Source organism: Bradyrhizobium sp. WU425, from assembly GCF_021052305.1.
In the GTDB taxonomy this organism is placed as follows: Bacteria; Pseudomonadota; Alphaproteobacteria; order Rhizobiales; family Xanthobacteraceae; genus Bradyrhizobium; species Bradyrhizobium canariense_D.
Genome location: NZ_CP088089.1, coordinates 4,486,553 through 4,539,841, shown reverse-complemented (window position 1 = coordinate 4,539,841; position 53,289 = coordinate 4,486,553). Strand labels below are relative to the sequence as shown.

Sequence of the window (53,289 nt, the reverse complement as noted above, 5' to 3'; positions counted from 1 at the left end):
TGACCTTGGAGAGATCGAGCAAGGTGTTGTCCAGCACCAACGTGCCGGTCGAGAGCCGGTTCTCAAGGTAGCAATTGCGCAGGTAGTACGAATGGTTCGACGCGGTCATGCGGGTCGCGTCCGAATTCCAGTGCAGCAGGTCGAACGCGCTCGGCTGCTGGCCTTTGAGGTAATTGCTGACGACATAGGACCAGATCAAATCGTTGGAGCGCAGCATGTTGAAGGCCATCGCCATCTTCGAGCCTTCGAGCACGCCCGCCGCCTTCATGTCCTGCTCGAGGGATGCGATCTGCTCCTCGTCGACGAACACGAGCAAATCACCGGCATGGGTGAAGTCGACCTGTGCCGCGAAGAACGTCGCGGACGCCACGCGCTGGCGGCGCTTCTCGGCGAGCCAGGCCAGCGTGGTCGCGAGCATGGTGCCGCCGACGCAATAGCCGGCGGTGTGCACCTTCATCTCGCCGGTGACCTTCTCGATCACGTCCATCGCCGTGAGCGGGCCTTCCTTCATGTAGTCTTCCCAGCTCTTGGCGCCGAGGCGTTTGTCGGGATTGACCCATGAGATCACGAACACGGTGATGCCCTGATCGACGCACCATTTGATGTAGGATTTCTCCGGCTTGAGATCGAGGATGTAGAATTTGTTGATCCAGGGCGGGATGATCAGGAGCGGCGTGCGCAGCACCTTCTCCGTCGCCGGCGCATACTGGATCAGCTGCATCATCTCGTTCTGGTAGATCACCTTGCCGGGCGTCGTCGCCATGTTCACGCCGACGACGAGATTGTCCGGATCGGACTGACGGATCTTCAGCGTGCCCTTGCCGGCGGCGATGTCCTCGGCCAGCATCTTCAGGCCGCGCGCGAGATTTTCGCCGCTGCTGGCCACCGTCGCGCGCAGCACTTCCGGATTGGTCAGCACGAAGTTGGAGGGCGATATCGCGTTGGTGACCTGCTGGACGTAGAACTCGGCCTTGCGGCGGGTCTGCGGATCGAGGCCATCGGCTTCGCGCACAAGCTCCTGCGCAAATTTGGTCGTGAGCAGATAGAGCTGCATCATGAAATCGAAGAACTGGTTCGACTTCCATTCCGGATCGGCAAAGCGCTTGTCGCGCGGCGAGGGTGCGATCGCGGGCGGTGCGTCCTGACCGGCCATGCGGCGCGCCGCCGAGCCCCAGAGGTCAAGATAGTCCTTGGCGAGCTTGGTCTGGAGTGCGGAGGCCCGCGACGTATCCGACAGCCAGTATTCGGCGACGGCGGTAAAGGTCTTGATGACCTCGGTAAGCTCCGCCGGCGGACGATCCTGCACCTCGCCGCTCTCGCGCGGCTTCAGGTACGCGGCAAGCGCCTTGCCGCCGCTTTCCATCGCCCGCGCGACATTCATCGCGAAGGCTTCCGCATCGAACTTCGTCTCGGGTTTGGGCGTATCGGTGGTGGCCATACTCATGAGGAGAACAGTAACGATTCATTCCGTATTCGTCACCGCGAAGCTCGCATGTTTGGCGTTAAACACTCTCGAAGATGTGTTGCAGTGCGACAAATTTTCTTGGTTCCGTCACAATCGAGCCGCACCGCTCGGCTTGATGGACTGGGGCTATTTTCTCGCTCGCACCATTTGGGCAGCAATGGTTTGAGCTTGGGCGCGGACTTGGGTAAGGTTGCCCGGGGCCGTGCTTTGGGACGAAGTGGGGATTTCCCTAGTGTTGGCGTTGAGGGACCTGCAAAAGTCGCGGCGGATCTGTGGCGCGCTGCTGATGGCGACGCTCGCCCTGGGCGGCTGCTCGAGCCAGCTCGCGGATATGACGCCTTCCGATGCTCAAGCGCATCCCAGAGAGGCCGGTAGCTATCTGCCGGTGCACGATCTGCCGCCGGATCGCGATCAGGCCGTCATGCCGCCGGACCAACGCGCCAAGATCGAGGCCGAACTTGCTGCCGCGCGCGACCGTCAGGCGGTTGCCACCAAGGACGCGAAATAGGGCGCCGCAAGGTAATCGCTGGCGCCTCCGCCTCGCCGTGCTAAAAGACCTTAGTTCAGCCGAGAGTCAGGGCGAACGACTTCAGTCAACATCGTCGATGATTGCTCTAAGTATTTGATCTTGAGTAATTTTCGCGAGAGATGCGGACGCCTTCCGCCTGGTCTTTATGGCCTGTCGATTCTGTCCTGACCGGTTGCCCGGAGCTGAGAGAGCCATGGAAGAATTTTACCGCATCCGCCGCCTTCCGCCTTACGTGTTCGAACAGGTCAACCGGGCCAAGGCAGCTGCGCGGAACGCCGGCGCCGACATCATCGACCTCGGCATGGGCAATCCGGACCTGCCGGCGCCAGCGCACGTGCTGGAGAAGCTGAAGGAGACGCTGGGCAAGCCGCGCACCGACCGCTACTCGGCCTCCCGCGGCATCCCCGGGCTGCGCCGGGCCCAGGCCGGCTACTACGCCCGCCGCTTCGGCGTGAAGCTCAACCCCGACACCCAGGTGGTGGCGACGCTCGGCTCCAAGGAGGGCTTTGCCAACGTGGCGCAGGCGATCACCGCGCCCGGCGACGTCATCCTTTGTCCCAATCCGAGCTACCCGATTCACGCCTTCGGCTTCTTGATGGCGGGCGGCGTGATCCGTTCGGTGCCCTCGGAGCCGACGCCGCAATTCTTCGAGGCTGTCGAGCGGGCGATCGTGCATTCGATCCCGAAGCCGCTGGCGCTCGTGGTCTGCTATCCTTCGAACCCGACCGCCTATGTCGCGAGCCTCGACTTCTACAAGGACCTGGTCGCGTTCGCGAAGAAGCACGAGATCCTGATCCTGTCGGATCTCGCTTATGCCGAGGTTTATTTCGACGAAAGCAACCCGCCGCCTTCGGTGCTCCAGGTGCCGGGCGCGATGGACGTTGCCGTCGAGTTCACCTCGATGTCGAAGACCTATTCGATGGCTGGCTGGCGCATGGGCTTCGCGGTCGGCAACGAGCGCGTGATTGCGGCACTCGGCCGCGTCAAATCCTATCTCGACTACGGTGCGTTCACGCCGATCCAGGTCGCAGCGACCGCCGCGCTGAACGGACCGGACGATTGCATCAAGGAGATGCGCGACACCTACCGCAAGCGGCGCGACGCGCTGGTGGAATCGTTCGGCCGTGCCGGCTGGGAGATCCCGCCGCCGGAAGCATCGATGTTCGCCTGGGTGCCGCTGCCGGAAGCCTTCCGCAGCGTCGGCAGCATGCAGTTCGCGACCCTGATGGTGGAGAAATCCGGTGTCGCGGTCTCGCCCGGCGTCGGCTTCGGCGAGCATGGCGAAGGATATGTCCGCATCGCCATGGTGGAAAACGAGCAACGGATCAGGCAGGCCGCGCGTGGCGTGCGCCGCTTCCTTGAAAGCGGCATCGAAACGTTGCACAACGTCGTTCCGCTCGCCACTCGGCGTTAAGTTCTCTTCCGCAGGTTTTCCAAGCCATCATGGTTGCACCCCTGAAAGTGGGCATAGCGGGGCTCGGCACCGTGGGCGCCGAAGTTGTCCGTCTGATCGAAACGCAGGCGCGGGTGCTTGCCGGCCGCAGCGGCCGTGGCATCCGTGTCGTCGCCGTCACCGCACGCTCGAAGGCGAAGAAGCGCGGCGTCGATCTGCGCGGCATCGAATGGGTCAAGGATCCGCTTGCCCTCGCCACGCATCCGGGCATCGACTGCTTCGTCGAACTGATGGGCGGCGCGGGCGATCCCGCGCTGGCGGCGGTCGAGGCCGCGCTCGCCGCCGGCAAGTCCGTCGTCACCGCCAACAAGGCGTTGCTGGCAAAGCACGGCCTCAAGCTGGCAAAGGCCGCCGAAAAGCACGGCGGCGCGCTGAATTTCGAGGCAGCCGTCGGCGCTGCGATCCCTGTCATCAAGACGTTACGCGAAGGTCTTGCCGGAACCGGCATCAACCGGGTCTACGGCATCCTCAACGGCACCTGCAATTACATCCTGACCCGGATGGAGCAGGAGGGCCTGTCCTTCGCCGAATGCCTGAAGGACGCGCAACGGCTCGGCTATGCCGAGGCCGATCCGTCATTCGACGTCGACGGCCACGATACCGCGCAAAAGCTCGCCATTCTCGCCAGCCTCGCTTTCGGCACGAAAGTTGCTCAAAGCGCGGTGTATGTCGAAGGTATCTCCTCCATCGCGCCGGAAGATCTCCGTGCCGCTGACGATCTCGGTTACCGGCTCAAGCTGCTCGGCGTCGCGGTTCGCACCGCCACGGGCATCGAGCAGCGCGTGCATCCGACCATGGTTCCGAAATCCTCCTCGATAGCGCAGGTGATGGGTGTCACCAACGCGGTCACGATCGATGGCGAGGGCATCCCGCCGATCACGCTGGTCGGCCCCGGTGCCGGTGGCGCCGCGACCGCATCCGCCGTCGTCGCCGACATCGCCGACGTTGCGCGCGGCATTCGCGCCAATCCGTTCGGCCGGCCGATTTCGCAGCTGCGCGACACCAAGAAGGCGCCGATGGAGCGCCACGAGGGCGGCTACTACATCCGCCTTCTGGCACGCGATTTCCCGGGCACCGCGGCTGCGATCGCGACCCGGCTCGCGGAGCAGAAGATTTCAATCGAGTCGATCGTGCAGCGCCATCCCAATGGCGGCGCTGCGCTGGCAGACGGCAAGGCGGTCCCGGTGCCTGTCATTCTCATCACCTATGCCACGCATGAGGACGCCGTGCGCCGTGCGCTCGCGGCCGTGCAGAAGGACAAGGTGATCAGCGGACGGCCGCAGGTCATCAGGATCGAGAAGAACTGACACGGTTCGAACGAACTGTGGGTGTTACGAGTTGATGCGGCGGAGATGTCCGTCCAAAACTGTTTCGAAGGAGTGAGCCGATGTCGACCCATATTTCAGTCCCGCCGCAAGCATTGCTCGAGCGCATTCTCACGCTGGAGATTGTGCGTGTGACGGAGCGGGCGGCGGTGTCTTCGGCGCGTCTGCGCGGGCACGGCAACGAGAAGGCGGCCGACCAGGCCGCGGTGGACGCGATGCGGCGCGAGCTCAACAAGCTGCCGATCGAGGGCACCATCGTCATCGGCGAGGGCGAGCGCGACGAGGCGCCGATGCTCTTCATCGGCGAGAAGGTCGGCATGAACGCCGGCCCGCAGGTCGACATCGCCGTCGATCCGCTTGAAGGCACCACGCTGTGCGCCAAGAACATGCCGGGCTCGATTGCCACCATGGCGATGGCCGACGGCGGCACGCTGCTGCACGCCCCCGACGTCTATATGCAGAAGCTCGCGATCGGTCCCGGTTACGACAAGGGCGTCGTCGAGCTCGATGCGACACCGGCCGAAAACGTCCGCCGGCTCGCCAAGGCCAAGGGCGTCAAGCCCGACGGCATCACCGTTCTCGTGCTCGACCGGCCACGCCATGCCAGCATCATCGAGAGCGTGCGATCGACTGGCGCCGCCGTGCGCCTGATCACTGACGGCGACGTCGCCGGCGTGATCCACTGCGCCGACCCCGACAATACCGGCGTCGACATGTATCTCGGCACCGGCGGCGCGCCGGAAGGCGTGCTCGCGGCCGTGGCGCTGCGCTGCATTGGCGGCCAGATGCAGTGCCGTCTCATCCTCGACTCCGACGAGAAGCGCGAGCGCGCCGCCAAGATGGGCGTCAGCGATCCCAAGATGATCTACGGCATCGAGGACATGGCGCGCGGCGACTGCCTGTTCGCAGCCACCGGCGTCACCACGGGCTCGCTGCTGTCGGGCGTCAAATTCCGCAAGGACGGCGTGATCGAGACCGAGACGGTGGTGATGCGCTCCGTCACCGGCACCGTGCGCTACATCAAGGCCGAGCACCGCGAGCTGGCGAAATTCCACCTCGACTGACGACTGCCGTCATTCAGGACGGCGCGACAGCGTCGAGGCCGGAATCTCGTGCCAATAACCTCTGGATTCTGGGGCCGCTCTGACGAGAGTCCCCGAATGACGAACAACAAAAAGAGGAAGCGCACATGTCCGACCTCTCCGCCGTCAAAGCCCTGGTCTTCGACGTGTTCGGCACCGTCGTCGACTGGCGCACCAGCCTGATCACCGACTTCATCTGGTGGGCGAAGGGCCGCGGCATCAGCGCCGACTGGACCGCCTTGGTCGACGGCTGGCGCGGCATGTACATGGCTTCGATGGATGACGTGCGCAAACATCCCGAGCGCGGCTACGTCATGCTCGATGATCTGCATCGCCGCTCGCTCGAAAAACTGGTCGCGCAATTTTCGATTCCAAGCCTGACCGAGGCCGATCTCGATCACCTCACCAAGGGGTGGCACCGCTTGCACCCGTGGCCCGACAGCGTCGCCGGCCTGACCCGACTGAAGACGAAATTCGTGATCTCGCCGCTGTCGAACGGCAATGTCGCGCTGCTCACCAACATGGCGAAGTTCGCAGGGCTTCCCTGGGACCTCATCATGTCGGCCGAGCTGTTCGAGCACTACAAGCCCGATCCCGAAACCTATCTCGGCGCCGCGCGCCTGCTCGGCCTCAAGCCGGAGCAGGTGATGATGGTCGCGGCCCACAACGGCGATCTCGCCGCCGCGCAGAAGAACGGGCTGAAGACGGCCTTCGTGGCGCGGCCGACCGAATACGGTCCGCTTCAGAAGGTCGATTTCCAGGCCACCGGCAATTGGGACATCGTCGCCAAGGATTTTGGTGGGATCGCCGACAAGCTCGGGTGCTAGGGCGGCTGACGCTCATCCGAGGCGGACGAGGCCCGGAATGCTGAACATATGGGCCAAGGCTCAGCCTCGCAGGACGTTCCACGGGGCGAAGGCGTTGTTGACGCCCTCGAGCGCCGGTCCGAGTTGCGGCATATGCCGCAGCAGCACCGATTTCATTCCGTTGTTGTGGATCCAGTCCAGACCGAAATTGGTGTAGACTTCCGCCCGGTAGTCATCGGTGAAGAACCGGTCGCTCTTGAGGCGCCGCGATGCCATCAGGATGAAAATGCGGAAGGCGGTATCGCTGAAGCCAAAACCGTCCGGCAGGTCTTCGGCCAATAGTCCGACCATCAGATCAACGCGATCGACGTCGCCCTTGTAGATCGCGCGCATCTTCCTGGCCGCGCCGGGGATGCTGGTGATTTCCTCGAATGTGTTGACCCGCTTCTTGCCGACCAGTTCGCGGAACCGGTTGTAGCGCGGCACGCCGCGCTCGCGATCACGCATGATATCGATCGCGGCCACGTCCAGCAGCGGCTGGCCGTCTTTCGTGAACTGGCGCAGGAAGTTGGGAAAATTGTGGAGGCGAATGGCGCCGGGATGAGCGGTGCCGAACGAGTACAGCAGGTTGGCGAAGCCGTGAGTCTGCATGAACTTGCGGGAGGCGGGGCCCTGCATATGGACGAGATTGCTAGGGGTAACCTCAGTGGTATCGAGCCGCCGTACATCAAGGTTTTCCGGGATCAACGGGTGCAGGCGGTACACGGCGGTGAATTCCTCCGTCATCGCGTAAGGCGCGCTGTGCTGATCCGTCGGAGAGCCGACGATACCAAAGGCGGCTTCGCTGTTCTTGCCGAGCACCGCGCGCAGCACCTGGCACGGGATCCCCGACCAGTTGGCGTGCATACTGAAGTCCAGTGCGGGATGGCCGAGGATGCCTGGCGTCCATTCGACGGTGTGGATCTTGGCGATCAGGGCCGCGTTGATCAGGCGCGCATGCTGGAATAGCTCCTCGTCCTTCCAGGTCGGATACCGCGCCTTCAAGCCGTCGCAGATGACATTGTGCTCGCGTGCGAAGAGGTTGTGCAGCAGGCTGAGCCCCACCCACCAATTGTCGTTGAAGCCGGTGAGATCGGCGCCGGGATGCACCGGATCGGCTGGAAGCATCCCATCATCGCCGACCGCGATCTTCCCATCTGCCCCGGAACGGATCTGCATCTGCCTTGCGCGGTCGCTGCCGTAGATTTGTCCGGCGTCCCACCAGTGCGAGTTGAGGTTGCGGAACGTGGGGGTCGCGCCGAGCCATGGTTCACGTGGCGTCCCGTCGCAAACGGTCCGACGGATCTTCATGCAGCCGTCGATCCGCTCATGGGCCGGCCATTCGTCGTTTGGCGTCAGCGGAATTTTGAACTCGTTTCCCGACTTAGGGGCCCCATGGCTGAACCAATTATGCGTTTCGAACTGGATCCAGGCGGCGGCCAGCAGATTGAGGCTGGTCGCCGGAATAAATTCGTGGCGCGCCAGCAATTCCTCCGAGATCACGCGCGGACTGGGTTCGAGCAAATCGTCCAGGCTGTCCGGTACGCATTCGGACAGCGCGAAGTTACGTCCGAACCGGGCGCCAGCCATCCCCATGCGCGGATGGTCGAGGCTGTTGAACGAGCCGTCGGCGGAACGCCACCGGTCATTGCCCGTGTTCCAGCGAGGCGATGACGTGCCGTAGCCGGTATGGTGCAGATTGCGCTCCCGCAGCCGGTCGCGGAACGCCGAGAGATTGGCGGCTCCGAGCAGGGTCGGCAGTTTGTCCCATGTGACAAAGAAGTTGACGGCCCGATAGATAACATCCGGGACCCATTGGAGCAGGTCGCGATGGAAGACAAAACCATCGTTCTCGCGGGACATTGACGCTCCCAAACGCAATTGAGCGAAATGAACTTAACTTGCAACTAGGAAGTAATGTTCGCCAACGCCGCCGGAGGCATCACGCAATTTGAAGTTCTTTACCGGCCAGTCGGACGGCGGTGATCGTTCGGATGGTCCGGGCGGCGCGTGCGTCGCCCGGACCAGATCCGGCGATTACAAAGTCATCTGCATCGGTTCGGGATAATAGTGGAATCCTTCACCCGCCTTGGCGACATGGCCATAGCCCGGCCAGGCGAAGTGATAGGACATCACGGGCGTCTTGTTCGCAGCAAGCATGGTCAGCAGTTTTACGCGTGACTCGGCCGCCTGCTTCGGGTCCGTGTCGTAGGAGAATTCCATCCGCGGCCGCTCGAGCAGCAGGACGGGATGATGCGACAGGTCACCAAGGAAGGCGAAGGACTTGCCGGCCGACGAGACCATGAAGATGGTGTGGCCGACGGTATGACCGGGCGCTGCGATTGCCTGCACGCCAGGCAGAAATTCCTGGCCGTCCTTGAAGAACACGATGCGGTCGCGGACCGGCAGCAGGTTCTTGCGGGCGTGAACGACGAAATCCTTGGCCGCGCTACCGAGCTTGCCTTCGTCGGTCCAGAAGTCGAAATCGGTCTGCGAGATGTAGATCTGCGCGTTGGGAAACAGCGGCTTGCCGCCGTCGTCCACGATGCCGCCGATGTGGTCGATATGGGCATGCGAGCAAACCACGGCGTCGATGTCGCCGGGCTTGATGCCGGCCTCGGTCATGCTCTTCTGCTGCCGACCGGTGGTGGCGCCGAACATCTTGGATGAGCCCATGCCGGTATCGAACAGGATGAGCTTGTCGCCGGTGTTGACGATCGGCGAGTTCTGCTCGAGCACGACATTGTCCGGCGACAGGAAATTCTCGACGAGCATCTTCTTCACCTCTTCCTTGGAAACACCGGTGAAGGTGCCCGAGGGATCGCCCAGGGGAAGCGGTCCGTCGGACACGACGGTGACTTCGGCGTCGCCGAGAACGAAGCGGTGCCAGTAGGGCGTCTGGGTGCCGAGCTTGGGAGCGCGCGCCAAGGCGCTGCCGCCGAGCATTGCGCTGGCACCAAGGCCAGCCCCGAGGGTCAACAAGGACCGACGTGAGACATCGATTGTCATGCGTTTCCTCCGCTTTTGTCTTTTGTTTTGCGCAATTGCTTGCGCGTTACATTCGGCCCGCGCCGATGGTCGAATGCTGCGCCGGTTCAGGCAGGCGAGCAAGTGGAATTGATTTGGCGATGATCTCGGTTTGTCGAAGTTGGATGCGCAATTCCGGCGCGCGACAAAAGACGTCCGTTGCCGACGAGCCTCGTCAGCACGATCCGTGCCAGTACGGCCAAAAGCAATCAATGATTGTGTCGTGATTGTGTCTGCTGGCCGCCCGATCTGGCGTGACCGCAAGATTCTTTGTACGTCGCGAACCTATGGCTCACGCAATTCTCGGCGTGGGCTCGCTCCCTTCCGTTTCGGCAAAGCCCGCCTGCAAAACCTCTTCGCGCTTGTGGCGCAGATGCGCGCGCAGGATATGGGCGAGGCCGACGCCGTCGCGCCTCTGCAGGGCATTCAGGATGGCGTCATGCTCCTGCAAGGCGACCGCCCAGCGCTCGGCCGTCATCGGCGTGACATAACGCGCGCGCCGGATGCGCGCGGTCACGGACGCATACAACCCCGCGAGCACCGGGTTTCCGGCCGCAGCGACGATGGCTTCGTGAATGGCGCGGTTGCCGCGATAGTACTGGATCAGATCGCGTTCGCGATAATGTCGCACCATGTCAGCGTGCGCGGCGGCGATCGCGGCGATCTCGGCATCGGTGATGCGTTCGCAGGCGAGTTCGCCGGCGAGCGCTTCGAGGCCTTGGCAAACCTCGAACAGGTCGCGCATGTCCTTGTCGGTCAGTTTTGCCGCACGCGAGCCGCGGTGGGGCAGGAGCTGCACGAGACCTTCGGCGGCGAGCACCTTGAGCGCCTCGCGTAGCGGGGTGCGCGATATCTGGAGCCGCTCGCACAGCTCACGCTCGGGAATCCGCGCGCCCGGCGGGATTTCGCCGTCGAGCAGGATGGCCCGGATGCGGCCGACGACTTCCTCATGAAGCATGGGTCTGAAGTCCATTTGAATGCAAAAATGAAGCTACATTCCGATTAAGGCAAGTTCCAGCTTGTAAATCGACAATTTTGCATTCAAAAATGGAGAAAAGTAGAAGGACAATGAGGAAATGGACCAGCAGGTGAAGGCGGAAGACCTCGTTTTCGAGCGCCAGGACGGGATCGGGCGGATCACCTTCAACCGCCCGCAGGCGCGCAACGCCTTCACTTTCGCGATGTATGAGCGGCTCGCCGCGATCTGCGAGGAGATCAACGACGATCACGCGATCAAGGTACTGGTGCTGCGCGGGGCCGGCGACAAGGCGTTTGCCGCGGGCACCGACATCAATCAGTTCCGCGATTTCAAGTCGCCGCAGGACGCGATCGACTACGAGAACCGCATCGATCGGGTGCTGACCACGCTCGAGCAGTGCCGCGTGCCGACCATCGCAGCGATCAACGGGTTCTGCACCGGCGGCGGCGCGGGCATTGCCGCGGCATGTGACCTCCGCATCGGCACCCAAAGCGCGAAAATCGGCTTTCCCATTGCCCGCACGCTCGGCAACTGCCTGTCGATGTCCAATGTCAGTCGTCTCACCGCGCTGATCGGCGCCGCCCGCGTCAAGGATCTGATCTTCACGGCGCGGCTCGTCGACGCGACCGAGGCTGCCAGTGTCGGGCTGCTCGGCGAGGTCGTCGAGGATATCGCCGCGCTCGAAAGGCGCGCGGACGAGGTTGCCAAATTGCTCGCCAGCCACGCGCCGCTGACGCTGAATGCGACCAAGCAGGCCGTGGCGCGCCTGCAAAGGCGCCTGACGCCCGACGAGGGCGAAGACCTCATCCTGATGTGCTACACGAGCCAGGATTTTCGCGAAGGGCTCGATGCTTTCCTCACCAAGCGCGCGCCGCAATGGCGCGGCCAATAGGACGCCCCGATGCAAAGCGATCGCTCGCAATCAACCTCCGGCCGTTCGGGGCCGCTTGCCGGCCTCAAGGTCATCGATCTCACCCATGTCATGGCAGGGCCGACCTGCACCTTGATGCTGGCCGATATGGGCGCCGACGTCATCAAGATCGAGAAATCGCCGAACGGTGACGACACCCGCCATTCGGTGCCGCCGAAGATCGGCGACGAGGCGGCCTCCTTCCTGATGATGAACCGCAACAAGCGCGGCATCGTGCTGGATCTGAAGACCGATGGCGGCAAGCAGGTGTTGCGGCGGCTGATCGCGGGCGCCGACGTGCTGGTCGAGAATTTTGCGCCGGGCGCCATGGAGCGCCTCGGCTTCGGCTATGACGACCTGCACAAGCAGCATCCAACGCTGATCTATTGCTCGCTGTCTGGCTTCGGCCGCACCGGACCCTACAAGCATCGCCGCGGCTTCGATCTGGTCGCCCAGGCCATGAGCGGAATCATGAGCTTTACCGGCGAACGTCCCGATGGTCCGCCCGTGAAATGCGGCCCGCCGCTGTCCGACATCACCGCCGGCCTGCTGGCGAGCATGGGCATCCTCGCGGCCTACACGCACCGTCTCAAGACCGGCGAAGGGCAGTGGGTCGAGACCTCGCTCTATGAGGCCGCGCTGGTGCAGACCTACTGGCAGTCGACCATCGCGCTGGCCGCGGGCACCGCGCCGCGGGCCATGGGTTCGGCGCATCCGCTCAACGCGCCATATCAGGCGTTCGAGGCCTCGGACGGCTGGTTGGTGGTCGGCGGCGCCAACAAGAAGCATTGGCTGTTGATGCTGGAGGCGCTCGGCGCAAGCGAGCTCGCAGCCGATCCACGCTTCGTCACCGGCGCCGACCGCATGGCCAATTTGAAGGAGCTCGAAGCTGTTCTGAGCGAGCGCTTCCGCACCCGCACGCGCGCGCACTGGCTGGCGGCACTGGACGAGAAGGGCGTGCCGTGCGGCCCCGTGCACGACATGCTGGAGGCGCTCAGCGATCCGCAGACGCTGGCGCGCGAGATGGTTGTCGAGGTCGAGCATTCCACGCTCGGGCCCGTGAAGACGATCGGCTTGCCGGTCAAGTTTTCGGAGACCCCAGGCAAAGTGCGCACGGGCGCGCCGGTCTACGGTGAGCATACAAGCGAGGTGCTGGCCGAGCATGGGTTCGACCGGAAGCAGATCGACGCGCTCGAACAAGAAGGCGCAATCGTGTTGGCATCGGGAAGAGGCGAGGAACGGGTCGCCTGACCGGACGTCGAAAACAACAAGAACAAGAGACAAAAATAAGCTGGAGGACATCATGGGTCAGACATCAAAACTTCTGCTCTCCGCAGCCGCAATTGTGCTCGCCGGCACGACGCCGGCGCTCCCGGCCTGGCAGCCGCAAAAGCCGATCGAGTTCGTGGCGACCGCCGGGCCCGGCGGCGGCACGGACAATCTCGCGCGCGCCGTGCAGAACATCATCACCAAGCACAAGCTGGTGGAGCAGCCGATCGTCGTCGTCAACAAGGGCGGCGGCAGCGGCGCGGAAGGCTATGTCTACGGCAAGGCGTCCGCCGGCGATCCCTACAAGGTGATCTTCGGCACGTCGAATGCCTGGCAGCAGCCGCTCGTCTCCAAGGTCGCTTTCAACTACACCGATCTCACCCCGATCGCGGCGATGGCGCAGGACGAGTTCCTGCTCTGGGTCAAGCAGGACGCGCCCTACAAGACGGCGGGCGATTATCTGAAGGCGGCCGCATCAGGCGAGTTCAAGATGGGCGGCGCGCAGTCAAAGGATACCGACGAGGTGCTGACCCGCATGATCGAGAAGGCCGGCCACATCAAGCTGACCTATATTCCCTTCAAGAGCGGCGCCGAGACCGCCGTGCAGCTCGCCGGCGGACACCTCGACTCTCACGTCAACAATCCCAGCGAGAGTCTCGGGCAATGGCGTGGCGCCACCCAGCGCCCGCTTTGCGTCTTCAGCCCGAAGCGGCTGCCGCAGGGCGCCAAGGTCACCGCGACCGAAGGCTGGGGTGATGTTCCGACCTGCGTCGAGCAGGGCCTCGACATCAAGCAGTATGAGCAGCCGCGCACAGTGTGGCTCCCCGGCAAGGTCACGCCGGACCAGGCCGCGTTCTATGTTGACCTGATGAAGAAGGTGCAGGCGACGCCGGACTGGAAGGACTACATCGAGAAAACCTCCCAGGTCGACACGTTCCTGACCGGTGCCGAGTTCGACAAGTTCATCAAGGAGGATCTCGAGCGCGTCAGGCTGGTTGCGAGCGAGCAGGGTTGGTTGGTCAAGTGAGGCGGCGCACGCCTCAAACCCCTCCGCCGGAACGACAGCGAACGCTGGGAAAACACGTGCGCCATAATCGGACACTGTACGTGGCCTGACCGGAGCCCTCGATGATATCGCGCCGCGCTCTCGAACTTGCGACAGCCGTTCTCACCGGAAGCTTCGGTGTGGCGGTCGTCATTTCCAGCCTCGATAACGGCATCGGCTGGTCGAGCGCGGGCGTGGACGCCGGGACGTTTCCGTTCCTGACCGGGATCATCATCGTGCTCGGGAGCCTCTACAACCTGTTTCGAGGTGTCATGCCGGCCGCGACGCTCGCCAGCGTCCCAATTGCCATCACATCGATCGAGCTGCGCCGGCTTGCCGGCCTGTTCGTGCCGGCCGCGATTTTCGTGGCTGCGATCCCGTTGGCCGGGATGTACGTCGCCTCGGCCCTGTACATCTTCGCGGTGCTGGCGATCCCCCGACAACAATCCGTGCCGCGCGCGCTTGGCATGGCGGCGGCGACAGCGCTTGCGCTCTACGTCGTGTTCGAGCGCATGTTCCAGGTGAGCTTGCCGCACGGCGCGCTCGCCGCGGCGTTCGGCTTCTGAGGGAGAGGCCGATGGACAATCTCGGAGAACTCCTTCACGGCTTCAGCATCGCGATCACGCTGCCGCATCTGGCGCTGATGGTGATCGGCGTGCTGCTCGGCATTCTCGTCGGCGTGCTGCCTGGGCTGGGTGCTCCGAACGGGGTGTCGCTGCTGCTGCCGCTGACCTTCGGCATGCAGCCGGTCTCTGCCATCATCCTGCTCTCCAGCATGTATTGGGGCGCGTTGTTCGGGGGATCCGTGACCTCGATCCTGTTCAACATCCCGGGCGAGCCGTCGTCTGTCGCCACCACCTTCGACGGCTACCCGATGGCGCGCGATGGACGGCCGACGACGGCGCTCGCCACCGCCTTCGGCTCGGCGGCATTCGGCGCGCTGATCGGCGTCATCCTGATCACCTTCCTCGCATCATGGGTGGCGCAAGTCGCACTCGCCTTCGGGCCGGCGGAATATTTTGCGGTCTATTTTCTTGCCTTCGCCAGCTTCGTCGGCATGGGCGGGGCTGCTCCGATCAAGACTGTCGTCGCGCTGGCGATCGGCTTTGCCATCGCCGCCATCGGCATCGACACCGTCTCCGGCAGCGTGCGCCTCACCATGGGCGTCGACGAGCTGGTCAAGGGCGTCAACTTCGTCGTCGCGGTGATGGGCCTGTTCGGCATAGGCGAGCTGCTCGTGGCCGTCGAAGAGGAGTTTCATGCCCGCGCGGTCTCGTCGAAGATAGAGTGGCGCGAGGTGTTTCGCGCGATCGGTCGCCTGCCGCGGCATAGCGTTGCGCTGTTGCGCAGCGCGGCGATCGGATGCTGGATGGGGATCACGCCCGGTGGCCCGACTGCGGCGTCGTTCATGAGCTACGGCATCGCCCGGCGCTTCTCGCGCCGTGGCCGATATTTCGGCACCGGGGAGCTTGAAGGCATCATCTCGCCGGAGACGGCCGATCATGCGGCTGGCACTAGCGCGCTTCTGCCCATGCTCTCGCTCGGCATTCCCGGCTCGGCCACTGCGGCCGTCATGATGGGCGGGCTGATGATCTGGGGCCTCAATCCCGGGCCGATGCTGTTCGTCGACCAGAAGGACTTTGTCTGGGGCCTGATTGCCTCGATGTATGTCGGCAACATCGTCGCCGTCGCACTCGTGCTGCTGACCGTTCCGGTCTTCGCGGCCCTGATGCGGATTCCCTTCGTGATCATCGCGCCGCTGATCGTGATCATCTGCGTCGTCGGCGCCTATTCGGTATCGAACTCCTATCTGGATGTCGTCATGATGCTCGGCTTCGGCATCGTCGGCTATCTCTTCAAGAAGCTGTTCTATCCGCTGGCGCCGCTCGTGCTCGCGATCGTCATCGGGGATAAGGCCGAGGACGCGTTCCGGCAGTCGATGCTGATGTCCAAGGGATCGCTCGGGATCTTCTTCGCCAACAAGCTGGTGACATGCCTGATCGTGGCCGGCATCGCACTTTTGCTGCTTCCGCTCGTGCTGCAGCTTGCGCGCCTGCTGCGCAAGCCTGCGCCGTCCACCGACGAGACGACAGCCCAAGAGAGAACGCAAGAGAGAGCTCAAGAGACCGCTCGGGAGAAAGTGATCATATGACCGCAAAGCCGCTCATTGCATTGGCAATGGGAGATCCCGCCGGCATCAGCCCGGAATTGACCGCAAAGCTCGTGGTGCAGGACGATATCCGCGCCAGCAGCCAGATTGTCGTGATCGGCGACCGCCGCATCTTCGACGCGGGCGCGCGCGTTGCCGGCGTCGAGCCGGAGCTGACAACAGTGGAGCAGGGAGCCGATCTGCGCGCGGCGGAGGGCGAGACTCTGTTCGTCGATCTCGGCCATCCCGATCCCGGCGACATCCAGCAGGGGATCGCGAGCCTTGCCGGCGGCAGGTTCGCGCTTGCCAACTACAAGCATGCGCTCGAGCTCGGCCGCGACGGCCGGGTCGATGCCGTCTGCTTTACGCCGTTCAACAAGCAGGCGATGCGGCTGGCCCGCGCAGAGTATGACGACGAGATCGCATTCTCCGCCGAAGTGGTCGGACTCAAAACCCCCGCAAGCGAGTTCAATGTGCTGGACCGGCTGTGGAACGCCCGCGTGACGTCCCACATCCCGCTCAAGGACGTCGCCGCGCGACTGTCCGGCGAACGCATCCATCGCGCGCTGAAGCTGACCGATGCCTGCATGCGCAACGCCGGCTTTGCGCGGCCGCGCATCGCGGTGGCCGGGCTCAATCCGCACGCCGGTGACGGCGGCAATTTCGGCCGCGAGGAGATCGACATCATTGCGCCCGTGGTCGCCGCCGGCCGGCGCGATGGTATTGCCGCGGAAGGGCCGTTTCCCGCTGACACCGTATTCCTGCGCGCCAAGGGCGGCGCCTTCGATGCGGTGCTGACGATGTATCACGACCAGGGCCAGATCGCGATGAAGCTGATGGGTTTTGATCGTGGCGTGACTTTGCTTGGCGGCTTCCCGTTCCCGATCTGCACGCCCGCGCACGGCACCGCGTACGACATTGCCGGGCAGGGCATTGCATCAATCGGGGCCAGCCGCGCCGCGCTGCTGCTAGCCGGAGAGATGGCGGCTCGTCGCGTCGCCTGATTTCTCCGAGGGCGCCTGCTTGTGCCCGCGGTGGCCGTGCGCAGCTTCGGGCCTCCGGGAAAAAGTGGAAACTTCCGCCGTCGTAACGAGTTGCTGTCCCATGAACGTCTCCATCTCGGAGTTGGAACATGGTAGACGACGACCCGCTGCGAACGGCGGTGGATATTGCTTGGTCCGTTTACCGCGCCCGGCATCGCCACGTCGATGCCGCAGATTGCCGTCGCTGCCTGCTCGAGCGTCATCTGCAAGGGAGATGGGAAGCGCGCGGGAGCGATGCCGAAGAACTCACGGGATTCGGGATTGCCTACCTCGATCGGCTTCCCGAGGACGAATGTTAAGGCTCGTGGAAGGGCTCGTCTGCCGGGTCGCGGCCGCAAGTGCCAGGCCGAATTGGACGCTGCTCGCGATTTCGAACCTTCTGTCCGCCGCGATCGTGCTGATCGTGCGTGCGGCGGCTTGACGGGTAGCCTGCCATGCGCATCGCCCAGCTTGCTCCCCTGGCCGAAAGCGTCCCTCCGAAGCTCTACGGGGGCACCGAGCGGGTGGTGGCCTGGCTGGTGGATGGGCTGGTCGAGCTCGGCCACGAAGTCACGCTGTTTGCGAGCGGCGATTCCAGGACGAATGGTGCGCTTCATCCTGTCTGGCCCCGCGCGCTGCGGCTCGGACAAAAGGGGGCGGACCCGACCGCCGCAAGCGCGATGCTGATGGAGGCAATCGCAAGGCGTGCGAAAGAATTCGACGTAATCCACGCGCATGTCGACTGGCTGTCCCTGCCGTTGCTCAGTCGTCTCGGCGTGCCGTTCCTCACGACCATGCACGGCCGCCTCGACTTGCCCGGACTACCCGACGTCGTCAGGCACTTCCCTGAAGCATGTTTCGTGTCGATTTCCGATCATCAGCGGCTGCCGCTTCCGGATGCGAAATGGATCGGAACCATCCAGCACGGGCTGCCGCCCGATCTGTTTCGGCCGTCCTACGAACAGGGGTCCTATTTGGCGTTTCTCGGGCGGCTCACCGCAGACAAGGGTCCGCAGGACGCGATCCGTATCGCGCGCGCAGTCCAGATGCCCCTCCATATCGCCGCGAAGGTCCCGCGCGCCGAGACGGCCTACTTCAGGAACCACATCGAGCCGAACGTCGACGGCAAGGATATCCGGCTTGTTGGTGAAGTCGATGACGCAAAGAAACAGCCCTTCCTTGCCGAAGCCGCTGCTCTGCTGTTTCCGATCGATTGGCCGGAGCCGTTTGGGCTGGTCATGATCGAAGCGATGGCATGCGGAACGCCCGTGATCGCCTATCGCTCCGGCTCCGTCCCCGAAGTCGTCGAGCATGGATTGACCGGCTTCATCGTCGAGAACGAGGAGCAGGCCGTCAAGGCGATCGGCGAACTGGGAAAACTGGATCGAAGGAAGGTGCGCGCCCGCTTCGAGGAGCGCTTCTCTGCGAGCCGAATGGCGAGGCAGTACGAACACCAATACCGCAAGCTCGCTAGCGCCGCGGCTCGGGAGTTGATCACTGAACCGTCGGAAACGTGAAAGGACCCGGCGATGTCGCTCGGAAAAGCGGGGCAGATTTGCATCTTTCTGGTCTTCGCTCTGGCTGCGCCGCCGGCGTTCGCCGCGGAGATCGACGCCGCTGCCATCAACGTCGCCGAGCCGTCGAAGAAAACCCTGTCGAACGATAAGCCGACCGCGGCGGGGGTCCGGTTGCAGGTCCTGCTGGACCGCGCGCACTTCTCGCCCGGCGCGATCGACGGCAGATTCGGCGAGAACGCCAAAAAGGCGTTGCGGGCCTATGCCGAAGCACGGCAGCTGCCGGTTTCGGACGCCGTGACGGACGATGTCTGGACCGCGTTACGGGCGGACGACCGGCCGGTGACGATGACCTATGCCATCACCGAGCAGGACGTGGCGGGTCCTTTCCTGAAAAAGCTGCCGTCGAAGATGGAGGACATGAAGGAGCTTACAAAGCTCGGCTTCACCAGTGCGCGCGAGGCCCTGGCCGAGAAATTTCACATGAGCGAGCAGCTCCTGGCCGCGCTCAACTCCGGGCGCCATTTCGATCGCGCCGGCGACACCATCGTCGTGGTGGACACATCAGGCGCAGGCGAGGGCATCCCCACCAAGGCCGAGAGGATCGAGGTCGACAAGGTCAGGCAGACCGTAAAACTGTTCGACAAAACGAATGCGCTGATCGGATTTTATCCCGCGACGGTCGGCAGCGAGGAGAAGCCGTCGCCCTCAGGCACGCTCAAGGTCACGGAAGTCAGCCGAAATCCGTACTATCGCTACAATCCCGCTTATCGCTTCAAGGGCGTCCATTCCCGCAAGCCCTTCACCATCAAGCCCGGCCCGAACAATCCGGTCGGCACGGTCTGGATCAACCTGTCTGCCGAGGGCTACGGCATTCACGGCACGCCCTCGCCGGAGAAGATTTCCAAGGCGGAATCTCACGGCTGCGTGCGTCTGACCAATTGGGATGCCGAGCGCGTCGCCGGGCGTGTCTCGAAAGGCACGCCGGTGGCATTCGTAGGCAGCCCCGGATGAAATCAACGCCTCGAGGTGGCAATGCCGCTCGCCGATTGTGCGCTATTTCGGGATCGGCATAGTCAGCTCCTTGTCGGCCGTATCCACCACGAAGACGGCCAGCAATTTTGCGGGTTCGGTCTCGCTGGCATTGGCGCTGACGGCATGGCGGTCGCCGGGCTTTTCGGAGAAGTTCTCGCCCTTGTGAAAGACCTTGACCGGGCCGTCATTGACCTGACTGCGGATCGCTCCTTCCAGGACGGTGGCGTAGATGAAAGCCGAGGGCGCGTGGATGTGGGCCGGCGAGGAGCCTCCGGGACCATACTCGACCAGCACGCCCTTCATGCTCTTGCCCGGGACATTGGGCAGCGCCTGGTCGAACACGACCGTCACCTTGGCCGTGGGCGTCGCCGTCTCGGCGGCATGGGCTGTCAGGAATGATGCGGCATAAACAGCGGTTGCGATCAGCAATCTGCGCATGGGGGTCTCCTCAAAGTCTCGCGAGCCATGTTGCGAGCGGCGTCGTGCCAAGCCGCGCCTCGCCAAGAGGGTTCAGCGATGTGTCGTCGATGGGAGCGCCGTAGTACGGCGCCTTTGGGTCTCCCACCACCGGTCGGGGGTCGCCGGACGCCTTCAGGCGGCGTGCGATGAATTCATTAAAGGGCGCCTTCTCAGGTCCTGCGATATCGATCGTGCCGTTAAGCGGCGGGCTAATCGCGACTTCTGCGAGGCGATCGGCCACGTCCTCGGCCGCGATGGGCTGAAACAATGCCGAGGGAACAACGATCCCACCCTCGGCCGCACCCATCTCGGCAATGGCGCTGAGGAATTCGAAGAACTGGGTGGCGCGGACGATCGAGTAGGGGACCGGCGAAGACTTGATGATAGTCTCCTGCGCCAGCTTGGCGCGAAAATAGGAGTTATCGGGCGAGCGCTCGGTTCCGACGATCGAGAGCGCCACATGATGCTTCACCGCCGCTGCGGCCTCGGCCGCGACGAGATTCTTGCTCGAACGGTGGAAGAATTCGAGCACGGCGGCAGGCTCCCAGGACGGCGCGTTGGCAACGTCGACGACGACATCGGTCCCCGCCAGCACTGCTGCGAGACCTTCCCCGGTCACCGCGTTCACGCCCGACTTCGGCGAAGCCGCGACCGCGTCGTGGCCTTGCTGCTTGAGCTTCGCCACCAGCTTGGATCCAATCAATCCGGTCCCGCCGATCACGACGATCTTCATGGCCTATCTCCTCGGCACGTTGCGGGCGCGAGCGTTTCAGGGTCGACGGAGCGCGCGTCGCGATGCGATGAGGACTCTTACCGGGGAAATGGGGCAGGCTCTTGCCTGTAACCGGCCTGCCTTGTCCAAAAATGCTGAAGATGTTTATCGATCGCCGAAAGTTGCATATCGAAACAGTCCGACGCGCGGAGCGCACCGCTGGCGCCAGCCTCTCACCAGCGGCGCTCGCTAGATTGCAGCACGTCCTTCGTTTCGGCGTTCGGTTATAGACGGCATTCGCACCACGCAGCGGAACCCGACATGGCTGGCGATCGGCTCGGCGTGCCGCGCGGCCGGACGATATCGGCGGCAATAGTTTGGCGCGCAGAGGTGCGAGCCGCCCTTGAGGACCTTGCGCGGAATCTGGATGTCGGGGAGGCGAGGGTCGTAGCTTGTGTGCTCACCGCCGCCGCGGGGATTTTTGGGGATGCAGCAAGGTTTGGCAGCGTCGGCGACGTGTTTTGAGCGCCCACCAGTCGGAGGTCCACTCCCAGACATTGCCGATCATGTCGTAGAGACCGTAACCGTTCCGCGGGAAGGCCATGACCGGCGAGGTACGCTCGTACCCATCCTCGCCGAGATTCTGGACGGGGAAGTTGCCCTGCCAGATATTGGCCATGTGCTTGCCGCCTGGCATCAGCGCATCGCCCCAGGCGTATTCCTCCGCCTCGAAGCCGCCGTGCGCCGCAAATTCCCATTCCGCCTCCGTCGGCAAGTCCTTGCCGGCCCAGTGGGCATAGGCTGCCGCATCGCTAAAGGAGACGTGAACGACAGGATGGTCGTCGAGGTCCTTGATGTTGCTGCCGGGACCATGCGGATGGCGCCAGTTGGCGCCGCGCAGGAAAGTCCACCACTGGCTCCAGTCGGTGAGATCGGTGATGCGCGGCAGCGGTGAGAACACCCGCGATCCCGCGTAGAGCATCTCTGCCAGCGCGCCCGGATAGTCCTTCGGATCGGGAACGATCTGCGCCTCGGTGACATGGCCGGTTGCGGTGACGAACTGCTTGAACTGCCGGTTGGTCACGGGCGTGCGGTCAATGCAGAAGCCGTCGACAGCGACGCGATGGCTCGGCGCTTCCTCGGGATAATGATGGTCGGATCCCATGCGAAAGGTTCCGCCGGGAATGAAGACCATCTCGCCGGTCTTCAAATCATCCGGCACCCACTCGCAGTGATCCAGATCCGCTCGCAACATGGTGGAAGCTCCGATACGCGCATTCCACCTGATGCTACTGCGCCAACTCTGGCAGACTTCGACGATAGCTCTCTGCCCGGCCCATTAGACGCATTGTCTAGCCCCATTTTTCTGGCACTCGGGGAGAGGAGGACGCTGCGTCAACATCTCTTTCTTTTGCACGCACGTTTTCGACCACGCGGCAAATCCATGCCGCGTGCGCTCTGCCATCCCCAAAGCGCGTCCGCTCAATATCGCTAAGGTTGCGAACGGTACCCGAAGACTGGACGGCTGGGATGTGCAGTTTGTGCCAGTCTGCGGGGGAGTTGGTGAGGCCTCGCCTGCCGCAGAATTGTCGCGCTTCAGTAACAGGGTACAGCCATGGGGCAAGTCCTCCTGGTTGATTCGCGCAAGCTGGACGGTTTCGAAGGACTTCAGCAGGCCGTCCATGGCTCGCATGTCGATGTGATGCAACTCGGCCGCGGTCGGTTGCGCGGAACGTTGTCCCATGTCGGCATCGGCGACTTCTCGCTCAGCATCGGTGCATTCAACGTCGGCATGCGCACGCAGCGGGTTTCCAGCGACGACAGACTGATCATCGGCATGCTGCTCGCAGCTGAAGAGCGCGTCGCCCACTGGTCGTTCGACATGCAGCTCAACGATGTGCTCGTCATTCCGCCGCTGCTCGAACATGACGGGGTTTTTCACGGCGGCTCCGCTTACGCCGCCATGCGGTTCGACCTCAACGAGGTCGCGACGCTGTTCGCCGGAAAAGCACGGCTGAGTGATCCTGACACCTGGCGCAGCCGCGGTCATTTCCGCGCGGACATCGAGAGCGGCGCAATCGCCTCGCGCCGCCTGGTCCGGATCATGTCGCACCTGCGCGACAACAAATACGGACTGACGCCATCAACAGCCGATTTCTGGAAACGATCGATCGCCGAATGCATGGCTACCAACGTCGCGTCGTCGCTGCCACCCGACGGCAATGGCTGGCTCCCTTCCGCGCGACGGCTGATCCGCAAGGTCGAGGAGTTTCTCGACGACGCCGGCACCCGTCCGGTGCACGTGTCGGAAATCTGCGCGGCGCTCGGCGTATCGCGGCGCACCCTCCACCGCGCGTTTCAGGAGGTATTCGGTCTCGGCCCGGTCAGCTTCCTCAGGCACAAGCGTCTTTGCGCTGTTCATTCGATCCTGCACCAGAGCGCACCCGGCTCGACCACCGTGACAGCGGTCGCCATGCAGCAGGGCTTTTACGAACTCGGCCGGTTCTCGCAATACTACCTGGCAATGTTCGGAGAGCGTCCGTCGCAAACGCTCGGAATTACGTCGCTGCGGGCCGTCGAAGACGATATCACCAGAGCCTAGCGCTCTGAGGCTGGACCGCGAACGACGCCATGATCGCATGCATGCCAGTGTTTTGCCCGCGTCAAACGGCGAAAAAACCGTCATCAAAACAACGAGATGGCTACTGTGCATGGGGTTGTTTTCACGGTTTTGAGTTGGATAGGCGAGCCGCCTGCAGCTTCAGGCCCCGCAGACGATCACGCCGTACCAGCCCAGGCCGCGATAGGTCTCGTAGCCGGGCGTCGCATGGAACGCGACCAGCGTGCCCGAGCCGTCCTGGTAGAAGCCGGAACGCTGGCCGTTGAGCGACAGCGAGATGCGTTCGCTGAGAATGCCTTGTCCGTCGGAAGCGGCGATCACGCGAAGATTGGAGTCGACCAGCAGCACGCGCGCCTTGTCGCTGTCGCCAACGCGCACGCCTTGCACGATGGCGCGGGCCTGCGCCTCCCAGTCGAAATGGATGGCGAGCACCCCGATCGGCGCGCCGTTGGCCTGGCCGCCGGCGCGGACGCTGGCGCAATAGGTCGCGACCTGGGCATTGCCGAGCAGCGGCTGGTTCTCGACGTCGCCGGCGACATAGTCGTCGCCGGAGCGCAGGGTCTTGGCCTCGCGAAACCATTTGGTGTGGGCGACGTTCTGGCCGACAGCGCGAAAGCGGTCGGCGCGGCCGTTGGCGATGACGTTGCCGTCGAGATCGCAGAGCCAGAGGTCGAGATAGACGGTGTAGGCTCCTAGGATCACACCGAGACGCTGCGAGGCATGGGACACGGCCGCGGCGTCGGGCGAGGCCGCGCAACCGACCAGCGCGGAATCGGTCGCCCACCAGCGCACGTCGCAGGTCCGTTCATAGAGGTTGCGGTCGATCAGCTCGATGGCGTTGAGCGAGAGGTCGACCATGCGCTCGCCGCGCGAGCGCTGGCTCATGCGGTCGATCGAGGCGACGAGGTCGCCGGTGCGCTTGGTCAGCTGGCTTTCGAGTTCGCGGGCGATAGTCTCGACCTGCTGGCCGACGCCGCGGACCTCCTGCGCCACCACGGCGAAGCCCGCGCCCTGCGCGCCGGCGCGCGAGCTTTCGATCAACGCGTTCAGCGCCAGCATCTTCATCTGGTTGGTGATCTGCTGGATCGCCTTGGTCTTGTCGACCGCGATCTGGTTGACCTCCGCCGTGAGGCGGTTGATCAGCGCGGAGATATCGGAATCATCATGAGCGGGTTCATTTGCGATCGGCTTGGCTTTGAGACCCAGCGCAGCAGACATCGGGGGCTTCCCTTGGCAATGAGGTCTGATCTGCAACGAACCCGGAACAATCACTGACAGATCGAATACGATTCTTTTTCGAAGATTCCGCCTAACGCCTGCTTAATTTGCTGTTTTGCGGAATGCTCAAATGATAGTCAGTCCGGGTAGCAAAGCGGCAATCCACCGCTTTGTGCCGCGCAGACGTTGCAAATCCCGAGGGATTGCGGGCCAATCGTCCGTCGGCCGGACGATGCAATCCCTCCGGCTCCCAGGTTCCTCAAACCGACAGCTGTTCATGACGCCGCCCGCTACCGCCTTGCCCGTCGAAGCGCCCCAGGCGTTCCTGGGAGTGGCGCGCTCGCTCACCGACAAGCTTTGGCGCGACCGGCTGGATGCCCGCGGGGCGGCGAAAGCGCTTGCCATCGTGCAGCGCCACCAACTGCCCGAGCTCCTGGCGCGGGTGCTGGCAGGCCGCGGCGTCGACAGCGACGCCGTCGCAGATTTCCTCGATCCCACCATCCGCAAGCTTCTGCCGGACCCGTTCACGGTGACGGAGATGGAGGCCGCCGCGAAGCGGATCGCGGATGCCGCAGCGAACGGCGAGAAGGTCGCGATCTTCGGCGACTACGATGTCGACGGCGCGACCTCGGCGGCGCTGCTGACCTGGCATCTGCGGCATTGCGGGCTCGATCCGCTGATCCACATTCCCGACCGCATCTTCGAGGGCTACGGGCCCAACACGGAAGCCGTGCGCGCGCTGGCCGAAAAGGGCGCCACGCTGCTCGTCACCGTCGATTGCGGCACCACCAGCATCGAGCCGCTCGCCGAAGCAAAACGTATCGGCATGTCCGTCGTCGTGATCGACCATCATCAGGCCGGCACGGAGCTGCCGGAGGTCGACGCGCTGGTCAATCCGAACCGGCTCGACGATCTCTCCGGCCTCGGCCATCTCGCCGCCGTCGGCCTCGTGCTGGTGACGCTGGTCGCGGTCAATCGTGAATTACGCCAGCGCGGCTTCTGGAATGCGGAGATGCCCGAGCCGGATCTGCTCGGCATGCTGCATCACGTCGCGCTCGGCACGGTTGCTGATGTCGCGCCGCTGATCGGTCTCAACCGCGCGTTCGTCGCCAAGGGCCTGATCGCGATGCGGCGGCGCGACCATGTCGGCCACACAGCGCTGATGGACGTGGCGCGGCTCAACGGCCCGCCGGAGGCCTGGCATCTCGGCTTCATGCTGGGGCCGCGCATCAATGCCGGCGGTCGCATCGGCCGCGCCGATCTCGGCGTGCGCCTGCTTTTGGAGGGTGACAGCGTCGAGGCCGCGCGGATCGCCGCCGAACTCGACCGCCTCAACAGCGAGCGCCGGGTCATCGAGCAGGCGGCCGAAGCGCAGGCCGAAGCCGAGGCGCTCGCCTCGATCGGGCTCGAGGACAAGATCGGCGTGATCGTCACGGCCTCCGAAGGCTGGCATCCCGGCGTGGTCGGTCTCGTTGCGTCCCGGTTGAAGGAGAAGTTCTCGCGGCCCGCCTTTGCGATCGCGCTGGAGCCCGGCGGCATCGGCACCGGCTCCGGCCGTTCGATTGCCGGCGTCGATATCGGCAAGGCCGTGCGGCAGGCGGTCGCCGATGGCATTCTGCTGAAGGGGGGCGGCCACGCGATGGCTGCGGGGGTCACGCTACGGAAGGAAAAACTCGCCGAGTTTCGCGCCTACCTCGAGAATGCGTTGGGGCGCGACGTTGCCAAGGCGCGCCACGTCAACGAGCTCTACATCGACGGCGCGGTCTCCGCGCGCGCGGTGACGACCGAGCTTGCAGCGACGCTCAACCGCGCGGGTCCCTTCGGCAGCGGCAATCCGGAAGCCGTGTTGGCGCTGCCGGCGCACCAGCTCGTCTATGCCGACGAGGTGGGACAGGCACATTTGAGGCTACGCTTCAAGTCGGGCGACGGCGCCATCGTCAACGGCATCGCGTTCCGTTCGATCGGACAGAAGCTCGGCAACGCGCTCGTCGCCAATCGCGGCCAGCAATTGCATGTCGCGGGATCATTGTCGGTCGATCGCTATCAGGGCGCCGAGCGTGTGCAATTCCGCGTCATCGACGTCGCGCTACCCGATCAGGGACCATCCATGATTAGATAGGCCCGGCAAACAACAAAAAAGCTAACAGCAAAACTGGGAGTGAACATGGCAGGGCAGGTTGAGGGTAAAGTGGCGCTGGTGACGGGCGGCGCCTCCGGCATCGGCGAAGCCGTCGTCGAGCTATTCGCGCGCGAGGGCGCCACCGTCATTGCCACCGACATCGACGAGCTGCGCGGCCCCGAGCTCGCCAATCGCATCACCAAGGCCGACGGCAAGGCGATTTTCCTGGAGCAGGACGTCACCAGTGAAGAGCGCTGGATCGAGATCACAGCCGAGATCGCGAAGCGCTTTGGCCGGCTTGATATTCTCGTCTCCAACGCCGGCATCGGCATCGCCGTGCCCTCGATCGTCGACATGACGCTTAGCGACTGGCGCAAGCAGAACGCGATCAACCTCGACGGCGTCTTCCTCTCGGTCAAGCATTGCCTGCCCTTGATGCGCAAGACCGGCGGCGGCTCGATCGTCATGATGTCCTCGCTCGCGGGCCTGCGCGGCGCGCCTGGGCTGTCGGCCTATTCGGCGACCAAGGGCGGCGTGCGGCTGTTCGCGAAGTCGATCGCGATGGAGTGCGCGGCCGCCGGCGACGGCATCCGCGTCAACTCCGTCCATCCCGGCATCATCGACACCCCGATCTGGGGCAAGATCCCGACCGGCGCGACCGGCAACCAGGGCAATGCACCGATCGATCCCGAGGAGCGTGCGCGCCTCGTCACGCCGCTCGGCCGCGCCGGCCATGCTTCTGAGATTGCCTCCGGCGTGCTGTATCTGGCCTCCGATGCCTCGTGCTACGTCACCGGCAGCGAGCTCGTCATCGACGGCGGCATGAATGCCGGCGGCGTGCCGCGGCGGCAATAGGCCGTCGCGCGGGCTGCGAAGGGCAGGGTGGCGCCCGCGGGGGCTGACGCGCAGGCGTCGGACCTGTACAACGCGGGCGTCTTCCGAACGACAGAGGTGTCCTTCCGCCATGGCGCACAGCCTTCACTCTTCGTCCTCCACGCCAGCAACGTTCCGCTCGAACCGTCCGGACCTCGTCACCGACGCGATCCGCAGCGCGCGCGAGGATCTTGCCGCCTGCTTTCGGATGGCTGCGCGCAACGGCTTTGAGGAGGGCATCTGCAACCACTTCTCGGCCGTGGTGCCGGGCCATGACGATCTCTTCCTGGTCAACCCTTACGGCTACGCCTTCCGCGAGCTGACCGCGTCAAAGCTGCTGATCTGCGATTTCCACGGCAGCGTGCTCGACGGCGAGGGCGTACCCGAGGCGACCGCGTTCTACATCCATGCCGAGATGCACAAGCGCCTGCCGCGCGCCAAGGTCGCCTTCCACACCCACATGCCCTACGCCACGGCGCTGTCGATGACCGAAGGCGATCCGCTGATCTGGGCCGGCCAGACCGCGCTGAAGTTCTATGGTCGCACGGCCGTGGACCGCGACTACAATGGCCTTGCGCTCGACAACCGCGAAGGTGCGCGCATCGCATCCGCCGTTGGGGATGCCGATATCATCTTCATGAAGCATCACGGCGTGATGGTGCTGGCACCGACCATCGCGGAGGCCTGGGACGATCTCTACTATCTCGAACGCGCCGCCGAGGTGCAGGTGCTGGCGATGTCGACCGGGCGACAGGTGCTGCCGGTCGATCCCGCGATTGCAGCCGAGACCTACAGGCAGATGCGCGAGGGCGATTCCGAATCTGCACGGCTGCATCTTGCGGCGATCCGGCGGCAGCTCGATGCGGAGGAGCCGCAATACCGGCATTGAGCCGGCCTAAGACCCCTGGCGTAGCTTCGCCAGCACCTTCAGCCCGCCATAGCCGTCCGCAGGCACGATACCGGCCCTCTGCTGAAAATCCTTGATTGCCTTCATCGTGTCGTTGCCGACGCGGCCGTCGGTGCCGCCGGTGTCGAAGCCCGCCTTGGTCAGGCGCGTCTGCATCTCCTGCACCTCGGCGAGTGTCAGCGCGCGCTCGGAGCCGGGGAACGGCTGGATGAAAGGCGGGGCGCCGAGGCAGCGGTCGCCGAGATGGCAGATCGCCAGGGCATAGTTCATCGAGGGATTGTAGCTCTTCACCGCGTTGAAATTCGGTCCCAGCAGAAACGTCGGCCCGCCCGCAACCGGCGTCCACATCTGCGCGGATGCGGAGGCTTGCGGAAACGGCTGGCCGTCGGCGCGGGTGACGCCGGCCGCCTGCCAAGCCGCATAGGTCCGGCTGCCGCTCATCTCACCGGGCGTGCGCACCTCGTAGCCCCAATGCTCGCCGCGGTGCCACTTGCCGCGATTGACGAGATATTTTGCCGTCGAGCCCAGCGCGTCGTCGGGCTTGCCGAACGGCGACACCTTGCCGTCGCCATCATAGTCGATGCCGACATTGAGCCAGACTTCCGGCATCCATTGCGAATGCCCCATCGCGCCGGCCCAGGATCCCTGCATCTGCTCCGGCGTGCTCCAGCCCTTGTCGACGATGCGTAGCGCGTTGATCAGCTCGGTTTCCCAATAGGCCTTGCGTCGCGGTTCGTTCCAGGCGAGGGCGGCGAGCGAGGGAAACACCGGCGTCATGTGGTTCTGCTGCACCAGCGGATCGCCATAGGCGGACTCGACGCCCCACAGCGCCAGCAGCGTGCCGCGCTCGACGCCGAAATCGCGCTCGATGCGCGCGAGCAGCGCCTCGTTGTTCTTCAGCGCGATCTTGCCGTTGATGATGCGCCAGTCGGAGACGCGACGGTTGATGTATTGCCAGACCTGCTCATGAAATTCGGGCTGGTTCCGCATCTGCTTGAACACGCTCATGTCGGGCTCGACCCGCGCCATCGCACGCTGCCATGTCGCAGCCGAGATGCCCTTGGCCATGGCACGAGCGCGAAAACCCTCACGCCATTCGTCGAAGCCTGGAGGTGCGGCGAAGACATGCGTCGGGAAAGCGAGCAGGGTGGCGGCGCCGATCGTGAAGGCGCGGCGGGTATGATGGATCGAGGAATCAGCGTGTTTCATCGACTTATTGTAGCGGGAAATGCGGCTCCTGTGAGTCGGTTCCTGGAGGGTCGGGAACGGGACGTCCGTCCTGTTCCTTCCGGAACAAATTGTCGCACTCACGCATTCCCTCCGCATGCAATCGAGGAGGACGAGATGAGGAAATATCTGTTTGCGGCCGCCATGGTCACCGCTATCGCAGCCCCCGCATTCGCCGACGAAGTCGGTGTTCATGTTGGTCCGGTCGGCGCCGGCGTGACCGTCGGACAGTCCCCGGAATATCGAGAGCGTGACCGCGATCGTGATCGCACCACCGTGATCAAGGAGCGCGAGCCTGCCGACCGCACCACCGTCATCAAGAAGGAAGATGAATTCGGTAACCGCGAAAAGACCGTGATTCATCACGACAACGACTAACGGAGCGGGGCCCCGGCCGATGGTCGGGGCCCGCCTTCCGTCGAGAATTCGGGGTCGAATGAAGATACGCGCGCATGCAGAGAGCCACGTCGTCGAGCTCGACGACGGATCACAATGGCAGATTTTCCCTGGCGATCTCGCCACCACACTGAGCTGGAAGCCCGAAACCGATCTGCACCTGGAGCGAAGCGGCGAGCGGGTGAGTTCGCATGAGCTGGTGAACGACGCCGATCAAAGCCGCGTGCGGGTGATCGCAGCGGGCGAGACCTGGCCCGATGGCGAGGTTAAGAAAGTGTTGAAGGGCGGGTAGGGCGCGCCTGCAACGGGTCGGATATCCCCAATTTTGAGCCTGTCACTTTACGGTCGATTCGCTTCCGTCTGCGCACAATGCGTGAATGCAGGAGCTGTTCGACATCATCCGCGCCAATCCCTGGCCGTTCGGCGCCGGGTTGTTCGTCGTCGTCCTGATGATCCTCGCGGAGAACTTTGGGCGCGGTATTCAAGGCCACGGCGCCGTCAGTGACTTCCCGGATTCGGACGGTGGCGACGGCGGAGGCGGCGACTAGGTCCCGCCAGCGGCAAGCGCGCTTCGCCTAGTCCTCCTGCAAATCGGCCGCGATGCCTGCGAGCCAGCGGCGAATGCTTGCCTCGGCCTTGACATCGAGCCCGGCGGCCAGCCGCTTCTCCAACGCAATCACCCTTTCCCGGCACGCTTTCAAAAGCGCCGTGCCGCGCGGCGTCAGCGTCCATTGCTGGATGCGGCCGTGGACGGGATGCGGCGTCATCACAATCGCGCCGTCACGCTCGAGATTGCGGATGATGACGCCGACGGTCTGGGGCGTCAGAAAGGTGAGGCGGGCAACGTCGGCGCCCGAGAGGCCCGGATAGGCGTTGAGCATGGTCAGCACCGCGAATTGCGGTGAGGTGACACCGAGATCGGCGAGCGACCGCTCCATCGTCAGACGGACTGCGGCGTGGGCCTGGCGCAAGAGATAGCCGAGATAGCCTTGCTCGCCGCGCTTGCCTTCCCCTGGGGCTGGCACGCGCACGGCGTCAGGCTTGGCAGTCTTGCGCCGGGATTTCGATCTCGTGATACTGGGCGACTTGCGCAACATGTAAGTGCTCTTATAAGATGTAAGCGGTCTTACAATACCACGAGGTGAACGGCAATGTCACACGCCCGCAGCGAATACGAGGATTTCAAGAAGATCGCGCCGGATGCGTATGAGCTGGTGCTGGCGCTCGGCCAGGTGGCGGCCAAGGCCGGTCTCGACAAGCAGCTTCTCGAACTGGTCAAGCTCCGGGCATCGCAGATCAACGGCTGCGCCTTCTGCGTGCAGCATCACATCCTGCTTTCGGAGCGGATCGGCGTGCCCGTCGACAAGCTCAATTTGGTCGTGGTCTGGCGCGAGGCGCCGATCTTTTCCGCGCGCGAACGTGCCGCGCTGGCCTGGACCGAGGCGCTGACCTGCCTGCCCGACGGAGTCGGCGAGGGCGTGTATGCCGAGGCGAGCCGTGAATTCTCCGAGACCGAACTGACGTACCTGACCTCTGCGGTTGCCTCGATCAACGTCTGGAATCGTTTCGGTGCGGCGTTTCGCTGGACACCGGCGAAGCGACCGGTCGCAGCGAATGCGGCGGCATCCTGATTGCAACGAAGGGAGATCGTGATGACGGTAGTAAGTTTGCCCACCACATTGGCGCCATCGCGTTCGATGGCGATCGCCGTCGTCGGCGGGCTTGCGTGCGCGCTTGCGATCGGCAAGGCGTTGCCGGTGACGATGGACACCATTTCCGGCGCACTCGCGCCGCTCTGCGCCACCGCCGCCGAAAGCTCGCCGCTGGACAAGGTCGAGCCGATCGACTCCTACGCGCTGCCGAACGTGCCGGGCAAGCGCGTCACCATCGTGCGCGTGTTCTACGGCCCTGGCGGGTTCTCGCGGCCGCATCGTCACGCAGGATCCGTCACCGCCTACATAACCAAGGGCAAGATCCGCTCCCAGCTCGGCGGCGGCCCGGTCGAGACGTTCGGCGTCGGCCAGTCCTTCTTCGAGCCGCCCGGCTCGACGCATCTGGTCTCGGCCAATGCCAGCACCACGGAGCCGGCGGAATTGATTGCCGTGTTCGTGGCGGACGAGGGCGCGCAACTCACGACGTTGCTGGAGTAGCCGGCACCCGCAATCTGCAGCCGCTTTTGTTCAGGTCGGCTGCGATCGCTTCAGACGTTTCCATAGCGGTGAAAGACCGTATGTGACGGCCGGTATCGCAACTGCGCCGACAAGGAGCCCAATAACGCCTGAAATGGCTGCCTCGACCGCCCATCCGACGGTGCCGGCAATGGAGGGAAGGCGGTGCGCGGCAGCCTCGGTCGCGGCATGAACCGTATGGCCGACTACCGGTGGGCCGTATTGTTCGATGCCGTGCAGGATGATGCCGCCACCGACCCAGATCATCGCGGCGGTGCCGATGGTGCTCAGCACCGCCAGGAAGACAGGCATGCCGCGGACCAGCGCACGTCCAAGCAATCGGATTGCGCCGCCAACAAGCGAGGCGCCGTCATACCGCGCAAGGGCCAGGCCGACATCGTCCGCCTTCACGATCAAGGCGACCACGCCGTAGACTCCAACAGTGATGAAAATGGCGACGAGTGCGAGCACGAGCGCCTGGGTCCAGATGCTGCCCGCCGGGACGGCCGCCAGCGTGATCGCCATGATCTCCGCCGACAGGATGAAATCCGTTTTGATGGCGCTTGCGACTTTCTTGTCCTCGACCGACCGCGCGTTCAATGCAATTGGCTGGGGCTGGGCTTCGTGGTGGCGCGCATCATGCGGCATCGCGGCTTCGAGCACCTTCTCGGTGCCCTCATAGCACAGAAAGGCGCCGCCCAGCATGAGCAGCGGCGTGACCGCGGCGGGAAGGAAATAACCAAGCAACAGGGCAATGGGCAGCAGGATCAGCAATTTATTGCGCAGCGACCCAACCGCAATCTTGCCTACGATCGGCAGTTCGCGTTTCGAGGCAAAGCCGATCACGTAGTTCGGCGTGACGGCTGCGTCATCGATGACCACGCCAGCCGCCTTTGCTCCCGCCTTGGCCGTTTGGCCCGCGACATCGTCGAGCGAGGCTGCCGCCACCTTTGCGATCGCTGCGATATCGTCGAGAAGACCAATCAGTCCGACACTCATCAACCCAGTTCCTTCGGCCTTCCATCGGGCGGTGTGTGCGACAACACGCTTTTGCACTGCCTGGCAATGGAAGGAGCAAGCCGTTAGTTCTCGTCGCCGCCCGATCCCTCGCGCAGGTCCGGCTTGAGCACGTCCTCCGGCAGCGCATGCGCCACAGGCTGTGGCGTGCCGGCGATCTCCGGGCCGACCTCGCGGCCGCGGGCGTGGATCAGGCGCTCATAGGCGGAGACCAGCGTGACGTAAGGACTGACCCAGATCCAGCCGTCGCGGGTGAACACTTGCACGTCGAAATGCAGGTGCATCGAGGTGCCGGCGGGATGGTCGAGATAGTTCGAGACCACGCCGATCTTCTCGCCCTCCGATACGATGCGGCCATTGAGCAGGCCATCGGCGTTCAGCGCCTGCGGGTTCATATGCATGTAGCGGAAGCGAATGTGCTCGCTCCGGCTGTTGATTTGCAGCGTCACAGCCTGGTCCTTGGAAGCGCGTATAACCCTCGCATCCCGCACGGCGACGACGGCGCGCTGCTTGGGATCACAGGCTTGGCGGCCTTCACCAGGCGGTGGGCACTCGGCCGCGCGGATGTCCTCGCCCTGATGGCCATAGCCGCCGCCGCATTGCCAGACCTCGAAACTCCGGGATTCGCAGAAATTGTCGCGCCAGGGATAGGCGGTCGTGCTCTCGATCTTGTCGCGCTTGGCATAGGATTGCGAGTGCACGAACGCGGGCGCCTTCTCGAGAGGAAACCGGATCTGTGCGTAGGCCATCACGTCGGGATGGCCGCCCTGCTTGCGATAGCCGGTGTTCGGGATGATGTCGCCGCTCGGCCTGTAGGTGAAGTCCGGGGAGCGTACCGTGGGACGATCGAGAATGTTGGAAGCGATGTCCGTGAGCGGCCGCATGCGCTGGCCGCCCGCCACGCGCAGCGCCTTCAGGAAGCGCTCGGCGATCGGATAGGCCTCCTTGCAGGCAAGCCGCCGCGGCTTGGCAACGCTGTCGAGGCATTGGATCGACACCACATAGGCGACGCCGAAACGGGTGAAAGCGTAGCGCATATAGCCTTCCCGGATGAACTTGCGCAGGTCCGGGTAGAGCGCCGCGAGCGGTTTGACCGGCTCGCCCTTGCCGCCCGAGGGATCGGCAATGTCATAGACCAGCGCCGAGCCCGTGATCTGCACCTCGACCGGCCTTGCGAAGACCCGGCTCGGCATGCCGTCTCCGGTACCAGGCTCGAACGAAAAGGTCGCGCTGTAGCCGGCGGGACCTGCATCGAACAGGTCGACGGAATTGAAGTCAGCCTGGTAGCGCGACAGCGCGACGGTCGCCGGCGCGCCATTGCGCCGAGCTTCGAGATACGCGGCAGCGTCGAACGGCAGCAGCACGGGCACGGAGCTGCGGGCGATGCCGGTGAAGAATTGCGAGGAGATCGCGTTGAGCTGCACCAGCGCCGGCATCGCGCGCGGATCGTAGCGCGGCACCGAACGACGGGGTGCGAAGATGAAGTCTTCCGCGGCCCGGGGATGGACGTTGATTTCGGTGCGGAGCTGGTCGAGCGCCGCGCGCCAATCGACGCGCAGCGCCGTGAGTGAGGGGCTGCGGAACTCATCCGCAGCAAGTGGAGAGGCAATGAGGAGCGAAAGCGACGCCAGAAGTTGCGAGACGAAGCGGAAACTTTTCCCAACCACTGTCTCGCCCCCGGCGGCACCTGTTGCGCTCGCTTTGGTCCCGTCAGTCCTTGGCACGCTCGGAGTAGGAGCCGTCTTCGGTCATCACGACGATTCGGGTGCCGACGGCGATGTGCGGCGGCACCGTGGTGCGAACGCCATTCGAGAGCACGGCGGGCTTGTAGGACGAGGAGGCGGTCTGCCCCTTGGTCACGGGCTCGGTCTCGATCACTTCCAGCGTCACGCGCTGCGGCAGGGCGATCGATACCGGGTTGGAACCGTGCAGCGATAGCTTGACCGTCATGCTCTCCTGAAGATAGGCCGCCGCATCGCCGATCACATCCTTGGACACCTGGACCTGGTCATAGGTCTCCGGGTTCATGAAGTGATAGCCGTCACCATCTTCATACAGGAAGGTGTAGTTGCGCTCTTCGATTGTGGCCTTCTCGACCTGATCGGTGGTCTTGTAGCGCTCGGAGATCTTTACCCCGTCCGAGATTCGGCGCATTTCGATCTGGCTGACCGGGGTGCCCTTGCCGGGATGGATGTTCTCGGCGGTCACGACGACATATAGCTTGCCGTCTTGCTCGATCACGTTGCCCTTGCGAATAGAACTGGCGATGACTCTCAAAGCTGTATTTCCTGCTTGCTTGGCCCGGCTCGGGCCAGGACGTGGTCAAATTGATGGGGGACCTGGGGCCCCAAATCAGACCGCGGCACCCGTTTCGGGCCGCAACATACTGGTTTTGCCGTTGGATGCCAGCATTTTGCTGGCTTGCGGGACAGCCGGTTAATGGCTGGGGACAAGCCGATGTCGCCGTTCTGGTCCCCCTCGCGGCATCTCGACCGCCGGCCCTTCTTGCAGGCCAGGGGAGCCATCACTGGGGCTCTACGGGGATTTTTCGTCGAGCAGGGCTTCGTCGAGGTCGAAACCTCCGTTCTCCAGGTCTCCCCGGGCAACGAGACCCACCTGCACGCCCCCCGGACCGAGATCATGCGGCCCGACGGCAGCCGTGTGAGCCGATATTTGCGGACCTCGCCGGAATTCGCCTGCAAGAAGCTGCTGGCGGCCGGGGAGACCCGGATTTTCGAGTTCGCCCGGGTGTTCCGGGACCGTGAGCGCGGCGACCTGCATTTGCCCGAATTCACCATGCTGGAATGGTACCGGGCAGGCGCGCCCTATGACGCCATCATGGCCGACTGCGTCGTCCTCATCGCCCGCGCGGCCCAGGCGACCGGTATCGGCGCCTTCACCTTCCGCGGCCGGACCGCAGATCCTTTCGCCGAGCCGGAGCTTGTGACGGTTGCCAGCGCCTTCGAGCAGTTTGCGGGAATCGACCTGCTTGCGACCATTTCCGGCGGCGAGGGCGACCGCGCCGCGCTCGCGCGGTCAGTTGCCGGCAAGGTCCGCGTGGCCGAGGATGACACCTGGTCCGACATCTTCAGCAAGGTTCTGGTCGAGCATGTCGAGCCGCATCTGGGGCAGGGCCGTTTGACCATTCTGTTCGAATACCCATCTCCAGAGGCGGCACTGGCGCGCGTGAAGGCGGGCGATCCCCGAGTCGCCGAGCGGTTCGAGGTCTATGCCTGCGGTGTCGAGCTCGCCAACGGTTTTGGCGAACTGACCGACGCCGAGGAGCAGCGCAAGCGCTTCACGCAATCCATGGCAGAGAAGCAACGCCGCTACTGCGAAGCCTATCCGCTGGACGAGGACTTTCTGGCCGCGGTCGCGGCGATGCCGGAGGCGAGCGGCGTCGCGCTCGGATTCGACCGCCTGGTAATGCTGGCGAGCGGCGCATCGCGAATTGATCAGGTGGTGTGGACGCCGCCTGCAAATGAAACGTTGAGCGAGACATGATGAAGAGCAATCTTGCGCGCACATTGCGCGAGCCGGCCGAACTTGTGGCCGAGCAGCTTGTGTCAGCCACAGCGCTGCCGGTGCTCGATCGCATTGCCGCACGCTATGCGGTTGCGATCACGCCGGCGCTGGTCGATCTGATCGACAGGTCCGATCCCGACGATCCCATTGCGCGCCAATTCGTTCCGACTGCCGCAGAGCTGGAGATGCAGCCGGGCGAGAATGCAGATCCGATCGGCGATCATTCGCACTCGCCGGTTCCCGGGATCGTGCATCGTTATCCCGACCGCGTGCTGTTCAAGCTCGTTCACGTCTGCGCGGTCTATTGCCGCTTCTGCTTCCGCCGCGAGATGGTCGGACCCGGCAAGGAGAACGCGCTCTCGGACGCCGCCTATCGCGCGGCGATCGACTACATCCGCGCGCACAGCGAGATCTGGGAGGTGATCCTGACCGGGGGGGATCCCCTGATGTTGTCGCCTCGGCGGATGGGCGAGATCATGGCCGATCTGGCCGGAATCGATCACGTCAAGATCATCCGCCTTCACACCCGCGTGCCGGCGGCCGATCCCGCGCGCATCAGCGACGAGATGGTGGCGGCGCTCAAGGCCGAAGGCGCCACCACCTGGGTGGCGCTGCATGCCAACCATGCGCGCGAACTGACGGGGCCCGCGCGTGCCGCCTGCGCGCGGCTGGTCGATGCCGGAATTCCCATGGTAAGCCAGTCCGTGCTTTTGCGCGGCGTCAATGACAACGCAATCGCTCTTTCGGATTTGATGCGAGCTTTCGTCGAATGCCGGATCAAGCCCTATTATCTGCATCACGGTGATCTCGCGCCCGGCACGGCGCATCTGCGAACGACACTCGCCGAGGGGCAGCATTTGATGCGGCAGCTGCGCGGACGGGTGTCAGGACTGTGTCAGCCCGACTATGTCATCGACATCCCCGGCGGTGCCGGCAAGTCGCCGGTGGGGCCGAATTACGTGTTGCCGATGCAAAATACCGCACCTGATGCGGGTGATGCGGCATCGGAAACGCGCTATCGTATCGTGGATTATTGCGGCGACGTTCACCTCTATCCGCCCGAGACCTGATTGGTCGTGATGGAGATGCTGGCCCGAGGAATGGAGAAGCAAAATGAGAAGCATCATCCTAGCACTGTCGCTTCTGACGGTGTTCGGCAGCGCCGGCTTCGCGCAAACGGGAAGCAAGGGATCGACGACCTCGGGACAATCGGCGGGTTCTTTGCCGCCTGCGCCCGTCGGTCATCGGCAGCCGCGCGCTGGCGACGTGCCAAGTGAGAAGAACCTGAGCGACCCGAACGATCCCCTCAGCAAGGAAAATCAGGCGCTCGACAAGAAGATCAAGAGCATCTGCCGCGGCTGCTAGGCGCCGGGAAAGCGGGCAGGGTGCGACAGCCTCACCCCGCCCGCAATCGTTTGGTCAGGCGGAGCGCTCGTGCAGCCCTGCGCGCTTGATGTTGCGCCGGATCTCGACCGCGTCAGCGAGCTGCTTGAGCACGGTTGCCGTGGTCGCCCAGTCGATGCAGCCGTCCGTGATGCTCTGGCCATAGGTGAGCGGCTTGCCCGGCACCACGTCCTGGCGTCCGGCGACGAGATTGCTCTCGACCATCACCCCCATGATGCGGTTCTCGCCGCCAGAAATTTGCCCGGCGATGTCGGCCGTCACGAGCGGCTGGTTTTCCGGCTTCTTGCTCGAATTAGCGTGGCTCACATCGACCATCACGAGCGGTGCGACGCTTGCTTTCGCCAGATCGTTGCAGGCCGCCGCGACGCTTGCCGCATCGTAGTTCGGCGTGCTGCCGCCGCGCAGGATGATGTGACAATCCTCGTTGCCCGCGGTTGAGGCGATCGCCGAGCGGCCGAGCTTGGTCACCGCCATGAAATGATGCGGATTCGAGGCCGACTTCACAGCGTCCGCCGCAATTTGCACATTGCCGTCGGTGCCGTTCTTGAACCCGACCGGGCAGGACAGCCCCGAGGCCAACTCGCGATGGATCTGGCTTTCGGTCGTGCGCGCGCCGATTGCGGCCCAGGACACGAGGTCCGCAATGTATTGCGGCGTCGTCATGTCGAGGAATTCGGTGCCGGCGGGCAGGCCGACATTATTTACCGCCGAGAGCACGTTGCGCGCCAGCCGCAGGCCCTTGTTGATGTCGAAGCTGCCGTCCAGATCAGGATCGTTGATCAGGCCCTTCCAGCCGACCGTGGTGCGCGGCTTCTCGAAATAGACCCGCATCACGATCTCGAGTTGGTCGGCAAGCTCTTCGCGCAAGCTCGCGAGGCGCTCGGCGTATTCGAGCGCGGCCCTGGGATCATGCACCGAGCAGGGGCCGACCACGACCAGAAGCCGGTCGTCCTGGCCATTGAGAATCGCATGAATGGCGTTGCGTGCGGCCATCACCACGCGCGTCGCGGTGAGCGTGCGCGGGACTTCCCGCATCACCTCTTCGGGCGTACTCAGCTCTTTCAGTTCGCGGATACGAAGATCGTCGGTCGTGCTCAGCACGGCGGGCTCCTGTCATTTTGAGACCCTGCCGGCCAATAAAAAAGCCGCCAGGTCTGGCGGCTTGTTCGGACGTTTGCTGCAATGTTTCAGATTGAGCGCGATCCTCCTGCCGCCAGCGAGCTGTCGTAGCTAAAGTACCAAATATAGCTGGTGACGAGGGTGATCATCGCCCGTCATATAGCGTGCGATCGGCGGCTTGTCACCCCCCAATAGACGTGACGGCCACGCGGCGCCTCAACTGTTGCTTTTGCGTGCCGCCAGCGCCATGCCGATCAGGGTGGCGCCGCCGAACAGCAGGTTGATGCCGACGAGGATACCGATCGCCCATTCCGCCGAGCTCGGCAGTCCCGTGATCACCATGAACGAGATCGCGATGTCGACGAGGCCCGAGATCAGGAGCCACGACCAGCGGCCGCCCGGCTCGCGGCGATGCTCCAGCGCGTACATGATGGTGGCGACGCCCTCGGCGAGGAAATAGGCGCCGAGCACGATGGTCAGCGTCAGCACGGCCTGGATCGGCCGCGCCAGCAGCAGCATGCCTGCAAGCACGGCCAGCGCGGCCGAGATCAGCGACCACCAGAAGCCCGGCGTGCTGCGCGCCCAATAGGTGGCGATCAATCCGCCGATGCCGCTGATCAGGAACATCCAGCCGAGGAAGATCGCAATCGCAAGGCTTGCGAGCGGCGGCAGGATCAGCGCGGCGACGCCAAGCACCGCAAGCAGGATGCCTTCGAACAGAAAGGCCTTCCAATGTGCCTTGACCGTCCCGCTCATGGCGGATTGCAGCCGGGAAAAATCCTCAGGCGATGTCATGGGCAGGCTCCGGATCGAGAGGTGTGTCCTCAAGCTAGTCTAGTACGTGCACACCGCGCTTGCCATCCCGCGGCTCAGCCGCCGCCGTGCGCCGACGAAAAACCTTCGCCGCTGGTGCGGATGCGGTTGCGGCCGAGAACATAGATCGCGGTCGTGACGATCAGAAGTGCGAGGCCGAGCAGGATCGAGACCAGGCCGATCGGGATCAGGGCCAGCGTCAGATTGCGCTCGGGATTGATGAGCCAGTGATGGATCGAGGTCAGCACGAAGGCGAGCCCGAGAAAGCCGACGCCGCCACCGGCAAGCAGCAGCGCCCACATCCGGCGGAGCTGGCTGAGGCGCTCGCGCGCGACGTCGGTTCGGGGCGCGTGATGGCGCGCGACGCGCCGTACCAGGCGGATAGCGAAGGCGATCGAGCTGAAGCCGATCAGCAGGCTCGCGCCGCCCAACCACATCCGCAGCGCCGGATCGAGATCCGGCATGCGCTGAAGCGTGAGCAGGGGGAAGTCGAAGGCCGAATGCAGGGCGAGCGGACCTGCGAAGATCAGCAGCCGGCTGGAGAGACGAGCCCAGTCGCGATGATGGCGGTTGGCACCCAGCGCCGTGCCGGCGCGCGCGATGGTCAGATAGGCGCCGGCGATAATACCGAGCGCGCCGTGGAACGGCACGGTCAGCACGCTGCGCAAGGCGGCCAGCGAGCGCCACATTTCGGCGTGCTGGACGAGATAGGCAAGGTTCTCGTAGGCGGCGAAGCCCAGGCCGACGGCAGCGCCATAGACCACAGTGTCCATCGGATTGGCGAAGGTCCGCCGCTTGGTCGAGGCGACCAGCACGATCGCGATCACCTTGACCGCTTCCTCCGGCAGCGCGACGCCGAAGATCGAATGCATGGCCAGTGCCGCCCACGGGTTGTCCGGGGCCGCAACCATCTTGGCGAAAGGGGCGCGGGCCAGGCCCAGCAGCGAAATGCTGGCCGCGCCGAGCAGGAAAGCGGTCCAGACCTGGGCCGGCGGTCCGGGGCGTTCCTCGGCGGCAATGACGAGCCACAGCATCAGCAGCGCCGGGGCAATGGCGGCCGTTCCGATGACGGTGGGTAACGCTTCAATCAGGTACATCGGCGCCGAAAATAGGTTCCCTTGATCCGCTTATCTACATTCCCTGATGCGACCTTGTGTCATGCGCTTGCTGTCGCGTCTCTTAACAAGCGTGACAGCCTGCGTTCATCAGGACAGTCGCCGAGGTGCAGAATAACGAGCGCAATCAATTGCATGACAGAACCACCTCGTCATCCCATGACAACGGTCGCGAGCCCGTCATCGGATCGCGATTGGTAAGTCAGATCAAGGCAATGTGCAGGTTTCTTCGATTGACGATGCACGTGTCGCCGCGGCAAGTCCAGAGCCGGGATTGCCCCGTCCGGGCTACGCACGGCCGGCCGAGCCGGTCTAGTCACGCTTGATCGCGCGGGATGGGGACGCGGTGCGGCGGCCCCGGAGTTGCTCCACCTCCCAGAAGGCGCGGATAAGGCACGTACCAAGGCAGAGCACGATGAGCAACAGCAGAAAGGCCTGATCGAAGGCGGGGATGTGAGTCATGGCAATGATAAAGCAACGGGCGTGCCACGCGTTCCCGCCACGCGCCCTGCCGCGGCGGCTGGCTGCCGATCGTAGCCCGCTTTGACTGTCTCAATGCGTGGTGAGCGGCGGCGGCGCGTCGGGCGCGACGTCGAAGGCGCCGAGATGGAACTCCTCGCCGGTGGACGCGTCCGGCTCGGAATGCTGCGCCATCAGCGTGAACGCGGCCTGCGGGTATTGCTTCCAGATATCGAGATCGTCGGCGGTGATGGTGAGCCAGCCGAACGTGTACATGTAGCGTCCGGGCTCGGTGACCCGGCCGACCCTGTCCCAGGTGATCTTGTCGACTCTGACCTTATCGACTGTAATTTTCTCGACTGCCATTCGGTCCCCCGATCGCAAGTCTGCAAATGACGTCCGGAACGAGGCGCGGACCTTCAAAAGCTTATCTCGAAATAGGGCTGCGATAGGGCAGCGCGGCCGGAGGATCAGGCCGATTGCAGCATGGCCGTGCGGACGATCAGCCGGACGACGTCGTCCCGCGACTGCTTTTCGGCGAATTTGACAGCAAAGCCGTTTTCGAATTTGCGGATCACGCGCCCGACGCAAGCGCCGACCGCAAGCGGGGTTCCCACTGGCGGATCGTATTCGCAGGATATCGCGACACCGGCCGTGGAGACGTCGATGATGAAGCAGGCATGGGTGCTGCCGTCGGCGAGCGTCAGGAAGGTGTGCGCGACCTGCGGAACGAAGCGCGCGTCATTCCGCAGCTCCTGGACGCTGGCGTCCTTTTGCTTCTTCTCGAGCCAGGTCAGCTTTTCCGACATCCAGGCGCGCCGGGCCCGCGTCATGTCGAGCTCCATCAGGAAGCCCGATTTCAGCGTCGCGCTGATGGTGCATTGGAATTCGCCAAAATCCTGGAAGTAGGAGGTCACGCGCTCGCCGACCTTTCCGACTACGGGAACGTCGACCATCATGCGGAACGGTGAAACGCGGCTGGTGCGGCAGGCGAAGGTACGGAGCTTGCCCTCGCAATCGTACCAACGCGGCAGCGAGTAGCTGCCACTCACGGTGACATGCACGGCACGCTGTCTGAGGAACTCTGCGACGGACATGGGCGCCAATCGTGTTTCGGAGGTTTTCCGTAATTCCACGGTAGCAATCAAATTCTAAGCAAATGATACCGGCGCTCACGAGCAGGGGTAAATTTCCGGTAAATGCGCAGATCGGGGCGGGCGGCATAGCGCCGCGATTGTCAGGCCCGTGACCTCACGATCGCGTCATCCGAGCAGCACCAGCAGAGCCAGCACGCCAAGGGCCATAGCGAGCTTGATCGTCGCGCAGGCCAGGCCGCTCGGTCGCCTCTCAAATCCGAACCACGGCAATGCATGCTGCATCGCGCGCGTTGCGAATGCTTCGACGATGGCGAACAAAAGAGCGATTCCGGCGAGCAAGGACCACGATGTGTCTGGAAGCATCCATGTCGCGAGCCAGGCGGGGACGGACGCTTTCAGCGATGCCAGCAGCGCGAACCATCCGAACAGGTAAGCCCTTGATGATGTCGGGCCCGATCGTACCAAGCTCGAGACGGATGCCGATCTTTGCAAGAGCGAGTTCGATGCGCTCGCCATCGGTGAAGAAGAGAAAGGCGCCGAGGTAGAGAGGAACGCGCGACTGAAACAGCAGCGCGATGATGCCGAACAGGACGGCGTAGCCGCAGGCGTCCCCGAGAATGTTCGTGCCGGCCGTATGCGACGGCTCCAACGCAGGCGTTGCCCGAGGCAGCGACCTGGCGCGCGCCATGTGCTCCAGCATTCTGGCGCGCCGCTCCGGCACGTAGGCTGCCGTGCGGTGGATCCATGGCGGCAGCGCCGGCGAGGCAATCCCGGCCTGGTCGTCCGAGGGAGATTTGTGCTGCGCCATCGGCCTGCATCCGGTTCAGTCTGGACATTGGTCGGAGGCGAGGGGCAGGGAGGTTCATGCGGGGCGGCAGATTCGCCCTGTCATCCAACGGCGGATGATGGCGCTCCCTAGCGGAATCGAACCGCTCTCTCCACCGTGAAAGGGTGGCGTCCTAACCGATAGACGAAGGGAGCAAACCCAGGGCCCCGCCGCTTTTCGCGGCACGGCCGCTGGCCGCCCGAGTCATGCCCGGCGGCTGCAGCGGGCGAACCTATAATGGCCTTTGGCGCCGTGGGCAAGCCGTTCGGGAACGGTCTTTTGGCACCGGTGGATAGCATCCCACCCAAGGATCGGTCGGCCGAATTCAACGGTTTCTTAGGTTCCCTGAGCTAGCGCTGGACTGGGAGAATTTAAGCCGATGCCACCGCCCAAGAAGCGCGCAGCCCGCAAGTCGCTGTCGCAGCATGCCTGGATCACGCTCGACGGCGGATTCGCAGCGCGGCAATGCCTGGTCCAGGACATCTCCGCCACGGGCGCCAAGATCACGCTGGACGAGGATGCGAGCCAGCTCCCGGGCGTGATCCGGATGGCGTTCGCGCGCGATGCGCGGACCGGGCGGAGCTGCCAGGTGGTGTGGCGCCGCGGCAAATCGGCCGGCATCAAGTTCATCTGATCCCCGGGCAAAGCGACCCCGATGGCGCGCGACGCCGGTCCGGGCTAGAACGGCCTGCATGCGTGCGCCGCTCCTCATCCTGATCTCGTTGCTGACGACGTCCGCGGCCGCGGCGGAAGCCTTGCGTCTGCCGCCTCCGGAGCGCCCACAGGCTGGCAAGGCCTTGCCGCTGAAGGGTGCCGGCGGGAGCGCGAAAGCGGGCTCCTGCGCCGCCTATGGCCGCGGCTTCCATCTGGTCGAGAGCACCGGCACCTGCGTCAAGATCGGCGGCTCGATCAGCGTCGAGACCACGGTCAGGCGCTGAGCCCCCATGCCGCCGGACATCATGCGGCCCGAGATCATCGTCCCGTTCGTGACGTATTGCGCGCTGCTGTGGTGGGTCGGCCGCGGCCTGAGCTGGACCGCGCGGCTCGCCACTGCGGCGGTCACGCTCGTGCTGATTTTCTGCGTACTGCTGTTCGAGCGCGGCTGGCCTTAACAAAAAAACGCGAAAACAACCCCATGCACAGTAGCCGCCATCTCCCGGCGCCGCGCGGCAAAATGCCGATTCATCGTGCTCGTAACGGACTTTAAGCCGCGCCACCGCTCACGACATCGGCGGTGCCACAAATTGCGCAAAACCGGGCCGTTTGCCGAGTTCGGCGAGCCAGCGCGTCAGATGCGGCTGCGCGGGCCGGGTGATGCCCTCGACGCCGAGCCAGCGCCGCGCATAGGCGCCAACCGCGATGTCGGCGAGCGTGAACGCATCGCCGTCCATGAACGGACGCGTGGAGAGCAGGCGGTCCGCGATGGCCCAGACCTCGGCGGCGGCATCGGCATCCTTTTGCACCTGGATCATGTCGCGCTCGGCGGGCGGCGTGCGCACGATGCCCCAGAACACCGGGCGGTCGACCGGCTGCACCATCGACAGCGTCCAGTCGAGCCAGCGGTCGACGCTGGCGCGCAGCCTCGGCGCCTCAGGATAGATCGGCGTGCCGCGCCCATGCGCGAGGCAGAGATAGCGCATGATCGAATTGGATTCCCACAGCGTGAAGTCGCCCTCGACCAGCGTCGGGATCCGCGCATTGGGATTCATCGCGAGATAGTCGGCGTCGCGGGTCCTGCCGAACGCCATGCCGGCGTCGATGCGCTCGTAAGCCAAGCCGAGCTCGGTGAGGCACCACAGCACCTTTTGCACGTTGACCGAATTGGCGCGGCCCCAGATCGTCAGTTTTTGGTCCGGCACATCATCCTCCCGCGGCGCTTCTTTCGGCGCGGGTAATAGCGGAATTCACTGCGGCGAGCGACGGGCGATTGCGCCGATCCTCTCATGCAAAAGGTCCGCATGCAAAAAGCTCCGCCCGAGGCGGAGCTTTCATTGCAAGGCAAAGCCTGGTCAGGCGATCAGCGGCCGAAGAACAGCCACAGCAAGATGATCACCGGGATCGGCACACCCAGCATCCACAACAAAATTCCGCGTCCCATCGCGTCCTCCTCCAATTGCATTGTCGAAGAGAGAACGCTTAGGGCAGGGGCTGGTTCCGGCAAAAAGGCCTACCAATGGCCGATGTTGGGCATCGACGACCACGGCTCCTGCGGTGGCTTCGGATCGCCCTTCTGCAACAGCTCGATCGAGTGCAAATCCGGCGAGCGGACGAAGGCCATGTTGCCGTCGCGCGGCGGACGGTTGATGGTGACGCCGGCCTTCATCAGCTTCTCGCAGGTGGCGTAGATGTCGTCGACTTCATAGGCGAGATGGCCGAAGAAGCGATCCTCACCGTATTTTTCCTCGTCCCAATTCCAGGTGAGCTCCACCAGCGGCGCGCCGCGCGTCTGCGGCTGCTCCTTGAGTGCCTCGAGATCGTCCGACGAGCACAGGAACACCAGCGTGAAACGCCCCTTGTCGTTCTCGATCCGCCGCACCTCCTTCAGCCCCAGCGCGTCCTGGTAAAACTTCAACGCGACATCGAGATTGCGCACGCGCAGCATAGTGTGAAGGTATCGCATGATTGTTGCTCCCTTGAACGGATGGGGTTTTGCTTTGGGCCGGGACGGCGGGGGTAGGAGATAGCAGGAAAATCCGGGGAGGGGCAGGGGCGGGTGCACATGTGCATGAGGGCGAAGCCGGCTGATGAAGTAAATCAGCCGGCGAATTTCAATGCACATTCACCGCAATCCCAGTGCCGCACACGCGCCACTTGCAATATCGCCCGGGCCAGTCTGCTGCCGCGACCTATTGCGCCGCGAGGCGCTTTCCGGCCTGCTCGATCGGCGGCATGAAGAGCGATACCGCGGTGCCTTCGGGGTCGCGAAACTGGAACGTCCTGTTGCCCCATGGCATCGTTTTCAACTCGTGCACCAGCGTAACCTTGTCTTTCAGGCGCTGATAATCCGCATCGATGTCTTCAACCTGAAACTCGATCACGGCAGTGCGGTTGGCGCCGGGCTCGGCACTGTTTTCTTTCCAGAGCGCGACCGTCTCGGCTGCGCCGATTGCGAGGTTGGCGCCCGGCGTCACGATCTTGGCGAACACCGGCGCGAGCCATTCGGCGGAACATCCGGTCACCATTTCGTAGAACGAAACCATGATTTTGATGTCAGTAGCGATCAGGCGAGTGGAGGCGAACTTCATGGCATGTCCTTTGGTTGACCGCAGAGTTGAGCGGCATCGCGGGGCTCGTCGCACACCGCTGCTGCCACCCTGATGTCAGCAGTCACGATGCCACGCCGAGCGCGCCGTGAATGGCGATGGCATTGCTCAAGCGCTAGAAAACGAGCCCTTCACGAAGCCCCACAGCGCTAACCGGGTCCTCAGAACGTGACGCAAATCGCAGAACTGGGCCACCTCACTCACGGGGGACACGGGGTTGTTTAGCCGTTGGCAGATGAACTCCCCGCGGAACTGACGCGACTAACCGCTTTGGCCAATATTCTAGGCGAGCTTCTGTTTGCACTTATCCGCTCGATTGTTGCCGGATGGGCGTATGCGCTCTGGGTCAAACTGGCGACATGGCTCGAGCCGAAAATTCAACGGCGTTGGGTGAAGATTGCCGTAGGAGGCCTCCTCGGCCTGGCAGCCTTTTTTATGATTCCGATCGTGATGGCGCTGTTGGGCCTTTGAAGACAATGAAATCCGTTCTCACCGTCGCACTGGCAATCGGGGCCCTCGTCTCGACGGTGCTGCTCGTCATGGAGCAGCTAACCGACTACTCCACCCCTGTGATGGCATGGGAGATGCCGGGTATATCCGCAGCTTACCTTTTCTGGGGAGCTGTCGGCAGTTCCGTTTTCTTGGGCGTCGCCATCACTTGGGCCGTGAACGCCATCGTTTACGGGGCGCCCGCTTTCGTTGTCCTTACAGTCATCAAGCTGGCAATCCGCGATCTGCCGAAGTGACAGAACTGAGCTCGGCGCGGAGCCGATGCTCAGCGCGCTCAAGAAAATGAGCGGCAGCAGGTCATGCAAGGCGCCTGACGCGCCTTGCATGATCGTCTGAAATTTCGCCTGCCGGCGAGCGGCCGGACGGCCGACATCATGAACCACGACGGAGTTCGAGGCGACGAATGCCCGTAAACGAAGGTCTCTCGTCGTGAAATGGTTTAGACGATACGCAGTTGGCTGCCTGATCGCGGTGCTCCTGTTCTCGGGCCGAGACAGTTATAAACGGCCCGGCGAAGACATGCGCTACGGGGCCATCCTTATGGTAGCCGCCGGTTGGCCTGTTGTTGCCGCGATTGTCGTGGGAAGCACCATCGGTGACATCGTACATGACGTGAAGCAAGGCAAAGCAGGATGAGTGCCCGGCTCGCAAAGCGACAGGCCGCAATCCCGGCATTGAAGTTGTGGAATCGACATTGCGGGATCGTGCGCTCAATCGACGCTGTCTGTGCCCGACGAAATGCAGCGCGCTCAACGTTTGTGAATGCAGCGTTGGCCGAACGCCTGCAACCTTCCCGCGACACTTCTGATCATCGGTGAGTCATGTTCTTCCGTCTCGCAGGGGCGGGGCGTACATGCCCGCTGTCTACTTCTCGAGCCCGGCCTTTTGCCGCATCGTGTCGATCAGCTCTGACGCCTCTGCCTTGGTCAGATCCTTCTTGGGGAGGGGCTTGTGCGCCTGCTCGGCGAGGGTCTTGAGGTAGGATTCCTGGGCGCCGGTCATCGGGTCGTCGCCGGAAACCCAATCCTTCGGATCCTTTTGTGTGTTGTCCCCGGTGTTGTCAGCTGTCTTGTCAGCCATCGCGATCTCTCCTTTTCCACCTAACGTCGGCGCGCGCTTGTCGTTCCTCATTTGTTCGTCAGTCGAAAACGTGCGGAAATTGAACGTCTCGAGATCTGCCATGAAGAACCGACCTACTGGCCAGCGCGGAACAAGCGCTCCCGCCAAGCGTAGGTTCTGCATGAGCGAGAACCTGTCCCATCTCATCGAACATTCCGTGCAGATCGCCTGGGATTATCTGGAGCGCACCGGACAAGTCAGCGACGCGCCGTTCACCAGCCGCTTTCTCTCGGCCGCCGTCGAAGGGATGGTCCGCAAGGGCGAGCACAGACGCCTCATGCTGGCCAACCGGGCCATCACGGCGTTCGAGCGGCTTTCCAATAGGCAAGCTGCATAGATCGGTCCCCGGCCTTCGGTCGTCACTGCGCGGCGGTCCTGCAGTTCTCCCAGTGCAATTTGTTGAACCCCGGCGAAGCCCGGCGCGACCAACCGCCATGCTGCAAAGCCTGCTCGGCATCGGAATTGGCTTCGCGGCCTATGTGCTGAGACACCAAAGAGGAAAGTCGTGAAGGCGATCACACTGCTCGCGGTGGCGGCCATGCTGCTGGTAGAAATCTTCGGGTCGAAGGCGAGCGTCGGCGGCTCGATGAGCTTCATGCTGGTCTTTGTGCTCGTGATGCTGGCTGTCGCGATCTACGAGGCTTGGTCGAACGAGCGCGGCGCGATCGGATGGATCGTCAACCTGTTCGCTTCGGCGGTTGGCGGGCTGGTTGCGGTTGCCCTGATCGGGATGGCCGTGGAGGCGATGCTGCCATACCTTCACCTCGAAGGTTCGCTCGCGTCCTCGCAACATCCCCTGAAATACGTCCTAGTCGCAGCCATTGCGATCTGCATGGTGCTGGGATCATGGCTGCCGCTGTTGGCCGTCAACCGGTTTCGTCACTGAAGGGCACCCGGCGTCGCGCTCCCTAGCGCTTTGCTTCCTGCTTGCCACGCCTGATTTCCTCAGCCTCGTCCACCAGCTTCAAGGCGGCGCCGTCGTAGCTCAGCTTGAGCCCACGGCCGACAGTCCATATCCATCCGTCCCGGGCGTCCCTGGTTGGCTGGGCGTTGAACTGGTCGGAGATCGATTTGACGGCAGCGTCTTGGGGACCCGGATTGTTCAACTCCGCAATGACGCGCCAGATGGGATGTTTGGGATCAGGATTCCCAGGGTCAACGTCGTCGGCAAAGATCGTGACCTTGGCGCCGTCGACTGCGCACTCCAGGACGTAGGAATCGCGAATCTGACGGCAGCGGTAGCGACGTTGCGTGACGAGCTTGTTGGTTTCGTCGAATGTCATCCCTGGCGAAAAGCCGAGGATGTCGACTTCTTCACGAGTGCCATAGACGCAGGCTTTAGAAAGCCGGGCTGTACCGCCACGAGAACGGCGGCAACAACAACGATCAAGCCGGCGACAACAATGGCAATCTTCATCAGCCCCTCACAAGAAACGTTCGACCATACAACAGCCGGAGCGTTCTACCAGCCATCGCCCTGCATGCTTCGAGCCTCCGGCTATTTTTGTAGGACTGCACCTTCGGAGGATCACAGCTTCGGAAGATCGCATGGGCACGTATCGGCTGGTCATGAACGTGAAAAACCGCCCCTGACATGACCAGGGGCGGCTTTCACCAAACGGGGTTTCGAACGCGATCTAGTGACCGGTGCCCGGCTTCGTCGTCTTCGGCGGCTTGCCGTCTTCGATCCGGCCTTCGTTGCGCAAGTCGCGACCTTCCTGGGCCTTCTTCTGGCTCTCGGGGGACTTGCCGTGTTCGTTCATCTCTTCTTTGATGAATCCGGCGCCTTCCTTCACTTTACCTTCAACGCTCATGACGATCTCCTTGCTGGAGATGGGGCAACTCGCGGCAAGACCTGACCGTTCCGGTGCGCGCACGATTGTGAGGAGTGCATTCGACAGGTTCCAAAGACCCTTCTCATGAAATGGCCGCGCCGCTTGTGGAAGCGACGCGGCCGGGAAGCGAGCCGTACAGGAAACCGGCTTACTTCTTGTTGCTGCGGGTCTTGGTACCGCCCTGGTCGCTGCCCGGGCCGGAGCCGCCCTGGCCGGAGGCGTCGGGCCTCACCATTCCGCCCTTGCTCATGCCGTCATGGCTCACGCCGGTCGTGCCGCTGCTCATCGTGCCCTTGTCCGTGTTGGTCATGCCGGGCTTCTGCATGTTGTCGGACTGCGCGGCGGGGCCGGTCTGGGTCTGGCCAAGGCAGAGCCGCACATGAGGCCGAGGGCGGCGGTCGCAATGACGAGCTTCTTCATCTCAAACTCCTGGTTGGTTGTGTGGGCCAACGGGAGCGCAGAAACCGTGTTCCTAAAACAAGGCGTTCCGGAGTGCAAAAATTCTCGTCTGCAACGAGGCGTTGTCGGTTCTGCTTGAATCAGAACTGCTCCGGATTGTTGTGACGCGTTTTCGTCCCGCGAACTTGAAAACGCTCTAAGCCGCAAGCCGCTGATCGGCCGGGCCCGTCAGGTGCTTGAGCACTTCCGCGTGCTCCAGGTCGGGAACCGCAATGGCCGTGTGGCTGTAGCTCGTATTGGTTCGTGAGTTTGCAATCCTGTCCAGGATCTCGCCGCCCTTGATGACGTGGAGACCCATGCCCTCTCCCGACGGGAAGATCGCGAGCACCACGTCATAGGCTGTGATGACGGCGCGAAGCGCTTCGGCCTTGTCTTCGGCAATGTCGACGAACACGCGAACATCGGCCGCGAGTTCACGCAGCTCGTTAAAATCCAGCACTGTGGGGTACTCCAACGCAACGATACTAAGAGGAGCTTGGAGGCGTTAGGTTACCGAAGTCTCAACGGCGCATGCCCAGCCAAAGGTTTATCGACCAGGCGCTCCCGTCCAGCCGATAGGACGCGCGGGCGTTGCCGCTTGCTCGGCAAGGCGCCGGCACGGAAAGAACCTATGGAGCGGGAGGGACGAAGCGCGCCTCATACCCATACGGGCGTCACGCGATACGCGCGTGACTCATGCGCGGTTTACTTGGCGTATCCCTGGGAGCGGAGCCACGCGATCTTGCGGTCGCCATTGATCCAGTCGTCGGCGTCTGCCTTGCTGGTGAAGCCCTTGATTTCGCGCTGTTCGCTGTCCGGGTAATCCGCCAGGATTTTCCAGTCGTTGTCTGCAATGCGGACGGTTTTGAAGGTCACTTTTGTTTTTGCCATGCCGCATTATGCAGGAGATGGCCGGAAAAGAGAACCTGCCTTGTGACGGTCACCGGGGTGGCCGGGCGCAGACCTCGGGGGTCAGCCTGATCGGCAGTGCGGGGCCGGGTCCAGGCAAAGACGAAAGCCCCGCCTGGGGAAGCGGGGCTCTCTGATGGGGGGTGAAGCTTGGGGACTTCAAAGAGTTAGACGCCTCGGGGAGAAAATGGTTCAACGCGAAAACGGCGGAAGCTGCGGCATCTTTGCCGGGGCGTCCGGCCCTCCGCAGAACCCCTGCTTGCGTTTTGGGCGTCGATGGGTTCTAAGCCCCGTCACTTCATGAAAGTTGGCATGAAACAGAAGCGCGTTGCGCGGTCGGACCGCGTCCTGAGCAAAGCCTGCTCGCGCGCACAGAAGGAAATTCAGACATGGCGAAGATGACGAAGACTCAGTTGATCGATGCAATTGCCGAGGGCACGCAGCTGTCGAAGAACGACGTGAAGTCGGTCATCGAGTACATGGCGACGGTCGGCTACAAGGAGCTCAACGAGTCCGGCGAGTTCGTCATTCCCGGCTTCGTGAAGATGTCGGTGGTGAACAAGCCGGCGACCGAAGCCCGCATGGGCGTCAATCCCTTCACCAAGGAGCCGATGCAGTTCGCCGCGAAGCCGGCGAGCAAGTCGGTGAAGGCCTCGCCGCTGAAGGTGGCCAAAGACTCCGTCTAAGGGCTCGCGTTTTCGTTGCGGAGGCTTCTTTTCGCGGAGCGCTGCAATGATTGCTTGCTTGTGCTGAACCAATAAGGAACTCTCTTAAGGAACTCTAGGGCGTCGTCAGGCTTTGCTTCCGAAAGGGAGAAATCACATGACTGGTCTCAGCGAAGAAGAGATTCGAAATCGGGCCTATCACCTCTGGAAGGAGGCTGGCGAGCCCGCAGGCACGATGGACACCTTCTGGTATGAGGCCGAAAAGGAGCTTCTCGCCGAGCGGACCAAGCAAGGCGAAGTCCCACCCGGCATGACCGACAATTTGTCGGTCTGACTTTGCTGGTTTAACAGGCGGACAGGGGCGAGCGTCGACAGTTCTCAAAGCAGCCACCCGGCATAACACCCGGGTGGCTGCTTTGCTGTTCGGGCCCTCGTTCGAATCGAGTCGCCTCCGTGCGGCCGCCTCAAAGAAAAACCCCGGTCTTGGGGACCGGGGCTCTTCAAGCTGGTCGGCCGCGTTGCGACATGCCGCCAGCACCACCGAATTCGACCTGACAACGCGGGGCGGGAAAACTCGTTCCGGCCGCTAGTCCGGCGATACGGACACGTCGATGATCGCCGGCGTATCGACCTGGCGCTCGCGCCAGACGATGAGATCGCATTTGGGATTGAGCCACTGATATTCGGAGCCGCGCGCCTTCAGGTGCGCGAGCGCTGCATCATGTGCGGCGGTCTGATCCGGCGCTTCGACCATGATCTCCACGGTCTCTTCGATCTGACGCACCACTTCGACGGCGTAGTATTTTCTGGTCACGATCCCTAGCTCC

61 protein-coding genes, 1 tRNA gene and 3 pseudogenes (1 of these 65 running past the window's edge) are annotated in these 53,289 nt (G+C 63.6%); 35 read left to right on the top strand and 30 right to left on the bottom strand.

What is annotated here, in order from left to right:
* Positions 1–1,444 carry the 5' portion of a PHA/PHB synthase family protein gene (locus tag BcanWU425_RS22060; protein WP_204511103.1) on the bottom strand. Its footprint begins 365 nt before the window's first position, so only the first 1,444 of its 1,809 coding nucleotides appear in the window; the start codon lies at positions 1,442–1,444; its stop codon lies off the left edge, out of view.
* Positions 1,445–1,697: 253 nt separating this feature from the next.
* On the opposite strand from BcanWU425_RS22060, the gene BcanWU425_RS22055 reads away from it, so the two are divergent.
* From BcanWU425_RS22055 to BcanWU425_RS22035, 5 genes are all read left to right on the top strand, one after another.
* Complete coding sequence (locus tag BcanWU425_RS22055; RefSeq protein WP_027517741.1) at positions 1,698–1,973, top strand: hypothetical protein; 276 nt, start codon at positions 1,698–1,700, stop codon at positions 1,971–1,973.
* Between the two features lie 214 nt (positions 1,974–2,187).
* Complete coding sequence (locus BcanWU425_RS22050; protein ID WP_018454429.1) at positions 2,188–3,408, top strand: LL-diaminopimelate aminotransferase; 1,221 nt, start codon at positions 2,188–2,190, stop codon at positions 3,406–3,408.
* Positions 3,409–3,437: 29 nt separating this feature from the next.
* Positions 3,438–4,754, top strand: coding sequence for a homoserine dehydrogenase (locus BcanWU425_RS22045; RefSeq protein WP_204511104.1), 1,317 nt, complete (start codon positions 3,438–3,440; stop codon positions 4,752–4,754).
* 80 nt (positions 4,755–4,834) lie between these two features.
* Entirely contained in the window at positions 4,835–5,836 is a 1,002-nt protein-coding gene (gene glpX / locus BcanWU425_RS22040; protein ID WP_018454427.1) for a class II fructose-bisphosphatase, read from the top strand.
* Between the two features lie 125 nt (positions 5,837–5,961).
* A complete protein-coding gene (locus BcanWU425_RS22035; protein ID WP_085353484.1) occupies positions 5,962–6,681 on the top strand; it encodes a haloacid dehalogenase type II in 720 nt (239 codons plus the stop codon).
* Between the two features lie 60 nt (positions 6,682–6,741).
* On the opposite strand, the gene BcanWU425_RS22030 is transcribed toward BcanWU425_RS22035, so the two are convergent.
* The 3 genes from BcanWU425_RS22030 to BcanWU425_RS22020 all read right to left on the bottom strand — a co-directional run bounded on the left by BcanWU425_RS22030 (position 6,742) and on the right by BcanWU425_RS22020 (position 10,684).
* Entirely contained in the window at positions 6,742–8,562 is a 1,821-nt protein-coding gene (locus BcanWU425_RS22030) for a peroxidase family protein (protein WP_204511105.1), read from the bottom strand.
* 174 nt (positions 8,563–8,736) lie between these two features.
* A complete protein-coding gene (locus BcanWU425_RS22025; protein WP_204511106.1) occupies positions 8,737–9,708 on the bottom strand; it encodes an MBL fold metallo-hydrolase in 972 nt (323 codons plus the stop codon).
* A 310-nt stretch (positions 9,709–10,018) separates the two neighbouring features.
* Complete coding sequence (locus tag BcanWU425_RS22020) at positions 10,019–10,684, bottom strand: GntR family transcriptional regulator (RefSeq protein ID WP_231188555.1); 666 nt, start codon at positions 10,682–10,684, stop codon at positions 10,019–10,021.
* Between the two features lie 118 nt (positions 10,685–10,802).
* Here BcanWU425_RS22020 and BcanWU425_RS22015 point away from each other — a divergent pair, with 118 nt between their 5' ends.
* The 9 genes from BcanWU425_RS22015 (at position 10,803) to BcanWU425_RS21975 (ending at position 19,628) form a co-directional block, all read left to right on the top strand.
* Positions 10,803–11,597 (top strand): enoyl-CoA hydratase/isomerase family protein, encoded by a 795-nt coding sequence (locus BcanWU425_RS22015; protein ID WP_018454422.1) that lies wholly within the window; start codon positions 10,803–10,805, stop codon positions 11,595–11,597.
* 9 nt (positions 11,598–11,606) lie between these two features.
* Positions 11,607–12,866, top strand: coding sequence for a CaiB/BaiF CoA transferase family protein (locus tag BcanWU425_RS22010; RefSeq protein ID WP_204511108.1), 1,260 nt, complete (start codon positions 11,607–11,609; stop codon positions 12,864–12,866).
* 52 nt (positions 12,867–12,918) lie between these two features.
* Positions 12,919–13,911, top strand: coding sequence for a Bug family tripartite tricarboxylate transporter substrate binding protein (locus BcanWU425_RS22005; protein WP_204511109.1), 993 nt, complete (start codon positions 12,919–12,921; stop codon positions 13,909–13,911).
* A gap of 101 nt (positions 13,912–14,012) precedes the next feature.
* Positions 14,013–14,495 (top strand): tripartite tricarboxylate transporter TctB family protein, encoded by a 483-nt coding sequence (locus tag BcanWU425_RS22000; RefSeq protein WP_204511110.1) that lies wholly within the window; start codon positions 14,013–14,015, stop codon positions 14,493–14,495.
* 11 nt (positions 14,496–14,506) lie between these two features.
* On the top strand, positions 14,507–16,081 hold the full coding sequence (locus BcanWU425_RS21995; protein ID WP_204511111.1) for a tripartite tricarboxylate transporter permease: 1,575 nt from the start codon (positions 14,507–14,509) through the stop codon (positions 16,079–16,081).
* The gene (locus BcanWU425_RS21990) at positions 16,078–17,082 is read left to right on the top strand and encodes a 4-hydroxythreonine-4-phosphate dehydrogenase PdxA (RefSeq protein WP_085385275.1); all 1,005 of its coding nucleotides are present in this window, start codon (positions 16,078–16,080) and stop codon (positions 17,080–17,082) included. The genes BcanWU425_RS21995 and BcanWU425_RS21990 overlap by 4 nt, the downstream gene beginning before the upstream one ends.
* A gap of 128 nt (positions 17,083–17,210) precedes the next feature.
* Positions 17,211–17,420 (top strand): hypothetical protein, encoded by a 210-nt coding sequence (locus BcanWU425_RS21985; protein WP_083926364.1) that lies wholly within the window; start codon positions 17,211–17,213, stop codon positions 17,418–17,420.
* Between the two features lie 135 nt (positions 17,421–17,555).
* Positions 17,556–18,617, top strand: a complete 1,062-nt coding sequence (locus BcanWU425_RS21980; RefSeq protein ID WP_085353476.1) for a glycosyltransferase family 4 protein — start codon at positions 17,556–17,558, stop codon at positions 18,615–18,617.
* A 12-nt stretch (positions 18,618–18,629) separates the two neighbouring features.
* Entirely contained in the window at positions 18,630–19,628 is a 999-nt protein-coding gene (locus tag BcanWU425_RS21975) for a L,D-transpeptidase family protein (protein WP_204511112.1), read from the top strand.
* Positions 19,629–19,670: 42 nt separating this feature from the next.
* Here the strand turns inward: BcanWU425_RS21975 and BcanWU425_RS21970 are convergent, their stop codons facing one another.
* From BcanWU425_RS21970 to BcanWU425_RS21960, 3 genes and pseudogenes are all read right to left on the bottom strand, one after another.
* A complete protein-coding gene (locus BcanWU425_RS21970) occupies positions 19,671–20,087 on the bottom strand; it encodes a cupin domain-containing protein (protein WP_085353474.1) in 417 nt (138 codons plus the stop codon).
* A 10-nt stretch (positions 20,088–20,097) separates the two neighbouring features.
* Positions 20,098–20,841, bottom strand: coding sequence for an SDR family oxidoreductase (locus tag BcanWU425_RS21965; protein ID WP_204511113.1), 744 nt, complete (start codon positions 20,839–20,841; stop codon positions 20,098–20,100).
* Between the two features lie 228 nt (positions 20,842–21,069).
* Positions 21,070–22,075, bottom strand: a pseudogene (locus tag BcanWU425_RS21960) (formylglycine-generating enzyme family protein).
* A gap of 360 nt (positions 22,076–22,435) precedes the next feature.
* On the opposite strand from BcanWU425_RS21960, the gene BcanWU425_RS21955 reads away from it, so the two are divergent.
* On the top strand, positions 22,436–23,422 hold the full coding sequence (locus BcanWU425_RS21955; RefSeq protein WP_204511114.1) for a helix-turn-helix domain-containing protein: 987 nt from the start codon (positions 22,436–22,438) through the stop codon (positions 23,420–23,422).
* Positions 23,423–23,581: 159 nt separating this feature from the next.
* On the opposite strand, the gene BcanWU425_RS21950 is transcribed toward BcanWU425_RS21955, so the two are convergent.
* Entirely contained in the window at positions 23,582–24,658 is a 1,077-nt protein-coding gene (locus tag BcanWU425_RS21950) for a methyl-accepting chemotaxis protein (protein ID WP_204511116.1), read from the bottom strand.
* 277 nt (positions 24,659–24,935) lie between these two features.
* Between BcanWU425_RS21950 and recJ the strand changes: the two genes are divergently transcribed.
* From recJ to BcanWU425_RS21935, 3 genes are all read left to right on the top strand, one after another.
* Positions 24,936–26,777 (top strand): single-stranded-DNA-specific exonuclease RecJ, encoded by a 1,842-nt coding sequence (gene recJ / locus BcanWU425_RS21945; RefSeq protein ID WP_204511118.1) that lies wholly within the window; start codon positions 24,936–24,938, stop codon positions 26,775–26,777.
* Between the two features lie 45 nt (positions 26,778–26,822).
* Positions 26,823–27,632: an SDR family NAD(P)-dependent oxidoreductase gene (locus BcanWU425_RS21940; protein ID WP_026232728.1), complete on the top strand. Its 810-nt coding sequence runs from the start codon at positions 26,823–26,825 to the stop codon at positions 27,630–27,632.
* 109 nt (positions 27,633–27,741) lie between these two features.
* On the top strand, positions 27,742–28,539 hold the full coding sequence (locus BcanWU425_RS21935; RefSeq protein WP_085385270.1) for an aldolase: 798 nt from the start codon (positions 27,742–27,744) through the stop codon (positions 28,537–28,539).
* A 6-nt stretch (positions 28,540–28,545) separates the two neighbouring features.
* Here the strand turns inward: BcanWU425_RS21935 and BcanWU425_RS21930 are convergent, their stop codons facing one another.
* Complete coding sequence (locus BcanWU425_RS21930; RefSeq protein WP_018454406.1) at positions 28,546–29,766, bottom strand: lytic murein transglycosylase; 1,221 nt, start codon at positions 29,764–29,766, stop codon at positions 28,546–28,548.
* Between the two features lie 135 nt (positions 29,767–29,901).
* Between BcanWU425_RS21930 and BcanWU425_RS21925 the strand changes: the two genes are divergently transcribed.
* From BcanWU425_RS21925 to BcanWU425_RS21915, 3 genes are all read left to right on the top strand, one after another.
* Positions 29,902–30,162 (top strand): hypothetical protein, encoded by a 261-nt coding sequence (locus BcanWU425_RS21925; protein ID WP_007591459.1) that lies wholly within the window; start codon positions 29,902–29,904, stop codon positions 30,160–30,162.
* Between the two features lie 58 nt (positions 30,163–30,220).
* The gene (locus BcanWU425_RS21920) at positions 30,221–30,472 is read left to right on the top strand and encodes a hypothetical protein (RefSeq protein WP_018454404.1); all 252 of its coding nucleotides are present in this window, start codon (positions 30,221–30,223) and stop codon (positions 30,470–30,472) included.
* An 85-nt stretch (positions 30,473–30,557) separates the two neighbouring features.
* Positions 30,558–30,728, top strand: a complete 171-nt coding sequence (locus tag BcanWU425_RS21915; protein WP_018454403.1) for a hypothetical protein — start codon at positions 30,558–30,560, stop codon at positions 30,726–30,728.
* Between the two features lie 27 nt (positions 30,729–30,755).
* Here the strand turns inward: BcanWU425_RS21915 and BcanWU425_RS21910 are convergent, their stop codons facing one another.
* Positions 30,756–31,277, bottom strand: a complete 522-nt coding sequence (locus BcanWU425_RS21910) for a MarR family winged helix-turn-helix transcriptional regulator (RefSeq protein ID WP_018454402.1) — start codon at positions 31,275–31,277, stop codon at positions 30,756–30,758.
* Positions 31,278–31,331: 54 nt separating this feature from the next.
* On the opposite strand from BcanWU425_RS21910, the gene BcanWU425_RS21905 reads away from it, so the two are divergent.
* Both BcanWU425_RS21905 and BcanWU425_RS21900 read left to right on the top strand, forming a co-directional pair.
* Positions 31,332–31,811: a carboxymuconolactone decarboxylase family protein gene (locus tag BcanWU425_RS21905; protein WP_018454401.1), complete on the top strand. Its 480-nt coding sequence runs from the start codon at positions 31,332–31,334 to the stop codon at positions 31,809–31,811.
* A 21-nt stretch (positions 31,812–31,832) separates the two neighbouring features.
* Entirely contained in the window at positions 31,833–32,330 is a 498-nt protein-coding gene (locus tag BcanWU425_RS21900) for a cupin domain-containing protein (RefSeq protein ID WP_204511119.1), read from the top strand.
* Between the two features lie 30 nt (positions 32,331–32,360).
* Here the strand turns inward: BcanWU425_RS21900 and BcanWU425_RS21895 are convergent, their stop codons facing one another.
* The 3 genes from BcanWU425_RS21895 to efp form a co-directional block, all read right to left on the bottom strand.
* Positions 32,361–33,347, bottom strand: a complete 987-nt coding sequence (locus BcanWU425_RS21895) for a DUF808 domain-containing protein (protein WP_018454399.1) — start codon at positions 33,345–33,347, stop codon at positions 32,361–32,363.
* Positions 33,348–33,430: 83 nt separating this feature from the next.
* Complete coding sequence (locus BcanWU425_RS21890) at positions 33,431–35,032, bottom strand: peptidoglycan DD-metalloendopeptidase family protein (protein ID WP_018454398.1); 1,602 nt, start codon at positions 35,030–35,032, stop codon at positions 33,431–33,433.
* 43 nt (positions 35,033–35,075) lie between these two features.
* The gene (gene efp, locus BcanWU425_RS21885) at positions 35,076–35,642 is read right to left on the bottom strand and encodes an elongation factor P (protein WP_026232726.1); all 567 of its coding nucleotides are present in this window, start codon (positions 35,640–35,642) and stop codon (positions 35,076–35,078) included.
* A 162-nt stretch (positions 35,643–35,804) separates the two neighbouring features.
* Between efp and epmA the strand changes: the two genes are divergently transcribed.
* From epmA to BcanWU425_RS21870, 3 genes are read left to right on the top strand one after another with little or no spacing between them, the layout of a single operon-like run.
* Positions 35,805–36,869 carry an EF-P lysine aminoacylase EpmA gene (gene epmA, locus BcanWU425_RS21880; RefSeq protein ID WP_018454396.1) on the top strand — a complete coding sequence of 355 codons (1,065 nt, stop codon included), beginning with the start codon at positions 35,805–35,807 and terminating at the stop codon, positions 36,867–36,869.
* Entirely contained in the window at positions 36,866–37,960 is a 1,095-nt protein-coding gene (locus BcanWU425_RS21875) for a lysine-2,3-aminomutase-like protein (protein WP_026232725.1), read from the top strand. The genes epmA and BcanWU425_RS21875 overlap by 4 nt, the downstream gene beginning before the upstream one ends.
* A gap of 43 nt (positions 37,961–38,003) precedes the next feature.
* Entirely contained in the window at positions 38,004–38,255 is a 252-nt protein-coding gene (locus tag BcanWU425_RS21870; RefSeq protein WP_018454394.1) for a hypothetical protein, read from the top strand.
* Positions 38,256–38,309: 54 nt separating this feature from the next.
* Here BcanWU425_RS21870 and BcanWU425_RS21865 read toward each other — a convergent pair whose 3' ends face one another.
* The 7 genes from BcanWU425_RS21865 to BcanWU425_RS21835 form a co-directional block, all read right to left on the bottom strand.
* Positions 38,310–39,395, bottom strand: coding sequence for a 3-deoxy-7-phosphoheptulonate synthase (locus tag BcanWU425_RS21865; protein WP_204511121.1), 1,086 nt, complete (start codon positions 39,393–39,395; stop codon positions 38,310–38,312).
* A 234-nt stretch (positions 39,396–39,629) separates the two neighbouring features.
* Positions 39,630–40,208: an HdeD family acid-resistance protein gene (locus BcanWU425_RS21860; protein ID WP_026232724.1), complete on the bottom strand. Its 579-nt coding sequence runs from the start codon at positions 40,206–40,208 to the stop codon at positions 39,630–39,632.
* A 74-nt stretch (positions 40,209–40,282) separates the two neighbouring features.
* Complete coding sequence (locus tag BcanWU425_RS21855) at positions 40,283–41,323, bottom strand: PrsW family glutamic-type intramembrane protease (protein ID WP_018454391.1); 1,041 nt, start codon at positions 41,321–41,323, stop codon at positions 40,283–40,285.
* A gap of 570 nt (positions 41,324–41,893) precedes the next feature.
* Positions 41,894–42,166: a hypothetical protein gene (locus tag BcanWU425_RS21850; RefSeq protein ID WP_018454389.1), complete on the bottom strand. Its 273-nt coding sequence runs from the start codon at positions 42,164–42,166 to the stop codon at positions 41,894–41,896.
* Positions 42,167–42,270: 104 nt separating this feature from the next.
* Entirely contained in the window at positions 42,271–42,897 is a 627-nt protein-coding gene (locus BcanWU425_RS21845; protein WP_018454388.1) for a pilus assembly protein PilZ, read from the bottom strand.
* Between the two features lie 250 nt (positions 42,898–43,147).
* Positions 43,148–43,597: a hypothetical protein gene (locus BcanWU425_RS21840; RefSeq protein ID WP_231188553.1), complete on the bottom strand. Its 450-nt coding sequence runs from the start codon at positions 43,595–43,597 to the stop codon at positions 43,148–43,150.
* Positions 43,598–43,803: 206 nt separating this feature from the next.
* A tRNA-Glu gene (locus BcanWU425_RS21835) sits at positions 43,804–43,878 on the bottom strand.
* Positions 43,879–44,102: 224 nt separating this feature from the next.
* On the opposite strand from BcanWU425_RS21835, the gene BcanWU425_RS21830 reads away from it, so the two are divergent.
* From BcanWU425_RS21830 to BcanWU425_RS21820, 3 genes are read left to right on the top strand one after another with little or no spacing between them, the layout of a single operon-like run.
* Entirely contained in the window at positions 44,103–44,357 is a 255-nt protein-coding gene (locus BcanWU425_RS21830; RefSeq protein ID WP_007591415.1) for a PilZ domain-containing protein, read from the top strand.
* 58 nt (positions 44,358–44,415) lie between these two features.
* Positions 44,416–44,661, top strand: coding sequence for a hypothetical protein (locus BcanWU425_RS21825; RefSeq protein ID WP_204511122.1), 246 nt, complete (start codon positions 44,416–44,418; stop codon positions 44,659–44,661).
* A 6-nt stretch (positions 44,662–44,667) separates the two neighbouring features.
* Positions 44,668–44,835 (top strand): hypothetical protein, encoded by a 168-nt coding sequence (locus BcanWU425_RS21820; RefSeq protein WP_204511123.1) that lies wholly within the window; start codon positions 44,668–44,670, stop codon positions 44,833–44,835.
* Between the two features lie 108 nt (positions 44,836–44,943).
* Here BcanWU425_RS21820 and BcanWU425_RS21815 read toward each other — a convergent pair whose 3' ends face one another.
* The 3 genes from BcanWU425_RS21815 to BcanWU425_RS21805 form a co-directional block, all read right to left on the bottom strand.
* Entirely contained in the window at positions 44,944–45,582 is a 639-nt protein-coding gene (locus BcanWU425_RS21815) for a glutathione S-transferase family protein (RefSeq protein WP_204511124.1), read from the bottom strand.
* A gap of 308 nt (positions 45,583–45,890) precedes the next feature.
* The gene (locus tag BcanWU425_RS21810) at positions 45,891–46,343 is read right to left on the bottom strand and encodes a VOC family protein (protein WP_204511128.1); all 453 of its coding nucleotides are present in this window, start codon (positions 46,341–46,343) and stop codon (positions 45,891–45,893) included.
* Between the two features lie 226 nt (positions 46,344–46,569).
* Positions 46,570–46,968, bottom strand: coding sequence for a VOC family protein (locus BcanWU425_RS21805; RefSeq protein ID WP_204511130.1), 399 nt, complete (start codon positions 46,966–46,968; stop codon positions 46,570–46,572).
* A 246-nt stretch (positions 46,969–47,214) separates the two neighbouring features.
* Here BcanWU425_RS21805 and BcanWU425_RS21800 point away from each other — a divergent pair, with 246 nt between their 5' ends.
* Both BcanWU425_RS21800 and BcanWU425_RS21795 read left to right on the top strand, forming a co-directional pair.
* Positions 47,215–47,457: a hypothetical protein gene (locus BcanWU425_RS21800; RefSeq protein ID WP_231188551.1), complete on the top strand. Its 243-nt coding sequence runs from the start codon at positions 47,215–47,217 to the stop codon at positions 47,455–47,457.
* A 5-nt stretch (positions 47,458–47,462) separates the two neighbouring features.
* Complete coding sequence (locus tag BcanWU425_RS21795) at positions 47,463–47,732, top strand: hypothetical protein (RefSeq protein WP_018454380.1); 270 nt, start codon at positions 47,463–47,465, stop codon at positions 47,730–47,732.
* A 628-nt stretch (positions 47,733–48,360) separates the two neighbouring features.
* On the opposite strand, the gene BcanWU425_RS21790 is transcribed toward BcanWU425_RS21795, so the two are convergent.
* Entirely contained in the window at positions 48,361–48,576 is a 216-nt protein-coding gene (locus BcanWU425_RS21790; RefSeq protein ID WP_026232720.1) for a DUF3072 domain-containing protein, read from the bottom strand.
* A 160-nt stretch (positions 48,577–48,736) separates the two neighbouring features.
* On the opposite strand from BcanWU425_RS21790, the gene BcanWU425_RS21785 reads away from it, so the two are divergent.
* Positions 48,737–48,952, top strand: a complete 216-nt coding sequence (locus BcanWU425_RS21785; protein WP_204511131.1) for a hypothetical protein — start codon at positions 48,737–48,739, stop codon at positions 48,950–48,952.
* 168 nt (positions 48,953–49,120) lie between these two features.
* On the top strand, positions 49,121–49,501 hold the full coding sequence (locus tag BcanWU425_RS21780) for a hypothetical protein (protein ID WP_018454376.1): 381 nt from the start codon (positions 49,121–49,123) through the stop codon (positions 49,499–49,501).
* 22 nt (positions 49,502–49,523) lie between these two features.
* Here BcanWU425_RS21780 and BcanWU425_RS21775 read toward each other — a convergent pair.
* The 5 genes and pseudogenes from BcanWU425_RS21775 to BcanWU425_RS21755 all read right to left on the bottom strand — a co-directional run bounded on the left by BcanWU425_RS21775 (position 49,524) and on the right by BcanWU425_RS21755 (position 51,779).
* Positions 49,524–50,032: pseudogene (locus BcanWU425_RS21775) on the bottom strand (hypothetical protein).
* A gap of 220 nt (positions 50,033–50,252) precedes the next feature.
* Positions 50,253–50,429: a hypothetical protein gene (locus BcanWU425_RS21770; RefSeq protein WP_007610124.1), complete on the bottom strand. Its 177-nt coding sequence runs from the start codon at positions 50,427–50,429 to the stop codon at positions 50,253–50,255.
* 169 nt (positions 50,430–50,598) lie between these two features.
* Positions 50,599–50,870: pseudogene (locus tag BcanWU425_RS37730) on the bottom strand (hypothetical protein).
* Between the two features lie 175 nt (positions 50,871–51,045).
* Positions 51,046–51,348, bottom strand: coding sequence for a hypothetical protein (locus tag BcanWU425_RS21760; protein ID WP_018454373.1), 303 nt, complete (start codon positions 51,346–51,348; stop codon positions 51,046–51,048).
* Between the two features lie 245 nt (positions 51,349–51,593).
* Positions 51,594–51,779 carry a hypothetical protein gene (locus BcanWU425_RS21755; protein ID WP_007591378.1) on the bottom strand — a complete coding sequence of 62 codons (186 nt, stop codon included), beginning with the start codon at positions 51,777–51,779 and terminating at the stop codon, positions 51,594–51,596.
* Between the two features lie 407 nt (positions 51,780–52,186).
* Between BcanWU425_RS21755 and BcanWU425_RS21750 the strand changes: the two genes are divergently transcribed.
* Both BcanWU425_RS21750 and BcanWU425_RS21745 read left to right on the top strand, forming a co-directional pair.
* Complete coding sequence (locus tag BcanWU425_RS21750) at positions 52,187–52,483, top strand: HU family DNA-binding protein (protein WP_007591377.1); 297 nt, start codon at positions 52,187–52,189, stop codon at positions 52,481–52,483.
* A 136-nt stretch (positions 52,484–52,619) separates the two neighbouring features.
* Positions 52,620–52,796, top strand: coding sequence for a DUF2934 domain-containing protein (locus BcanWU425_RS21745; protein WP_018454372.1), 177 nt, complete (start codon positions 52,620–52,622; stop codon positions 52,794–52,796).
* A 252-nt stretch (positions 52,797–53,048) separates the two neighbouring features.
* On the opposite strand, the gene BcanWU425_RS21740 is transcribed toward BcanWU425_RS21745, so the two are convergent.
* Positions 53,049–53,276 (bottom strand): hypothetical protein, encoded by a 228-nt coding sequence (locus tag BcanWU425_RS21740; protein WP_018454371.1) that lies wholly within the window; start codon positions 53,274–53,276, stop codon positions 53,049–53,051.
* Positions 53,277–53,289 lie beyond the last annotated feature (13 nt).

Coding starts and splice junctions, on each gene's coding strand:
- recJ (WP_204511118.1), top strand. CDS start 24,936: ATGACGCCGCCCGCTACCGCCTTGCCCGTCGAAGCGCCCCAGGCGTTC.
- BcanWU425_RS22005 (WP_204511109.1), top strand. CDS start 12,919: ATGGGTCAGACATCAAAACTTCTGCTCTCCGCAGCCGCAATTGTGCTC.
- BcanWU425_RS21970 (WP_085353474.1), bottom strand. CDS start 20,087: ATGCGCAGATTGCTGATCGCAACCGCTGTTTATGCCGCATCATTCCTG.
- BcanWU425_RS21900 (WP_204511119.1), top strand. CDS start 31,833: ATGACGGTAGTAAGTTTGCCCACCACATTGGCGCCATCGCGTTCGATG.
- BcanWU425_RS21895 (WP_018454399.1), bottom strand. CDS start 33,347: ATGAGTGTCGGACTGATTGGTCTTCTCGACGATATCGCAGCGATCGCA.
- BcanWU425_RS22050 (WP_018454429.1), top strand. CDS start 2,188: ATGGAAGAATTTTACCGCATCCGCCGCCTTCCGCCTTACGTGTTCGAA.
- BcanWU425_RS21870 (WP_018454394.1), top strand. CDS start 38,004: ATGAGAAGCATCATCCTAGCACTGTCGCTTCTGACGGTGTTCGGCAGC.
- BcanWU425_RS21790 (WP_026232720.1), bottom strand. CDS start 48,576: ATGGCTGACAAGACAGCTGACAACACCGGGGACAACACACAAAAGGAT.
- BcanWU425_RS21910 (WP_018454402.1), bottom strand. CDS start 31,277: ATGTTGCGCAAGTCGCCCAGTATCACGAGATCGAAATCCCGGCGCAAG.
- BcanWU425_RS21860 (WP_026232724.1), bottom strand. CDS start 40,208: ATGACATCGCCTGAGGATTTTTCCCGGCTGCAATCCGCCATGAGCGGG.
- BcanWU425_RS21840 (WP_231188553.1), bottom strand. CDS start 43,597: ATGCTGGAGCACATGGCGCGCGCCAGGTCGCTGCCTCGGGCAACGCCT.
- BcanWU425_RS21980 (WP_085353476.1), top strand. CDS start 17,556: ATGCGCATCGCCCAGCTTGCTCCCCTGGCCGAAAGCGTCCCTCCGAAG.
- BcanWU425_RS21750 (WP_007591377.1), top strand. CDS start 52,187: ATGGCGAAGATGACGAAGACTCAGTTGATCGATGCAATTGCCGAGGGC.
- BcanWU425_RS21920 (WP_018454404.1), top strand. CDS start 30,221: ATGAAGATACGCGCGCATGCAGAGAGCCACGTCGTCGAGCTCGACGAC.
- glpX (WP_018454427.1), top strand. CDS start 4,835: ATGTCGACCCATATTTCAGTCCCGCCGCAAGCATTGCTCGAGCGCATT.
- BcanWU425_RS21830 (WP_007591415.1), top strand. CDS start 44,103: ATGCCACCGCCCAAGAAGCGCGCAGCCCGCAAGTCGCTGTCGCAGCAT.
- BcanWU425_RS21930 (WP_018454406.1), bottom strand. CDS start 29,766: ATGAAACACGCTGATTCCTCGATCCATCATACCCGCCGCGCCTTCACG.
- BcanWU425_RS21820 (WP_204511123.1), top strand. CDS start 44,668: ATGCCGCCGGACATCATGCGGCCCGAGATCATCGTCCCGTTCGTGACG.
- BcanWU425_RS21805 (WP_204511130.1), bottom strand. CDS start 46,968: ATGAAGTTCGCCTCCACTCGCCTGATCGCTACTGACATCAAAATCATG.
- BcanWU425_RS21845 (WP_018454388.1), bottom strand. CDS start 42,897: ATGTCCGTCGCAGAGTTCCTCAGACAGCGTGCCGTGCATGTCACCGTG.
- BcanWU425_RS21825 (WP_204511122.1), top strand. CDS start 44,416: ATGCGTGCGCCGCTCCTCATCCTGATCTCGTTGCTGACGACGTCCGCG.
- BcanWU425_RS21770 (WP_007610124.1), bottom strand. CDS start 50,429: ATGAGCGTTGAAGGTAAAGTGAAGGAAGGCGCCGGATTCATCAAAGAA.
- BcanWU425_RS21995 (WP_204511111.1), top strand. CDS start 14,507: ATGGACAATCTCGGAGAACTCCTTCACGGCTTCAGCATCGCGATCACG.
- BcanWU425_RS21745 (WP_018454372.1), top strand. CDS start 52,620: ATGACTGGTCTCAGCGAAGAAGAGATTCGAAATCGGGCCTATCACCTC.
- BcanWU425_RS21925 (WP_007591459.1), top strand. CDS start 29,902: ATGAGGAAATATCTGTTTGCGGCCGCCATGGTCACCGCTATCGCAGCC.
- BcanWU425_RS21850 (WP_018454389.1), bottom strand. CDS start 42,166: ATGGCAGTCGAGAAAATTACAGTCGATAAGGTCAGAGTCGACAAGATC.
- BcanWU425_RS21950 (WP_204511116.1), bottom strand. CDS start 24,658: ATGTCTGCTGCGCTGGGTCTCAAAGCCAAGCCGATCGCAAATGAACCC.
- BcanWU425_RS21875 (WP_026232725.1), top strand. CDS start 36,866: ATGATGAAGAGCAATCTTGCGCGCACATTGCGCGAGCCGGCCGAACTT.
- BcanWU425_RS22045 (WP_204511104.1), top strand. CDS start 3,438: ATGGTTGCACCCCTGAAAGTGGGCATAGCGGGGCTCGGCACCGTGGGC.
- BcanWU425_RS21965 (WP_204511113.1), bottom strand. CDS start 20,841: ATGAAGATCGTCGTGATCGGCGGGACCGGATTGATTGGATCCAAGCTG.
- BcanWU425_RS21990 (WP_085385275.1), top strand. CDS start 16,078: ATGACCGCAAAGCCGCTCATTGCATTGGCAATGGGAGATCCCGCCGGC.
- BcanWU425_RS22020 (WP_231188555.1), bottom strand. CDS start 10,684: ATGCTTCATGAGGAAGTCGTCGGCCGCATCCGGGCCATCCTGCTCGAC.
- BcanWU425_RS21795 (WP_018454380.1), top strand. CDS start 47,463: ATGAAATCCGTTCTCACCGTCGCACTGGCAATCGGGGCCCTCGTCTCG.
- BcanWU425_RS21955 (WP_204511114.1), top strand. CDS start 22,436: ATGGGGCAAGTCCTCCTGGTTGATTCGCGCAAGCTGGACGGTTTCGAA.
- BcanWU425_RS21985 (WP_083926364.1), top strand. CDS start 17,211: ATGGTAGACGACGACCCGCTGCGAACGGCGGTGGATATTGCTTGGTCC.
- BcanWU425_RS21755 (WP_007591378.1), bottom strand. CDS start 51,779: ATGGCAAAAACAAAAGTGACCTTCAAAACCGTCCGCATTGCAGACAAC.
- epmA (WP_018454396.1), top strand. CDS start 35,805: ATGGCTGGGGACAAGCCGATGTCGCCGTTCTGGTCCCCCTCGCGGCAT.
- BcanWU425_RS22030 (WP_204511105.1), bottom strand. CDS start 8,562: ATGTCCCGCGAGAACGATGGTTTTGTCTTCCATCGCGACCTGCTCCAA.
- BcanWU425_RS21975 (WP_204511112.1), top strand. CDS start 18,630: ATGTCGCTCGGAAAAGCGGGGCAGATTTGCATCTTTCTGGTCTTCGCT.
- BcanWU425_RS21785 (WP_204511131.1), top strand. CDS start 48,737: ATGAGCGAGAACCTGTCCCATCTCATCGAACATTCCGTGCAGATCGCC.
- BcanWU425_RS22000 (WP_204511110.1), top strand. CDS start 14,013: ATGATATCGCGCCGCGCTCTCGAACTTGCGACAGCCGTTCTCACCGGA.
- BcanWU425_RS21905 (WP_018454401.1), top strand. CDS start 31,332: ATGTCACACGCCCGCAGCGAATACGAGGATTTCAAGAAGATCGCGCCG.
- BcanWU425_RS21810 (WP_204511128.1), bottom strand. CDS start 46,343: ATGCGATACCTTCACACTATGCTGCGCGTGCGCAATCTCGATGTCGCG.
- BcanWU425_RS21935 (WP_085385270.1), top strand. CDS start 27,742: ATGGCGCACAGCCTTCACTCTTCGTCCTCCACGCCAGCAACGTTCCGC.
- BcanWU425_RS22035 (WP_085353484.1), top strand. CDS start 5,962: ATGTCCGACCTCTCCGCCGTCAAAGCCCTGGTCTTCGACGTGTTCGGC.
- BcanWU425_RS22015 (WP_018454422.1), top strand. CDS start 10,803: ATGGACCAGCAGGTGAAGGCGGAAGACCTCGTTTTCGAGCGCCAGGAC.
- BcanWU425_RS22010 (WP_204511108.1), top strand. CDS start 11,607: ATGCAAAGCGATCGCTCGCAATCAACCTCCGGCCGTTCGGGGCCGCTT.
- BcanWU425_RS21940 (WP_026232728.1), top strand. CDS start 26,823: ATGGCAGGGCAGGTTGAGGGTAAAGTGGCGCTGGTGACGGGCGGCGCC.
- BcanWU425_RS22025 (WP_204511106.1), bottom strand. CDS start 9,708: ATGACAATCGATGTCTCACGTCGGTCCTTGTTGACCCTCGGGGCTGGC.
- BcanWU425_RS21915 (WP_018454403.1), top strand. CDS start 30,558: ATGCAGGAGCTGTTCGACATCATCCGCGCCAATCCCTGGCCGTTCGGC.
- BcanWU425_RS21855 (WP_018454391.1), bottom strand. CDS start 41,323: ATGTACCTGATTGAAGCGTTACCCACCGTCATCGGAACGGCCGCCATT.